Source organism: Streptococcus sp. (assembly GCF_041802885.1).
Classification (GTDB): Bacteria; Bacillota; Bacilli; order Lactobacillales; family Streptococcaceae; genus Streptococcus.
The window spans coordinates 1-53,429 of sequence record NZ_JBHCHN010000006.1 but is presented as its reverse complement, the minus strand read 5'-3'; the positions used below and the strand labels follow the sequence as shown (position 1 = coordinate 53,429).

At 46.4% G+C, this 53,429-nt stretch carries 51 protein-coding genes and 3 pseudogenes; 14 read left to right on the top strand and 40 right to left on the bottom strand.

What is annotated here, in order from left to right; genetic code table 11:
• Positions 1-15: 15 nt before the first annotated feature.
• The 5 genes and pseudogenes from ACEYCN_RS00890 to ccpA all read right to left on the bottom strand — a co-directional run bounded on the left by ACEYCN_RS00890 (position 16) and on the right by ccpA (position 4,486).
• A pseudogene (locus tag ACEYCN_RS00890) lies at positions 16-400 on the bottom strand (MazG-like protein).
• A 2-nt stretch (positions 401-402) separates the two neighbouring features.
• On the bottom strand, positions 403-795 hold the full coding sequence (locus ACEYCN_RS00885; RefSeq protein ID WP_373712418.1) for a hypothetical protein: 393 nt from the start codon (positions 793-795) through the stop codon (positions 403-405).
• A gap of 277 nt (positions 796-1,072) precedes the next feature.
• Complete coding sequence (locus tag ACEYCN_RS00880; RefSeq protein ID WP_373712417.1) at positions 1,073-2,407, bottom strand: glycosyltransferase family 4 protein; 1,335 nt, start codon at positions 2,405-2,407, stop codon at positions 1,073-1,075.
• Between the two features lies 1 nt (position 2,408).
• A complete protein-coding gene (locus ACEYCN_RS00875) occupies positions 2,409-3,407 on the bottom strand; it encodes a glycosyltransferase family 4 protein (protein ID WP_373712416.1) in 999 nt (332 codons plus the stop codon).
• Between the two features lie 77 nt (positions 3,408-3,484).
• On the bottom strand, positions 3,485-4,486 hold the full coding sequence (gene ccpA / locus ACEYCN_RS00870; protein ID WP_373712422.1) for a catabolite control protein A: 1,002 nt from the start codon (positions 4,484-4,486) through the stop codon (positions 3,485-3,487).
• 168 nt (positions 4,487-4,654) lie between these two features.
• On the opposite strand from ccpA, the gene ACEYCN_RS00865 reads away from it, so the two are divergent.
• The gene (locus tag ACEYCN_RS00865) at positions 4,655-5,740 is read left to right on the top strand and encodes a M24 family metallopeptidase (protein WP_373712415.1); all 1,086 of its coding nucleotides are present in this window, start codon (positions 4,655-4,657) and stop codon (positions 5,738-5,740) included.
• 52 nt (positions 5,741-5,792) lie between these two features.
• Here ACEYCN_RS00865 and ACEYCN_RS00860 read toward each other — a convergent pair whose 3' ends face one another.
• The 7 genes from ACEYCN_RS00860 to tgt form a co-directional block, all read right to left on the bottom strand.
• Entirely contained in the window at positions 5,793-6,299 is a 507-nt protein-coding gene (locus ACEYCN_RS00860) for a phosphatidylglycerophosphatase A (protein ID WP_373712414.1), read from the bottom strand.
• 67 nt (positions 6,300-6,366) lie between these two features.
• Positions 6,367-6,903 (bottom strand): GNAT family N-acetyltransferase, encoded by a 537-nt coding sequence (locus ACEYCN_RS00855; RefSeq protein WP_373712413.1) that lies wholly within the window; start codon positions 6,901-6,903, stop codon positions 6,367-6,369.
• A 15-nt stretch (positions 6,904-6,918) separates the two neighbouring features.
• Positions 6,919-7,806: a diacylglycerol kinase family protein gene (locus ACEYCN_RS00850; protein WP_373712412.1), complete on the bottom strand. Its 888-nt coding sequence runs from the start codon at positions 7,804-7,806 to the stop codon at positions 6,919-6,921.
• Between the two features lie 69 nt (positions 7,807-7,875).
• Entirely contained in the window at positions 7,876-8,424 is a 549-nt protein-coding gene (locus tag ACEYCN_RS00845) for a GNAT family N-acetyltransferase (RefSeq protein WP_373712411.1), read from the bottom strand.
• A gap of 130 nt (positions 8,425-8,554) precedes the next feature.
• Positions 8,555-9,529 carry a helix-turn-helix domain-containing protein gene (locus ACEYCN_RS00840; RefSeq protein WP_373712410.1) on the bottom strand — a complete coding sequence of 325 codons (975 nt, stop codon included), beginning with the start codon at positions 9,527-9,529 and terminating at the stop codon, positions 8,555-8,557.
• A gap of 26 nt (positions 9,530-9,555) precedes the next feature.
• Positions 9,556-10,374: an oxidoreductase gene (locus tag ACEYCN_RS00835; RefSeq protein WP_373712409.1), complete on the bottom strand. Its 819-nt coding sequence runs from the start codon at positions 10,372-10,374 to the stop codon at positions 9,556-9,558.
• A gap of 237 nt (positions 10,375-10,611) precedes the next feature.
• Positions 10,612-11,754, bottom strand: a complete 1,143-nt coding sequence (gene tgt, locus ACEYCN_RS00830; RefSeq protein WP_373712408.1) for a tRNA guanosine(34) transglycosylase Tgt — start codon at positions 11,752-11,754, stop codon at positions 10,612-10,614.
• A gap of 142 nt (positions 11,755-11,896) precedes the next feature.
• Between tgt and ACEYCN_RS00825 the strand changes: the two genes are divergently transcribed.
• Positions 11,897-12,931 (top strand): DUF975 family protein, encoded by a 1,035-nt coding sequence (locus tag ACEYCN_RS00825; protein WP_373712407.1) that lies wholly within the window; start codon positions 11,897-11,899, stop codon positions 12,929-12,931.
• A 28-nt stretch (positions 12,932-12,959) separates the two neighbouring features.
• Here the strand turns inward: ACEYCN_RS00825 and ACEYCN_RS00820 are convergent, their stop codons facing one another.
• A complete protein-coding gene (locus tag ACEYCN_RS00820) occupies positions 12,960-13,394 on the bottom strand; it encodes a CoA-binding protein (RefSeq protein WP_373712406.1) in 435 nt (144 codons plus the stop codon).
• Between the two features lie 137 nt (positions 13,395-13,531).
• On the opposite strand from ACEYCN_RS00820, the gene ACEYCN_RS00815 reads away from it, so the two are divergent.
• From ACEYCN_RS00815 to ACEYCN_RS00800, 4 genes and pseudogenes are all read left to right on the top strand, one after another.
• The gene (locus ACEYCN_RS00815) at positions 13,532-14,254 is read left to right on the top strand and encodes an ABC transporter ATP-binding protein (RefSeq protein ID WP_373712405.1); all 723 of its coding nucleotides are present in this window, start codon (positions 13,532-13,534) and stop codon (positions 14,252-14,254) included.
• Positions 14,251-15,405: an ABC transporter permease gene (locus ACEYCN_RS00810; RefSeq protein WP_373712404.1), complete on the top strand. Its 1,155-nt coding sequence runs from the start codon at positions 14,251-14,253 to the stop codon at positions 15,403-15,405. Before ACEYCN_RS00815 ends, ACEYCN_RS00810 begins: the two co-directional genes overlap by 4 nt.
• Positions 15,406-15,427: 22 nt before the next feature.
• Positions 15,428-15,812, top strand: a pseudogene (locus tag ACEYCN_RS00805) (TetR/AcrR family transcriptional regulator); the annotation flags it as partial.
• 134 nt (positions 15,813-15,946) lie between these two features.
• Positions 15,947-16,060 (top strand): annotated as a pseudogene (locus ACEYCN_RS00800) (TetR/AcrR family transcriptional regulator); the annotation flags it as partial.
• Between the two features lie 30 nt (positions 16,061-16,090).
• On the opposite strand, the gene polA reads toward ACEYCN_RS00800, so the two are convergent.
• The 13 genes from polA to ACEYCN_RS00735 all read right to left on the bottom strand — a co-directional run bounded on the left by polA (position 16,091) and on the right by ACEYCN_RS00735 (position 32,259).
• Complete coding sequence (gene polA, locus ACEYCN_RS00795) at positions 16,091-18,724, bottom strand: DNA polymerase I (RefSeq protein WP_373712403.1); 2,634 nt, start codon at positions 18,722-18,724, stop codon at positions 16,091-16,093.
• Positions 18,725-19,229: 505 nt separating this feature from the next.
• Complete coding sequence (locus ACEYCN_RS00790) at positions 19,230-20,399, bottom strand: MFS transporter (protein ID WP_373712402.1); 1,170 nt, start codon at positions 20,397-20,399, stop codon at positions 19,230-19,232.
• Positions 20,400-20,547: 148 nt separating this feature from the next.
• On the bottom strand, positions 20,548-21,045 hold the full coding sequence (locus ACEYCN_RS00785; protein ID WP_373712401.1) for a phosphatase PAP2 family protein: 498 nt from the start codon (positions 21,043-21,045) through the stop codon (positions 20,548-20,550).
• Positions 21,042-21,398, bottom strand: coding sequence for a DUF2200 domain-containing protein (locus tag ACEYCN_RS00780; protein WP_373712400.1), 357 nt, complete (start codon positions 21,396-21,398; stop codon positions 21,042-21,044). The genes ACEYCN_RS00785 and ACEYCN_RS00780 overlap by 4 nt, the downstream gene beginning before the upstream one ends.
• A gap of 138 nt (positions 21,399-21,536) precedes the next feature.
• Positions 21,537-21,854, bottom strand: coding sequence for a PTS lactose/cellobiose transporter subunit IIA (locus tag ACEYCN_RS00775; protein WP_373712399.1), 318 nt, complete (start codon positions 21,852-21,854; stop codon positions 21,537-21,539).
• Positions 21,855-21,862: 8 nt separating this feature from the next.
• Positions 21,863-22,165, bottom strand: coding sequence for a PTS sugar transporter subunit IIB (locus ACEYCN_RS00770; protein ID WP_373712398.1), 303 nt, complete (start codon positions 22,163-22,165; stop codon positions 21,863-21,865).
• A gap of 16 nt (positions 22,166-22,181) precedes the next feature.
• Positions 22,182-23,486: a PTS sugar transporter subunit IIC gene (locus ACEYCN_RS00765; RefSeq protein ID WP_373712397.1), complete on the bottom strand. Its 1,305-nt coding sequence runs from the start codon at positions 23,484-23,486 to the stop codon at positions 22,182-22,184.
• A 46-nt stretch (positions 23,487-23,532) separates the two neighbouring features.
• Positions 23,533-25,047 (bottom strand): prolyl oligopeptidase family serine peptidase, encoded by a 1,515-nt coding sequence (locus ACEYCN_RS00760; protein ID WP_373712396.1) that lies wholly within the window; start codon positions 25,045-25,047, stop codon positions 23,533-23,535.
• A 151-nt stretch (positions 25,048-25,198) separates the two neighbouring features.
• Positions 25,199-26,095, bottom strand: coding sequence for an ROK family protein (locus tag ACEYCN_RS00755; protein ID WP_373712395.1), 897 nt, complete (start codon positions 26,093-26,095; stop codon positions 25,199-25,201).
• A 74-nt stretch (positions 26,096-26,169) separates the two neighbouring features.
• On the bottom strand, positions 26,170-27,030 hold the full coding sequence (locus ACEYCN_RS00750) for a helix-turn-helix domain-containing protein (protein ID WP_373712394.1): 861 nt from the start codon (positions 27,028-27,030) through the stop codon (positions 26,170-26,172).
• A 155-nt stretch (positions 27,031-27,185) separates the two neighbouring features.
• Positions 27,186-30,539, bottom strand: coding sequence for an FtsX-like permease family protein (locus ACEYCN_RS00745; protein WP_373712393.1), 3,354 nt, complete (start codon positions 30,537-30,539; stop codon positions 27,186-27,188).
• 9 nt (positions 30,540-30,548) lie between these two features.
• A complete protein-coding gene (locus ACEYCN_RS00740) occupies positions 30,549-31,250 on the bottom strand; it encodes an ABC transporter ATP-binding protein (protein WP_373712392.1) in 702 nt (233 codons plus the stop codon).
• A gap of 88 nt (positions 31,251-31,338) precedes the next feature.
• Positions 31,339-32,259, bottom strand: coding sequence for a LysR family transcriptional regulator (locus ACEYCN_RS00735; protein WP_373712391.1), 921 nt, complete (start codon positions 32,257-32,259; stop codon positions 31,339-31,341).
• Positions 32,260-32,488: 229 nt separating this feature from the next.
• Here ACEYCN_RS00735 and ACEYCN_RS00730 point away from each other — a divergent pair, with 229 nt between their 5' ends.
• Genes ACEYCN_RS00730 through ACEYCN_RS00710 form a run of 5 tightly spaced genes read left to right on the top strand, consistent with a single transcriptional unit; the run spans position 32,489 to position 36,546 of the window.
• Entirely contained in the window at positions 32,489-33,493 is a 1,005-nt protein-coding gene (locus ACEYCN_RS00730; protein WP_373712390.1) for a uroporphyrinogen decarboxylase family protein, read from the top strand.
• A gap of 12 nt (positions 33,494-33,505) precedes the next feature.
• Complete coding sequence (locus tag ACEYCN_RS00725; RefSeq protein WP_373712389.1) at positions 33,506-34,387, top strand: transporter substrate-binding domain-containing protein; 882 nt, start codon at positions 33,506-33,508, stop codon at positions 34,385-34,387.
• A 9-nt stretch (positions 34,388-34,396) separates the two neighbouring features.
• A complete protein-coding gene (locus ACEYCN_RS00720; protein ID WP_373712388.1) occupies positions 34,397-35,089 on the top strand; it encodes an amino acid ABC transporter permease in 693 nt (230 codons plus the stop codon).
• A gap of 8 nt (positions 35,090-35,097) precedes the next feature.
• Complete coding sequence (locus ACEYCN_RS00715; protein ID WP_373712387.1) at positions 35,098-35,778, top strand: amino acid ABC transporter permease; 681 nt, start codon at positions 35,098-35,100, stop codon at positions 35,776-35,778.
• A gap of 9 nt (positions 35,779-35,787) precedes the next feature.
• Entirely contained in the window at positions 35,788-36,546 is a 759-nt protein-coding gene (locus tag ACEYCN_RS00710) for an amino acid ABC transporter ATP-binding protein (RefSeq protein WP_373712386.1), read from the top strand.
• A 33-nt stretch (positions 36,547-36,579) separates the two neighbouring features.
• Here ACEYCN_RS00710 and ACEYCN_RS00705 read toward each other — a convergent pair whose 3' ends face one another.
• From ACEYCN_RS00705 to ACEYCN_RS00665, 9 genes are all read right to left on the bottom strand, one after another.
• Positions 36,580-38,184, bottom strand: a complete 1,605-nt coding sequence (locus ACEYCN_RS00705) for an ABC transporter permease (RefSeq protein WP_373712385.1) — start codon at positions 38,182-38,184, stop codon at positions 36,580-36,582.
• Positions 38,181-38,927, bottom strand: a complete 747-nt coding sequence (locus ACEYCN_RS00700; protein WP_373712384.1) for an ABC transporter ATP-binding protein — start codon at positions 38,925-38,927, stop codon at positions 38,181-38,183. Before ACEYCN_RS00700 ends, ACEYCN_RS00705 begins: the two co-directional genes overlap by 4 nt.
• Positions 38,928-39,331: 404 nt before the next feature.
• Entirely contained in the window at positions 39,332-39,832 is a 501-nt protein-coding gene (locus ACEYCN_RS00695; protein WP_373712383.1) for a hypothetical protein, read from the bottom strand.
• Between the two features lie 15 nt (positions 39,833-39,847).
• A complete protein-coding gene (locus tag ACEYCN_RS00690) occupies positions 39,848-41,755 on the bottom strand; it encodes a hypothetical protein (protein ID WP_373712382.1) in 1,908 nt (635 codons plus the stop codon).
• Positions 41,746-42,117, bottom strand: a complete 372-nt coding sequence (locus ACEYCN_RS00685) for a hypothetical protein (protein ID WP_373712381.1) — start codon at positions 42,115-42,117, stop codon at positions 41,746-41,748. Before ACEYCN_RS00685 ends, ACEYCN_RS00690 begins: the two co-directional genes overlap by 10 nt.
• An 8-nt stretch (positions 42,118-42,125) precedes the next feature.
• The gene (locus ACEYCN_RS00680) at positions 42,126-42,401 is read right to left on the bottom strand and encodes a hypothetical protein (protein WP_373712380.1); all 276 of its coding nucleotides are present in this window, start codon (positions 42,399-42,401) and stop codon (positions 42,126-42,128) included.
• A 277-nt stretch (positions 42,402-42,678) separates the two neighbouring features.
• Positions 42,679-43,905 carry a sensor histidine kinase gene (locus ACEYCN_RS00675; protein WP_373712421.1) on the bottom strand — a complete coding sequence of 409 codons (1,227 nt, stop codon included), beginning with the start codon at positions 43,903-43,905 and terminating at the stop codon, positions 42,679-42,681.
• Positions 43,895-44,593 carry a response regulator transcription factor gene (locus ACEYCN_RS00670; RefSeq protein ID WP_373712379.1) on the bottom strand — a complete coding sequence of 233 codons (699 nt, stop codon included), beginning with the start codon at positions 44,591-44,593 and terminating at the stop codon, positions 43,895-43,897. Before ACEYCN_RS00670 ends, ACEYCN_RS00675 begins: the two co-directional genes overlap by 11 nt.
• On the bottom strand, positions 44,594-45,217 hold the full coding sequence (locus ACEYCN_RS00665) for a GTP pyrophosphokinase family protein (RefSeq protein ID WP_373712378.1): 624 nt from the start codon (positions 45,215-45,217) through the stop codon (positions 44,594-44,596). It abuts the gene before it with no gap.
• 201 nt (positions 45,218-45,418) lie between these two features.
• On the opposite strand from ACEYCN_RS00665, the gene argF reads away from it, so the two are divergent.
• Complete coding sequence (gene argF / locus ACEYCN_RS00660) at positions 45,419-46,399, top strand: ornithine carbamoyltransferase (protein WP_373712377.1); 981 nt, start codon at positions 45,419-45,421, stop codon at positions 46,397-46,399.
• An 87-nt stretch (positions 46,400-46,486) separates the two neighbouring features.
• Positions 46,487-46,768, top strand: a complete 282-nt coding sequence (locus ACEYCN_RS00655) for a hypothetical protein (RefSeq protein ID WP_373712376.1) — start codon at positions 46,487-46,489, stop codon at positions 46,766-46,768.
• A 50-nt stretch (positions 46,769-46,818) separates the two neighbouring features.
• Here ACEYCN_RS00655 and tpx read toward each other — a convergent pair whose 3' ends face one another.
• The 4 genes from tpx to ACEYCN_RS00635 all read right to left on the bottom strand — a co-directional run bounded on the left by tpx (position 46,819) and on the right by ACEYCN_RS00635 (position 52,526).
• Positions 46,819-47,307 carry a thiol peroxidase gene (gene tpx / locus ACEYCN_RS00650; RefSeq protein WP_373712420.1) on the bottom strand — a complete coding sequence of 163 codons (489 nt, stop codon included), beginning with the start codon at positions 47,305-47,307 and terminating at the stop codon, positions 46,819-46,821.
• Between the two features lie 116 nt (positions 47,308-47,423).
• Positions 47,424-47,951: a GNAT family N-acetyltransferase gene (locus ACEYCN_RS00645; protein ID WP_373712375.1), complete on the bottom strand. Its 528-nt coding sequence runs from the start codon at positions 47,949-47,951 to the stop codon at positions 47,424-47,426.
• Between the two features lie 480 nt (positions 47,952-48,431).
• The gene (locus tag ACEYCN_RS00640) at positions 48,432-50,909 is read right to left on the bottom strand and encodes a heavy metal translocating P-type ATPase (protein WP_373712374.1); all 2,478 of its coding nucleotides are present in this window, start codon (positions 50,907-50,909) and stop codon (positions 48,432-48,434) included.
• Positions 50,910-51,020: 111 nt separating this feature from the next.
• Positions 51,021-52,526: a helicase HerA-like domain-containing protein gene (locus ACEYCN_RS00635; RefSeq protein ID WP_373712373.1), complete on the bottom strand. Its 1,506-nt coding sequence runs from the start codon at positions 52,524-52,526 to the stop codon at positions 51,021-51,023.
• 144 nt (positions 52,527-52,670) lie between these two features.
• Between ACEYCN_RS00635 and ACEYCN_RS00630 the strand changes: the two genes are divergently transcribed.
• Positions 52,671-53,303 (top strand): CoA pyrophosphatase, encoded by a 633-nt coding sequence (locus ACEYCN_RS00630; RefSeq protein WP_373712372.1) that lies wholly within the window; start codon positions 52,671-52,673, stop codon positions 53,301-53,303.
• An 11-nt stretch (positions 53,304-53,314) separates the two neighbouring features.
• Here ACEYCN_RS00630 and ACEYCN_RS00625 read toward each other — a convergent pair.
• Positions 53,315-53,429, bottom strand: a 115-nt coding sequence (locus ACEYCN_RS00625; RefSeq protein ID WP_373712419.1) for an IS3 family transposase, incomplete at its 5' end; no start/stop codon positions are given.

Below are 53,429 nucleotides of genomic sequence, written 5' to 3'. Positions count from 1 at the left end.
TTATCTCCTTATTTATTATTTTTTAATCCCTAATTGCTCTTCTTTTTGAGCTAAAAAGGTTTCCATTTCTTCTTGGATATCAACATCCAGGCGGTCAGCCAATTCGATTAGCCACCAGATATTTTCAGCCAGTTTCTGCTCCAGCTGATAGGGGGGTTCATCATAATAGCGCCCCTGCTTGGTCATAATCAGGCGGTTCATGTTGGGAGCGAGAAAGAACTCAACAAATTAGAAAAGAGTTCGTCAACAAGTCTTTATTTTTAGTTGTTGAGCTGAAACAGTCTATCCCCAGACTGTTTCACTCCTCAATGGACCACTCTTTCTCATGGTGTTTGATTTCCAGCTCTCTGTATGCCTTGCGAATGGCTCGGCAGCGTTTCAATAAATCATCTGGTAACATACTTACTCCTTACTAAATCGAAAATAGGGGTAATCAGTTGAACTCAATAAAGCCTGAAACTCCTCCGCATGCCATTTAGTACCCAGTATTCCTTTGTTTACATGCAATTTATGGATTCCTTCTGCCGTTTCAAAACAAAACTGATAACCGAAAAGTAGTTTTTTCTTCAATTCCGCTGATAAAATTTCCTCTGCAGGATAAATTCCACCAATTCCTGCAATTTTTCCCATAACTGTAATATCTAAAACGACAAGATTATCAAGTGTGAAGGCCAGTATAAAGTAGGCATTACTTGTTCCTCCAGTTCGTTTAGTTGCCCAAATGGCGTGCGTATGGTCATCATAAAGGCTATTCTCCTTAAGAAAGTCGTGTACCTCTTCCAACTTTAAAAACATAATTTTCTCCTCCAAAATAAAAAAGACGCCCTCGCAAAAGGACGTCGCAACGTGGTTCCACCTTCATTTATCAAGCACGAAAAAGCCGTCCTTGACCTCGAATTGGCGATAAGGGAACCACCCTTTTATGTTTGCATAAAATCATAGCGAGTAGTGTCAATCCTATCCTCTGTGTGCTTGCACCAACCGCCCACTCTCTCAAAGATTTCCTAGAATTGATAAGTCTCTAAGAGCTATTATAGCAAGTTTTTCAGGAATTTCAAGCCCTTATCCTCACTCAATCCAAATTATCTCGGATAGATTTGATTTTGGTCAGGGAAAGCTTGGCCATTTTACGGGTCTGCTGAGTGGTCGAAACCAGAATACGCTTGGGCAGATTGCTGGCTGTTCTGGTAATGACAAAAGGCAGTTGGCTGACTTTTGCAACAAAGGATTCTTCATGAAGGTATTCTTTGCTGAAGTCATTTGAAATTTTCAAATCCAGATAATACTCATAGACCTTTCTTCCAAAATTCTCTGCAGAAATCTCATACAATTTCTCCTTGAGAGCTTCCTTGTCCATATCTGGTGTTGCCAAAATCGCATCAATAATGGCATCAGCCAGTTCAGCTTCACGGTAAAAGAGAGTCCCGAACATCTTTTGATTGATGACATTGTCCAAATAGAGATTTCCATGTGCAATAATGGGGGTACCTGAAGCCAAACTTTCCAGATAGGTCAACCCTTGGGTCTCACTGGTTGAGGCAGAAATGAAGAAATCAGCTGCCTTGTAATAGAGGGCAGTTTCTGATGGAGCAATCATCCCCGTCATAATGACAGCCTCTTCCACGCCCAGCTCTGCAATCAATTTTTCCAGGTCGGCTACATAAGGGCCTCCCCCTGCAATAACCAGCTTGACAGCCGAATTTTCTGCCAGGACAGCTGGCAGATCCTTGATGACAGCCTGGATATTTTTTTCATAGGAAATCCGTGAGAGGCTAAGCAGCATGGTCTCATCTGACGCGATTCCCAGCTTCTCCCGCAATTCCACCGTATCTTCTGCCTGAATCTCTGGACGTTCAAACTTGACCAAGTCAATCCCTGTCGGAATCACACGTAACTCTTGCTGGACACCATAGGATTGCAAGAGATTTTCCACAATTTCACTGGGGCAGACGATACCATCTACTTCCTTAAAAAATCCCCGCATCAAATACTTCACCATTTTGGGACGAATGATGAGTCCTTTGGCGATATAGCGGACATAATCTTCATAGTGGGTATGATAGGTATGGACCACTGGAATATTGAGAGCGTGAGCGATTTCGACCCCTAAAATCCCTAGGGAAAACTCGGTATGGGTATGGATGATATCCAACTGGTAACGTCTAGCAATCTTCAGGGCATCCGAAAAACCTGCATAGGCTACCCGGCGGTCCTTAAAGGCAAAGAAGGGCACAGATGGGAGGCGAATAATATCCCAATCCTCATAGCGGTTGACATCCTTATCCGTTGTGGTAAAGATAAAAACGGTATGTCCCAATTTTTCCAGCTCAGTCTTTAGGGTCTTGATAGAGGTTGCTACCCCCGACACTTGTGGAAAATAAGTATCTGTAAAAAATCCAATTCTCATTTTACAACTCCATAACTTGGCGATAGGCATCTGCCAACTGATGGGAGACCTTGTCAATTGAACGACTTTTGGCCACCTGATAACCTGCCTCCCGCTTATCAACTTTTTTATCTAAAATTTTCTGGATGGATTCTACAAAATCATCAACCGTCTGACCTAGCTCAGCACAGGACTCATCCACCCAGCCTTCATAGACAGGAATATCCCGCAAGACCACATGCTGGTGGCTGGCAAAGGCTTCGAGGACCACGATACCTTCCGTTTCTTCATGGGAAGGGAAGAAAAAGGCATTGGCCCCAGACATAGCCCCCTGGAAAACAGCTCCCTTAAAGAAGCCTGGGAAGGAAACATTGTCAGGGTGATCCCCGTCAACTATTTTCCGAATATAGGATGGAATCATCCACTTAGCAATACTGCCCAGCCAGATAAAGCGGACATGAGGCATCTTTTCAGCCACCTTGACAAAATCTTCAATCCCTTTTCGGCGGAAATAAAGGCCAGCACAGATGACCACTGGCTGATCTTTTTCCAGACCAAAATGCTCCCGAAAAACAGCCTCCTTCTTTTCATCCTTACCGTACTTGGCCAGATCGATTCCATTGGAAACGGAAATGATGGGGGTTGTCACCCCATAAGACTCAATTAATTTTTTGGAATAAGCTGATGGGGTGATGATAAAATCAGCTTTCTTATACATGTGAGTCAGGTATTTGCCCACAAAAGGTGCCATGGTATTGGACCCGATAAAAGAATTTTGAAAATCCTCTTTTGTAGAGTGTCCGTGCATAATAACCTTTTTCCCCCGGCGTTTAGCCGCATGGAGCAGCATGAGGGAGCGAGGACCGTAGGTATTGATATGGACCACATCGTAATCGCTCAAAATATCGGTCGTATAGGGAATACCTGCCAAATCGAGGGCTTCCATCTGATGATGAAGGGCCCGGCCAATCCCTGATTTTTGCAAAACGGTTTTTCCTTCTAGGTAGAGTAAAACTTTCATGTCCCTATTATATCTTTTTTATCAAAAAAAAGACACTGTCAGTAGTGTCTTTCTCTTCTGGCTAGAAAACCAGGGGGTTATTTGGTTGATTGGCGTTCCTTGATACCATGGTTGAGAATGACCTCACGGTTTTCCAATTCTTCCTTGTGCATAATCTTGGTCAGCATCCGCATGGCAATGGCACCGATATCATAGAGGGGCTGGCTGATGGAGGTCAGATTTGGACGAGTAAACTTGGTCACCACAGAATCATCACTGGTGATGACTTCAAACTCTTCAGGAACCTTAACTCCCTTGTCCGCAATACCATTCAAGAGACCTGCTGCAATCTCATCTTCTGCTACATAAGCAGCTGTTGCACCAGCGTTCAAGAGGCGTTCTGCCAAGGCATAGCCTTCCTCATATTTGTACTTGGACTCAAAGACCAGGCCTTCCTGAAATTCCAGACCATTGGCCTTCAAACCTTCCTTGTAGCCAGATAGGCGAATCTTGCCATTGATATCATCGACCAGGGGACCTGAAACGAAGGCAATCTTCTGGTTGTTTTTTGCCAGAAGCTCCACAGCATCCGCAGTAGCCTGGGCATAATCAATGTTAACGCTTGGCAGCTGATGCTCCAAGTCTACGGTTCCGGCCAAGACAATCGGTGTACGAGAGCGTGAAAACTCAGCCCGAATCTTATCCGTCAAATGGTAGCCCATAAAGACAATACCATCAACCTGCTTAGAAAAGAGGGTGTTGACTACGTTAATCTCTTTCTCATCATTTTCATCACTGTTGGCCAGGACGATATTGTACTTATACATATCCGCAATATCATCGATACCCTTGGCTAGGGTTGCAAAATAGGCATTTGCAATGTTGGGGATGACGACACCAACTGTGGTCGTTTTCTTACTAGCCAGGCCTCGGGCAACTGCATTTGGACGATAATCCAAACGGTCAATTACTTCCAAAACCTTCTTACGAGTATTTTCCTTGACATTTTTGTTGCCGTTGACAACCCGGCTGACCGTGGCCATGGAAACGCCAGCTTCTCGAGCGACATCATAGATGGTGACTGTATCATCTGTATTCATCATGGTTAGTGGGTTCCTTTCATCATATTCTTTTGAAAATTACGCTTTCACTCTTCTATAGTTTATCATTTTTTGAAACCACTTTCAAGAGAAAAATTTTGATTTTTCTTTTCTTCTTGCAATTTTTTTCATTTTTTGAAAAAATAGGGGTATAGAAAGAGGTAAACTATGTCAAAAATCACGTCCGTACAGACCTATCTTGACCAAGAACATCTGGATTTGGCCATCTTTTCTAATCCAACTACTATCCACTATCTAACTGGTTTTGCCAGTGATCCCCATGAGCGCCACATGATGCTCTTTATCCTGCCGGATGCGGAATCCCTCTTGTTCCTGCCAGCCTTAGATGTGGAGCGGGCCAGGGCGACTGTCAATTTCCCTGTTGTGGGCTATCAGGATGCGGAAAACCCTTGGCAACGAATCAAAGATTCCCTTCCCGCAAAAACTTTCAAGAGAATCGGGGCGGAGTTTGACAACCTCAACCTCACTCGTTTTTATGGGCTCAAAACCATCTTTGACCAGGATTTCACCGACCTGACACCCCTCATCAACCGCATGAAACTGATCAAATCCCGGGATGAAATTGACAAGATGCTGATTGCTGGTGAATTTGCAGACAAGGCCATGCAGGTTGGCTTTGACAACATTTCCCTCCAAAAAACTGAGACGGACATCATCGCCCAGATTGAATTTGAAATGAAAAAACAGGGCATTTCCAAGATGAGTTTTGAAACCATGGTCTTGACCGGAAACAATGCTGCCAATCCTCATGGCATTCCCGGAACCAACTTGATCGAAAACAATGCCCTGCTGCTCTTTGACCTTGGCGTGGAAACCCTAGGCTACACTTCCGATATGACGCGGACAGTGGCAGTTGGTCAGCCAGACCAGTTTAAAAAGGACATCTATAAAATTGTCCTAGAAGCCCAGCTGACGGCCCAAGACTTTATCAAGCCTGGCGTGACAGCCTCTCAAGTGGACGCAGTGGCCCGCCAAGTGATTGAAAAGGCGGGTTATGGGGAATACTTCAACCACCGCTTGGGCCATGGCCTGGGCATGGACGTCCACGAATTTCCTTCCATCATGGCAGGCAACGACATGGTCATCGAGGAGGGCATGTGCTTCTCTGTGGAACCTGGCATCTACATCCCAGGCAAGGTCGGCGTCCGCATCGAGGACTGCGGCTATGTGACCAAATCAGGCTTTGAAGTCTTTACCCAGACACCAAAAGAATTGCTATATTTTGAAGGATAAGCGTCCTCAACTGACCATGAAAGAACCAGCAGAAATCTGCTGGTTCTTCATTTTATCGATTCTGTTCTGCTAATTTATCTGGATAACCATGGGCGATGCGGCTGGCAGCCGCTGCCGCAATGGCCCCTACGATGTCATCGAGGAAGGTATGACAACTCTTCCCATCTTTACTATCGAGGCTTTGGATAATACCAGGCTTGACCTTATCCAGGTAGCCATAGTTGGTAAAGCCGATAGAACCAAAGACATTGACGATGGAGAGGGCTAGGATTTCATCGATACCGTACAGTCCCTCATCTGCGGTCAAGATGTCATTGAGGGGTTGGGACAAGAGCCCTTTCTCCGCCAACATATCCAACTCGATACCAGTGATGATGGTGTTTTGAACCTCCCTCTTGGCCAGAACCATCTCGACACTTTCGATACATTCATCCAGGGTCAAATCAGGGAGGTACTTACTTTGAAGATGGAGGACTAGGTCTGCAATCGCCTCGATTTTGATGCCCCGCTCTTCCAAGAGGGCATGGGCCTTGAGATTTAATTCCTTATCAGATTTCATAAAAATCCTTTCTTTCTAAATATTTTTTAAGGAAAAAGGCGACTGAGGTCGCCCTAAGGTGTAAAGTTTATGTGAGATCCAGCCAATAGCGAGCCAAGTCTTGTCCTGCCATGTGGGCATCTGGAAAGTCATCTTCCAGTCGAATGATATTTTCCAGGCGGCCACCGGCTTTTTCAATAGTTTTGCGGCTGGGGAGGTTGTTCACATTTGCAGTGATCAGGACAGACAGGATACCTCGCTCCCGGTATCTTTCAAGAGCAAATTGGAGCAGGTCTGTCATGATTCCCTGCCGACGAAAGGCTGGGCTAGTCACATAGCCAATATGGCCGCCAGCACGGGCCAACTCCCCCTTTTCCAACTCCCAACGGCAGCTGATTTTCCCAGCAATTTCTCCATCTATGAAAGCATAATAACTGGTAACGGTGGACCAATTGGGATCGTCTGTCTCTCTTTCCAAGCGGCTGGATTTTTCGATAAAGGCTGGAAAATCTTCTACTTTTTTGGTCTCAATAAACGTATTGCCCGCCGCTTTTTCGGCCAAGAGCAGATTTTGAAAGCGCTCAAAGGCGGCCTGATCTGTCAACTCCAAGGTCCGAATGTCCATTCAGCAATCCTTTCTTTAGGCATAAACCTGCAGGTGAGATGGGAGAACCTTGATGTGAACTGGAAGCTTGTCGCCTTCATCACCATCCACATTGACCCGCAGAGTATCTCCAGAATCTACAACGGAAATCTTGATTTCTTTGATTTGATGGTAGCCGACACGGTCATTGGACTCATCCACACCTGTCAAGAGGCTTGGAAGAGTCTGCAAACTTTCCAAGAGATTGCTGTCCTTGAGGTAGATAAAATGCATCAAGCCATCACAGACTTCCGCTTCTGGCAAGAGTTGCTCAAAGCCGCCAATGGAATTGGTCGAGCCAATCACGAGCAGGGAGCTTTCAATGGTTTTTTCCACCCCATCCAGCTCTACCTTGAAGGTATAGGACTGATTTGCTGCTAAGTTTTTCAGAGCTGAGATAGCATAGGCCAACTTGCCCAGCTTGGTTTTGTCTTCGACAGTGGTATCATTGACAGCCTGGGGGATGGTCCCGATGGCCACAACGTTCATAAAATAATCATCATTGATTTTCCCAATATCCATGGGCTTGGTCCTAGTGAGGTCTAGCCTTTCAATCGCTTCTACTGGATCCAAGGGGATGTTAAGGGCTCTGGCCATATCATTGACCGTTCCCAGTGGGAAAAAGCCAAATTTAGGGCGGAAGTCCTCTTCCGCTAGGCCGCTGACGCCCTCATTGACTGTGCCATCTCCTCCCATCACAAAGACTGCCTCAAACTGATTTCTGGCAGCTTCCTTGGCAAAGGCGCTGGCGTCGCCAGCTTTTTCAGTATGCTTGACAACTACTTCCTCAAAGTGCTGGCCCAACTTCTCCTTGGCCATTTCTTGAAATTCCGGGGCTTTTTCCCCACCGGAACTGGGATTTACAACTAATAATACCTTAGCCATCTGACTGCCTCCTTTTTCATTCTAAATTTATTATATCATATTTGGAAGCGATTCCTTGTCTATCTTGTTTCACAAGTTTTCTCCTGTATCCAATCGGTAGCGGGCTGACTGCCTCTTTTGACCCTGATAATCAATTTCTTCAAGAGCCATCAACTGACCGCCCATTTTTTCAATCAGTCCCCGACTGGCCAAATTGTCCTGGTCGGTCGCTAATAAGATGGAGGGGATTCCTTTTTCACGGTAGCGGTCTTGGGCAAAGTTCACGAAAGCTGTTGCCAGGCCCTGACGACGAAAGGCTGGCGCCACCATGTAGCCCACATGGCCCAAGATCTGACAGTCTGGATGGTCCATCTCCCAAAAACAGATGACAAAACCAACTATTTTCTCATTTAGAAAGGCGTAATACTTGGTGAATGTTGACCAAGTTTGTCCCTCCTGCTGTATTTCGGACTGGGTATTTCTGGCAACTATCTCTTCAAAATCCTCCACATATTCCAACTCAACATGGGGATTGACCTTTTTATCTTCTAACATGGCCGCCTCGAATTCCCTGTATGCTTCCTCATCTGCCGAGGTAATCTTTCGAAAGTTCAGTATGATAACACCTCCATTTTTCATTCAGTATAGCAAAAAAACCGAGGAAAATCCTCGATCTCTTAAAAATTTCGTCCATTTTTTCAGCTTGTCGATAATGACAAAGGGGACTACACAAGAAGACAAGAAATCTTAACATCAGCTACAGTTTATTTCAAGGTTTTGACTGGGCTTCCTTATACTGCTTTATGGTTTTACCAGTCCACTTTTTAAAAGCACGTCGAAAACTAGATTTTTCTGAATAGCCTACCAAATAAGCAATGTCGTCAACTGACATGGATAAGTCAAGATAGGAAAAAACCATTAGCTTCTGTAAATGCAATACTTCCTCTTGAAAACTAGTGTTCTCCTTTGCTAATTTGCGTTGAAGAGTACGAGGATGAAGGCCAAGTCTATCAGCTACTGTTGCAAGTGAAAATTGACCTCTGGGAATGGCAAACAGCAACTCGGTTTGAACATCCTGAGTGAAACTACCATCAGTGTCAAGTTGCGACAACTGCTGATTTAGACTTGGCTTTAGATGATACCACATGATATTATTTTCTGTGATAAAAGGGCACTTAAGTTCTGCTTTAGATAAGACTAGTCGATTATAATCTGATTTTTGTGGCAGAAAGCCAATTTCTTTTTCTAGAATAGCCCCATACTCATAAGGTGAACTTATTTCGCGAGGAAGGACAAATTTTCCTGTACCTGTCCGGATAATGTTCAATAGGAGCAACTGCTCTTGCAATAATAACATTCGAGGTAATGGCAACTGTGACGAAATATAGGAATAGCAGATATTTACTTGCTCCTCTTCCACATCAACCTGAACGTTCACAGGACCGATCAAGCTTTTATATTTCGATAATCGCTGGATGGCTGTCAAACCATCTGGACTTGACAAGGCAACAAAAAAGGCTGGTACAAACATCTTTATATTATCAACCCTGCTCAATGCTAGTATGGCTTCATCAGTGATTAACTTATCCATCGTTGCAATAAAACGATGGTAATCTTGGGGGCTATAAACAATCTCTTCTTGCCACAATTGGTTGGAGAGATGTGCCTTTTGTAAAATAAAACTGATATCAATTCCAAGTTCTTCTAAGAAAGCTTGAAATTGTTTGGTGATTATTTGCTTCATACACTCATTGTCTATAAATACTAGCCTTATGTCAAACTTTTTATCATCAACCAGTCAAATATCTTTGTGGGCAGAATTGTATGTAGAAAAACCAAAATCTTAGTACCTCGACCAATAAGGTAACGAGGTTTAACCCGTCTAGTATTGATAATTTTGACTATCTTTTTTGCTACAAAGTCAGGTTCAGAAACAAATGGGCCTGCATACATACTTTGTATGGATTGAGCTACTTTTTCTGCCATTCCTTCATAAGCACTACCAACTGAAAACGCCAGTAAATGATTAGTTGCAATCTCACTCCAAGGGGTCTTGATGTTACCTGGTTCAATCAAGACTATTTCAATTCCAAATAACTTTGATTCCATACGAAGTCCATCAGACATAGCCTCTAGTGCATATTTTGATGCATGGTACCAAGTTCCCATTAAAGTCGTAATCCGACCACCAACTGAGGAAATGTTGATAATACGACCTGATTTCTGTGCTCTCATATAAGGAAGAACCTCTTGAGTTAGACGCGCTAATCCAAAAAGATTTACTTCAAATTGCTCTCTGACACTCTCAAGCGGAACGTCCTCAAAAGGACCGAAGGTTGCATAGCCTGCATTATTCAATAATAAATCTATTCTTCCTTCATTTTCGATAATTACTGAAACAGCTTGTTTAATGGTTTGCTCATTCGTGAGATCTAAATAAATCGGCCGGACTCCGAAACGTTTCAAAATTTCCATTTTCTCCAAGTGTCTGGCTGCACCATAAACCTTATGTCCTTCCTTAGCCAAATCTTTTGCTATTTGAAACCCAATTCCTGATGAAGCTCCTGTTAGTAATATGATTTTTGACATTTTTTACCTCTTTTTTGTTTCAATTGTAAATCAAGCGATATATTTTTGCATAGGACATTTTACGACACAGCGATGACAATTGAGACCAAAAATAAAAGTCTTGTATCACCAAGGATGTAGGATTTGAATAATTTTTACAGATTTCACTGATGAACTGAACAGATTGAACTAAAAAAAAAGAGAAATCACTTGTTTCTCTTTTACTTGTAACATTTCAAAAAACAAAACCGTGACGGCTTAAAAATTTCGTCCATTTTTTCCATAACCGTAGCGGTCCATAAAGTCCTGGCGGAATTCCAGGAGGTTGTCATCCAGAATGGCTTGACGGACCTGCTTCATGAGGTTGATGAGGAAATAAAGGTTGTGGTAACTGGTCAGGCGCAGGCCAAAGGTCTCATCTGCCTTGAGCAGATGGCGGAGGTAGGCCCTGGTGTAGTTCTTACAGGTATAGCAGTCACAGTTGTGGTCCAGCGGGGTGAAATCTTCTTCATACTTGGCATTCTTGACCACCAGCCGACCTTCAGAGGTCATGCAGGTACCGTTACGGGCAATCCTGGTCGGCAGAACACAGTCAAACATATCAATGCCTCGGATAACCCCATCAATGAGACTATCAGGCGCCCCTACTCCCATCAGGTAACGAGGTTTGTTTTCTGGCAAAAGTGGGGTTGTGAAGTCCAGGACCGCATTCATTTCATCATGGGTCTCACCAACAGCCAGACCGCCGATGGAATAACCTGGAAAATCCATGCCAACCAAGTCTGCAGCCGATTGGCGGCGCAGGTCTTCAAAACCAGCTCCCTGCACGATACCAAAAAGTCCTTGATCGTGAGGGCGACGGTGGGCCTTGAGACCCCTTTCCGCCCAGCGGCTGGTCCGCTCGATTGATTTTTTGACGTAATCATAGGGCTGATAAAACTGGGGACACTCGTCAAAGGACATCATGATGTCCGAGCCTAGGTTGTTCTGAATGGAGATGGCCTTTTCTGGCGAAAGGAACATTTTGGAGCCATTGAGATGATTTTTGAAGGTGACCCCTTCTTCTGTGATGTTGCGGCTATCCGCCAAAGAATAAACCTGGAAACCGCCTGAATCGGTCAAGATAGGCTGGTCCCAGTTCATGAACTTGTGAAGTCCCCCGGCCCTTGCAATCAGTTCATCCCCTGGCCGCAACCAGAGGTGGTAGGTGTTGGACAGGATGATGCCTGAGCCCATTTCTTTGAGCTCTTCTGGGGACATGGTTTTGACCGTTGCCTGGGTCCCTACTGGCATAAACATGGGGGTTGGAAAGGTGCCATGCGGGGTGATAATTTCACCCAGACGGGCACCGGTGTGCTTCTCTTTTTTGATTAAACGGTATTTGATTGGATAATCCGTCACAGTTTTTTTCTCCTTTACTTCAGGAAAGACAGTCCTGAGTATTTTTCAGCCTTACTAGTGTACCAAAAAAGCGAACAACTGTCATCCAAAGGTTTTCATTTCTAGCCTTTTATGATAAAATCTTTGGAAGGAGGTTATTATCATGTTTTCGATTAGTCAAATTCGTGCCCAGGCACGTCAAACCATCAACTCAACACCAGGTATCTTTCTTTTGCCTATCATCCCAGTGGCCATGACCTTTATTTGGACTGTGTTTCAATATTTTAGAAACGATACCTTGTCCTACTATGATCCAGCTGCTCCACTTGCTCCGCTATTTAGCTCCTTTGCTTTTCCTTTGCTTTATGGTCTCTTAATGTCCTTTATTTCTATTTCATTAGCTTGGACTCTCCTTTTGGTAGTCCGAGGTATCAAGAAAACAACTGAGCTCAAGGATGTATTTGCTATTTTTAATTCACCGCATCTTGGAAAAATTTTTGTCACTTTCCTGCTCAAACAGTTTTACCTCTTCCTTTGGGGTTTGATTTTTTACGTTGGATTAGGAATGTTCATTTTTGCAATGGTTCTATCATTTTTCTTCGCTCTATCGGCTGGTTCTGTTGATAGCATTCCTGACGAGTCTTTAGCTGTCATTGGTTTTTTGGTTATTTTTGGACTCTTTGCTCTCATCGGAGGATTGGTTTTGTTTGTTCCACAATACTTGGCCTATTCCCAAGTAGAGTATATCCTCTTTGACCAGTTGGAAAAAAATGAATATTTCGGTGCAAATGCTGTTATCAAGGCTAGCCGTCAAATGATGAAGGGCTACAAAGGAAAACGCTTTGTCCTTGATTTGAGCTTTCTCGGCTGGTTTATCCTGACAGGGATTACCTTTGGCCTAGCTGGTATCTATGTGTGGCCTTACTACTATGCTGCGCAAGCTCATTTCTATGAAACCCTTAAAGTAGATGCTCAGGCGCGTCAAGCAGCCTTCTTTGGTCAGTTCCAGCACGCCACACAGGCACAAACTCACTCAGAAGAATCTGTTGCCCGCCAAACTGTAGCTGAAGAGGTGGAGGTAAGCTCTGCTGCTCCTGTTGCTGGCCAGCCAGTGGAGAATCAACCAGATACAGCTGAGCAAGCAGTTGAAAACAAAATGGATTCGGCAATCGATAGCCCGATTGACCATCAAGAATAATGTAAAAAGGACCCACCGGTCCTTTTTCTTATGCTTCCATCATATTCAGGTATTCAATCTTAATGCACTTGTTCATGACAATCTGGTGACGGCCAGCCTGTCGGAGCACTTCTTCTGCTTCTTGGCTCTCGAGACCCAGCTGAGCCCAAAAAACATCTGCATCCGTCTCGATGAAATCTCTGGCCACATCCGCTAGAAATTCGCTACGCCTGAAGACATCCACGATGTCTACATGGACTGGAATTTCCTGAAGTGAGGCATAGGTCAACTCACCCAGGATGGTTTGACCAGCCAGTTTGGGATTGACAGGTATGATGGTATAGCCTGCTTCCTGCATGAGTTTGGAAACCCGATAGGCTGCCGTTTCTTCCCGATTGGACAGGCCGACTACCGCGATGGTCTTGGCTTTTTTCAGGTAGTCAAAGACCACGGCTTGACTAGGATTTTGAAAAGAATAGTTCATAGCTACCTCCTGATGTTGGTTTCTCTCAGTATACCATATTTTGTTTTTTCAGGGTAAACACTTGACAGGTGAGTGAACACTCACTATAATACTCTTCATAGGTGAGCAAACACTCACCTCTTTAGAAAGAGGTCACTATGGAAAAATTAGTAGATTTGCAGCTTATCAGTAAGTATTTCGGACAACAGCTTGTTCTCAATAAAATTGATTTTGGGTTAGAAGCTGGTCAGATTGTGGGACTCATTGGTCCATCTGGAGCAGGAAAATCAACGATGATCAAAACTATGCTGGGAATGGAAAAAGCAGATGAAGGCAAAGCTCTCATTCTTAACCACCACATGCCCAATCGTTTTGTCTTGGGTCAGATTGGTTATATGGCCCAGTCTGATGCTCTTTATGAAAGCCTCACTGGTTTTGAAAATTTAAACTTTTTTGCTCGGATGAAGGGACTGTCAAAAAAAGATATTCCCACAGCCATTGCCCATACCGCTCAGGTTGTCGAATTGACTGAGCATCTCCAAAAAACTGTCGCTGGTTATTCTGGAGGCATGAAACGCCGACTTTCCTTAGCTATCGCTCTGCTCGGTAATCCTCAGCTTCTCATATTGGATGAACCGACGGTCGGAATCGACCCAGCTCTGCGGCGTCAGGTTTGGAAAGAACTTCATCAACTCAAGAAGACTGGGGTTGGTATCTTGATTACAACCCATGTCATGGATGAGGCGGAATTGACAGATAAGGTTGGGCTCTTGTTGGATGGAAAAATCATGGCATTTGACAGTCCAGCTGCGCTAAAGACAAACTATGGTGTCAAAACCATCGAAGAGGTCTTCTTAAAAGCTGAGGGAGAATTAGAATGAGAATTTTAGCTATTGCACAAAAAGTATTTATCGAATTGCTGCGTGATAAACGGACACTGATGTTACTCTTTGCTGTACCCATATTTATCATGTGGCTGATGAATGCAGCTTTTTCAGCCAGTACGGAAACTCATGCAACCATCGCTGTCGTGGATGTTTCAGAAAGTATCACCAAGTCCCTAGATGATGTAAAACATATCACAGCAAAGGACTATCAAAGTTCAGGTTCCGCCCAGGATGCTTTGGAGGAAGAAAAGGTTGATGCCATCCTCAGCTTCAAAGATGAAAACCATTACCAGGTGACCTATGCCAATACGGATCCCAGTAAGACAAATATGACGCGTCAGGTCATCAACAGTACGCTCAAGCAGGTTCAGGTTCAAGAATTGATTGACAGCCTCAAAAAGGCACAGCAGGCCAATGTCCAAGCACAAGTTCAACCAAATGGAGGACAAATAGCCCAAGTAACTGAAGATACCAGAAGCCGAGAGGATAACAGTCAGTCAAAAATAAAACTCACTGAAAACTACATTTATGGCGATAAAAATACAACTTTCTTCACAAAAATGACACCCGTTTTGATGGGCTTCTTCGTCTTCTTTTTCGTTTTCTTGATTTCAGGGATGGCCCTGCTCAAGGAGCGAACAACAGGAACCCTTGACCGACTTCTGGCCACACCTGTCAAACGCTCTGATATTGTCTTTGGCTACATGATGGCCTATAGTCTGGTCGCTACACTGCAAACCATTGTCATCGTCTTGTCTACTATCTGGCTTTTAAATTTAGAGGTGCTCGGAAATATCGGTGATGTCATCATCGTGAACATCATCTTTGCACTCGTCGCCTTGTCTTTTGGTCTGCTGTTATCCACTCTTGCCAAGTCTGAGTTCCAGATGATGCAATTTATCCCCCTCGTGGTTACGCCGCAAATTTTCTTCTCAGGTATTATTCCTCTCGATGCCATGGCAGATTGGGTCCAATCGCTGGGAAAATTGCTTCCCCTCTATTATGCAGGTCATGCCCTGTCTAAGATTATCCTGAACGGTACCAGTATCCTGCAACTAGGCTTTGACATCTCTATCCTACTCATTTTCTTGCTAGTCCTAACCATTTTGAATCTCATTGGCCTAAAACGCTACCGTAAGGTATAATAATAGTGACAAGGAGAAAATGATGGAAAACAAGACGATTTTATACAGTTATCAGGACTGGTTACAGGTCCATGAGATGCCGGCCGGGAAAAAGAAGACCTTGCTCGCAGCAACCCAGCTCTTTTCAAAACAAGGCTATAGTGGCACCTCTACCGCTCAAATCGCAGAAAAGGCCGGGGTCAGCCAAGCCACTATTTTCAAGTATTTTAAAACCAAAAGTGACCTCCTATCAGAAATCATGAAACCCATGATTCCTGAGTTAAAGAAAGAATTTTTCCAAAAGTTAGAGACCTATACCAATTTGGAAGAGGCCGTTCATTTTACAGTGGAAAACCGATTCCATTTCTTTGCTCAAAATGTTGATTTTATCAAAATTTTGATACAGGAAGTATTGGTTAACTCAGAATTTCGACAAGAAATCTTGGCCACATTCGAGGAAGTAGCGATTGAGGATTATCTCGAGCAGATCAAGCAACTCTTCGACCGAGAACCTGACCTCCACTTTTCTGATAAAACCATAAAAGCACTGCGTTCAAGTGCTGGAATTTTCTTTGCTTATTTCGTACAGCGCTTCATTCTCCAGATTCCTAGTTCATCAGAGACAGAAGATTTGGCACGTATTGAACAAGAAATATTGACCTTACTAAAGGCATAAGAAGAGGAATTAGCAATTGCTAATTCCTTTTTACTTGGCTTCATACCAGGTCTGACCGGTATTTTCATCAGCGATGAGGGGCACGGAGAGCTGGATGGCGGATTCCATGGTTTCCTTGACCAGCTGCTGGACGGCCTCCAGTTCATACCTTGGGACTTCAAGGACGATTTCATCGTGGACCTGCAAGAGCATGCGGGCCTGATAGTTGCCAGCAGTCAAGGCCTTGTCCAGATTGATCATGGCTACCTTGAGAATATCGGCAGATGAACCTTGGATTGGTGAGTTGATAGCCGTGCGCTCTGCAAAATTGCGGACATTGAAATTGCGGGAATTGATATCTGGCAGACCTCTGCGGCGATGGTAGATGGTCTCTACATAGCCCTTGTCACGCGCCTCACGGACGATGGATTCCATGTAGGCCTTGATACCTGGGAAGCGCTCAAAGTAGGTATCAATATAAAACTTGGCGGCCTTGCGGGTAATGCCCAAATTATTGGCCAGGCCAAAGTCCGAAATTCCATAGACCACTCCAAAGTTGACGGCCTTGGCATTGCGACGGTCATTTGGGGTCACATCTTTGGCATCCTTGATGTCAAAGACCCGCATAGCCGTTGCTGTGTGGATGTCTTCACCGCGCTGAAAGGCTTCAATCAGATGCTGGTCTTGGGAAATGTGGGCCAGAACTCGCAGCTCAATCTGAGAATAATCCGAGGCCAAAAGGACACTGTCCTCCAAGGAAGGCACAAAGGCCTTGCGAATGAGGCGGCCCTGTTCTAAGCGGACAGGGATATTTTGCAGATTGGGGTCTGTCGAAGAAAGGCGGCCGGTCTGGGTCAAATCCTGCACATAGCGGGTATGAATCTTGCCATCCTCCATGATGGCCTCCTGCAGTCCGATAACGTAGGTGGACTGGAGCTTGGTGATTTGACGGTATTCCAGAATTTTAGAGACGACTGGGGCGATTGGGGCCAGGCGCTCTAGGACATCCACTGCTGTGGAGTAGCCGGTCTTGGTCTTCTTGGTCAGCTCCAAAGGCAGGCCCATCTTTTCAAAGAGGAGGACGCCCAGCTGCTTGGGTGAATTGATATTGAACTCTTCCCCAGCCAGTTCATAGATTTTCTGGGTCAGCTCTTCAATCAGGACTTCATTTTCAGCCTGCATGGCCTGAAGAGTTTCGGCCTCAACCTTGATGCCTGCGATTTCCATTTTTGCCAAAACATTGGCCAGGGGCAGCTCCATCTCAAAGAGGAGGTCCAACTGCTGGTTCTCCGCTAGGCGCTCCAGCATAGGCTCCTGGGTTTCCAAGATAACCTGAAGCTTGCGGGCAAGGTGGCTAAAGAGAACCTCTTCTTCTGGCAGAGCCCGCTTGGCTCCCTTGCCATAAACCACCTCGTCTGGTGAGAGACTGCTTTGACCATAGAGGTGGGCGATGGTGGTGAGGTCATTGTCTTCGACAGTAGACAGGAGGTATTTGGCCAAACGGCTATCAAAGCTAGCCTGTGGCAAGTCGATGCCCAGATGGGACAGGAGGACCTTGCCCCGTTTGAAATCATAGGTTCTGATGGGCTGATTTTCTAAAAATTCTCGCAAAACAGTCTGGTCTAAGACTGCTGGATTGGCCACATAAATCTGTCCAGGTCGGCCCCAGGCCAGACCAACGATGGCTTCCCTGTGGTAGTTTTCACCCAGTATTTCAAAATAGAAGGCGTCGTTTGGCTCCAACATATCAGCGGTCACTTGGCTGACTGGGCTAAAGATCACTTCCTGCTCCTCAGCATTTCCCTCTTGACCTAGTTGAGCCCTCAGTTGCTTGAAGCCCATGTCATCGTAGAAGCGGCCCAGAACCTCTGTATCTGGCCCCTGGTACTGGATGTCATCCAGACCGATGGCGATGGGCGCCTGAGTATCGATGGTAGCCAGGGTCCTGGACAGAAAGGCCTGGTCCTTGTCATTGAGGAGGTTTTCCTTCATCTTGGAGGCCTTCATATTGTCGATATTCTCATAGATGCCCTCCAGACTGCCGAATTCAGTCAAGAGCTTGAGCCCGGTCTTCTCCCCGATTTTGGTAACGCCAGGGATGTTATCAGACTTGTCTCCCATCAGGGCCTTGAGGTCGATGAACTGAGTGGGTGTAATGCCCATTTTTTCCATCAGAGAGGCTGGGGTAAATTCCTCAAACTCGGCCACTCCTTTTTTGGAAATTTCAATGACCGTATTGTCATCGGTCAGCTGAATCAAGTCCTTATCACCGCTGACGATGGTCACATCGAAAGGCACTTCCGTCCGCTCAGCCATCTTGTCCAGGGTGCCGATAATGTCATCCGCCTCGTACTGGTCCAGTTCATAGTGCTTGATTCCCATGGCATCGAGCATCTGGCGGATAAAGGGAAACTGCTCCCGAAACTCATCTGGCGTCTTGGCCCGGCCTGCCTTGTAGTCGGCAAACAGCTCCGTCCGAAAAGTGGTTTTGCCCGCATCAAAAGCAACCAAGACATGGGTCGGCTCAATCCGTTTCATCATGTGGTCCAGCATGAGGTGGAAACCATAGATGGCATTGGTATGAAGCCCCGTTGGACTCTTGAAGCGGTCAATTTGGTTATAAAGGGCAAAGAAGGCCCGAAAGGCTACTGAAGAGCCATCAATCAGTAATAATTTATTTTTCATGCCTCTATTATAGCATGATTGGGCTGATTTAAAGGTTTTGAAAGGTTGGAATTAGAAGGGCTATTTTCTCCTTTCTTGGATACAAAACCAAAGAAAAAACACGAATAGCCTGTCCTGTCAGAATGGGACGAAAAGCTAGTCGTGTTTAGGAGAGTAGGACAGAAATCGGTAATTTCGAAGAAATTCGATTTCGTCAACAAGTCTTTATTTCCAGTTGTTGAGCTAAAACGGTCTATCCCCAGACCTTGAATGATGTGAGCTGACTACCGTCAGCCTATATCTCCCACTTCAAAAGGTCTCCCAGACCTTTTGAACTCCCACCTCCGCATAGCTCCAAAGGTTTGGGAAACCTTTGGAGGTTGGAAATGGAGCGAACACCGTTCGCTTCAATCGTATAGGGCTGTAAAAGCTGATTTATCAGCGCATTAGAGTCCACTCAACCACTGCGCTATAAGTATCTAAAACGAAAAAATAGAGTTTGGAACTACTTTTGTTCCAAACTCTCTTATTTTGAAAGCTGAATCTGCTTTCGGTTGAGGATATAAAAGAGATGAATAATGAGGGAGCCTGCCAGTGGAATAAAGACAATCGTTGAAATCCCCAGACTTGGAATGACAAGGGCTGCCAAACTGGAACCCACAGCCTGGCCCAGCTGGTTGGCGGAGCCATTGAGGCTGAGCATGAGGCTGGATTTGTTGTCGGTTGCGACACTGATGCCAGTAATCATCTGAATCCCTGTAAACCAGGCAGCCGTTTGCCAGAGAACAATCAGCAAGACCAAGAGAATAGGCTCTTTGGGCAGGATAAAAATCAGAAAGGAAAGAGCCACTAAGAAGCTGCTGCCAAGCAGGAGAGATTTTTTATAGCCGATTCGATCCGCAAACACACCGCCGATATGGTTGCCTGTAAAACTGGCAATGCCAAAGATAACCAAAAGGATACTCATCAGTTGGACCAGACTGGGGGTCAGTTCGATGAGATAGGCCGTCTGGAAGGTATAGAAGCCGCCATATCCAAAGAAAAAGAGAAACATGGACAAGAGAACAAATTGAACATCTTTGACCTTTAAGAAACGCAACTCCGAGCGGAAATCCACCTCTTCTTCTGATGGCTGGGCCTTGGGCAAATAACGGATAAAATAGACCAAAGAAAGGACCATCAAGAAGATCAGAAAGGCAAAATCAATCCGCCAGCTAAAGATTTCAGATAGGAAGCGAGTCAATGGAATGCCGATCACCATGGCCAGGGCCGACCCCATAATCAACCGAGCCAAGGTGCTGCCCAGTTTTTCCTTGGGAGAAAAATCAGCTACCGTTGCCGTGGCCAAGACCCCATAGCTATTGGCCGCAATGCCTGAAAGAAAACGGGCCAGAAGCAACTGGATGAAATCAGGAGCCAGAATCATCCAAGTGGTGGCCAAAATCGTTGTGAAAAGCATGATTTCGAGGGCCTTAGTCCGCTCCATTTTACGAAAAAGAATTAGAATGATGGGCACACCAATGGCCGCCCCATAGGCGTAGGCCGAGCTGAGTAGGCCCGTTTCTGATATGGAAATCTGTAATTCTTTGGCCACCTTATCCAAAATACCATTAAAAAGCATGGCAGACATGGCCAAAACAAAGGCCATGAGGATGAAGATAGATAGGGTAAGATTGGTTAGCTGGCTCTTTTTCATCATATTTCCTTCTATTTTTTGTTAACGTTTACATATCTCGTATTTCAATATCTAGTATAAGGCTTTCTTCCACCAATAGCAAGTAGATTTGGAGATAAATATCCAAAAAAGGCAAAAGAAAAGAAGGAGCCCTGTGGCTACTTCTTGGTCAAAAGAGAAAGAGGAGACATCCTGCCAGAATGCCAAATGCCATCCCGACCAGGACATCCTTGGGATAATGCACCCCTCCCAAAACTCGGCAGACTGCGAGGATGGCGGACAGGATGAGTAAAACAGCTCCTAGGCAAATGTTGAAGGAGAGAAAGCACATGGAAATCATGGTGGCTGAAAAGACATGCCGGCTGGGCATAGACTGACCAAGGGTTTCCTTTTTCAACAGGGGCTCTAGCTCCCAAGTCTCATAGGGCCTTGCCTGATTGAGGGTCTTGCGGATGAGGGTGACCACTAGAAAGGCCAGGCCAGGAACGAGGATATAAGGGAGAATCCGCTCCTCTTGATACCAGAAAATGTAGGCCAGCAAGAGAGGATAGAGCAGGTACATGAGCCTGGTGATACTGCCATTAAAAAGCTGCAATAAGAAGAGGGCATTGGGAGACCGACGAAGGGAGGCGGTCAGCCTTTGGTAAAGAGCTGCGTAATCCCTCATACCTGGTATTTCCCGATAATATCTGCTACTGATTTGCCCTTGGCCAACCAATCAACCAAGCGGTCCAAACGGCGGATTTCCTGCATAAGCGGGTCTTCGATTGTCTCAATCTGAACCCCACAGATTTTTCCAGTAATGTTGGTGCGGTAGGGAGTGTAGTTAGGCGCCTGACGGAAAAAATCCCCATAGGTCAAATCGGACTGAAGTCGCTGCTCGATGGATTCCAAGTCATAACCTGTCAACCAGCTGGTCAAGTCCAGAACATCCTGCCTGGTCTTGCCCTTACGTTCCGCCTTGTCAATCAGGGCCTGAAAAACACCCGCAAAGCTCATATTGTAAATGCGATGGCTCATTGTATCCTCTTCTCCTTCTTCATTTCAAAATCTCATTTTCTATTGTACCAAAAAAAGGGGGAAGGCTCTAGCAGAATCATGTGATTTTAGTTTCTCTAAGCCAAAACCACCCCACAGTTCAACTGCGAGGTGGACTTTTTATTGTTCAGCTTCAAATCGGTGGTAGACGTCAATAAATTCTTGGGCGATATATTTGAAGCCTTCGGCACTCATAAGCTGGTCTTCTGCATGCATGAGAAGAAGTTTCAGATCAATGGTTTCTTGATTGGCTTCCTTGGTAATGAGGTCTGCATGGGCATGGTGGCCTGCTGCAAAATCCTGATCTCCTTGGGCCATCAGCTCTTCTGCTCCTGCAAAATTTCCTTTTTTTGCCTCCTGAATGGCCTCAATGTAGCAAGAACGGGCTGAGCCAACAGAAGCGATGATTTGAAATGCGACTAATTCTGTTCCTTCCATATGCCCTCCTAGTCTCCCAAGATTTCCTTGACGCGGTCAATAATTTTTTGACCGTTCATGGTGCCGTAGGCCTGAATATCCATCGCTTCAACGGGCTTATCGGGATACATGCCCTTCACTTTGGCTAGATTAAAGCGGATTTGTGGGCCAAGAAGAATCACATCGGCATCCTGCCCAGTATCAGCAACAGTGCCGACAGGCTGAGCATCAACGGTCACATCATAGTCAATACTAGCAGCATATTCACGCATCTTGTTCATGAGCAAGGAGGTGGACATACCAGCAGCGCAGATTAGAAGTACTTTTCTCATAGTTATTTCCTTTCTACTATTCAGACTGAGCAAGGTTTTCTTGTTCTTCTTTCAGGGCTTGGTTATCCGCAATCTTGAAGAATGGGTACCAAATGAAGATTTGAACAAAGATAACAACGATAATGGCTATTCCAAATTTCCATCCCCCTGTGATAAACGGTCCAATAAATGGAGGCATCACCCAAGGCAGGGAAATGGTTGGGTTAAAGGCTGAACCAACTCCCAGCACATCGAGGGCAAAGATTCCCATAACACCACCGACAAAACTAGCTAAAATCATTGGGATGAAGAAAATGGGGTTGAGCATGATGGGCATACCAAAGATCATGGGCTCATTGATGTTGAAAATATTGGGAATAACCGCTACATTTCTTAAGGCCTTGAAGCGTTCTGACTTGGCAGAGTACATTGACAGGGCCAGTGAAAGAGTCGAACCCGTACCTCCGATATAGCAAAAACTATAGAGTACAGAGAAGGTCAGGAATGGCAGTTGAGCAGATGGAGTTCCAGCCAGAAAGGCTTCTGTATTGGCTGTTCCAGCTGACATGAGGACTGGGATATAGACACTGAGAATAGGCGCTGGGTGGATACCGAAGAACCAGCAAAGATTCATAAAAGCGTGGAAGAAAATGAGAGACCATGGATTGGCTCCAAAGAGCATAACAGGTTTGGCCACCACATTGCTGACTAGGTCAAAGACATTGCCGTATGGGGTCAGACCAGCTGCATAACGGACCAGAAAGACGCCAAAGAAGAGAATCATGGCCACAAAGGTGGGGCTCAATGATTCGGAAACATTTGGCGGTACAGAAGCCGGAAGTTTGAGCTTGATATTCTTTTTCATAAGGGTGGAATAGCTGGCCGCAATGACGATGGCTGTAATCATTCCGACAAAGATACCATTACTTCCCATATTGGTCTGAGTCAGACCAGCTACACCCTGATCACCTACGGTGATGGTTTGGGGCTGCAAGACAATGAAGGCCGCCAGAGCTAAGATGGCCGCTGTCAGACCGTTTTCCTTTTCATTTTTAGCATAATGGTAGGCAATGGTCGGTACAATGTAGGCAGCCAGCAAACTGGTCGTCCCTGCTACAATATCCAACATATGCGGTCCCATACCAGTGCTAGTTAGAAAATCTTGCCAAAAGGGAATGGGTAAATTCCCCAGGATAGCAAAACCCGCTACGCCCAGAGTAATGGGCATGGAAGACATCATACCAGCTGTTAAAGCCCCGATGATTTTACTCTCACTGAGTTTTTGTGCAAAGGGTCCCATGAAACGTTCAAGACCTGACTGCATCGAATCCATAAACGACATATCGTAACCTCCTCTGATGGTTTATTATCTCTTTTTCAAGTGATTTTTAATCTTTCTTTTGGGCATTGAGCCATGCGTAGACGGTGTCAAATTCTTTGCCATCAACAGTCGCTTTTTGGCTGCCACCCAAGTTGGAATTGTTTGCTTTGTAGCCTGATAGGTCTGCTTGTCCAGTGATATCCGCTGGATTTTGCACTCCAGAAACCTGGTTGTTAAAGTAGTAAATCCAAGACCAGTGGCCCATGTATTGGCTGCCCTTGTCATCTACTCCTAGGACAGACTCATAGTAGGAGAACCAAGTATTGGTAGCACCCGCTTCCAGCAAGGCCTTGTAAACGGGAAGTGGATAGTTTTCTGGCAGGACAGTTGTATCATCTGCAGAATGGATGAACCACATTGGGATGTTCTTGATTTTGTTTACTTTTTCTTGGTCAAACCAAACAGTATCTAACTTAACAGCCTCAGGACGGCCGGTCTCCTTATTTTCTACTCGTTTGTAGGTACCATCCTCATTTTTTTCATAATTGTAGTAGGCATAGGCTGGAGCGTTTGGTACTAGGGCTGCAAAGTAGTCTGGGTAGTGGATGGCCATATTGAGGGTCATGTAGCCACCATTTGAGCAGCCTGAAAGATAGATACGATTTGGGTCGACATCAGGATTGGAGGCTACATAGTCCTTGATGGCATCCATGAGAATTTCGGTATAGCGGGAAACTCCTGCACCGACACCATTGGTCCCATCGCCCTCATCCATCCAGTAGGTCGGTGTTTGAACTGCCAAGACATAGGCCCCCACTTCTTCGCCAGCTGTGAATTGGCTTTGAATCTCGTCTCGGGTCAGGGCTGTCACTTCATTTCCAAGAAGGGTAATATTGATGTCCGTTCCCCCTTCACCCTGGCCATGGAGCCAAATGAGGAGAGGATTTTTCTTGCCATCTTGGAGGGTTTCTGGTTCAAAGGCGGCATAGTTGAGGGTTAGCTCTTCTTCTTGCTTTTTGAGGGTATTGAGATAGGTACCTGTAAATTCTTTGCGAACAGTGAACTGGTCAGCTTCTGGAATGATGCGGTTGGCAATGGCATCTTCTTCCTTGGACAATTTTTTGCCGCTGACCGTCAAATCAGAGATAGTCACAGGATATTCTTTGACCCACTGGTTCATAAAGACTTCCATGTTATAAGTGAAAGGACTGGCCAGACCTGAAAATGTTTCCTTATTGTAACTGGTTGCTAGTTCCAAGGTCACATACTTACTTTTTGCATCCGTTTCATTTCCTTTTTCATCTGAGAGGTAGGCATCGGTGACTTCCCTATCCTGGGAAAGGGTTTGGACCTTGACATCTGCGGTCTCTACGGTGGAAACTGGATTTTCAAGTTCGACTACCAGTTTATTGACAGCGGGTCCATACTCGTAACCTTGAATCCCCAAAGAGATTTTTTGAATAGCGTTTTGCTCCACTTCCGAACCTCCTTTCGTCGAGCAAGCCTGAAGCAAGAAAGCAGCCCCCACTGTTGCCAGAGCAAGAAAGGGCTTGTACTTTTTGAAAAAACCAATATATGCCATGCTGCATCTCCTTTTTTTGTTTTTTCTTCATTATACTGATTTTCAGGAAAAGAATTCTCCCATTTCTCTTCATAAAAAGGGCGGAAATTGATATTTTCTGCCGATTTTTGGATAAAAAAGGGAATCGGCTAGGGATTCCACTTCTTCTATTTTACCTTCCCTCCAAGAGCGTATAGAGTGCCCCATAAAGATTAGCATCATTTCCAAACCGGGCTGGAAGGATGGTGATGTCTGGGAAGTTCATCTTGATGGCCGGTTCTTCCTCCAAAAAGAGTTGAAACTGTCTTTTGATTTCCTCAATAAGGATGGGTTGAGCACTGATGCCGCCCCCAATGGTGTAGTGGGTCAAGTCATAAAAGGCCTGGAGGTTGACAATCAGATAAACCAACTTGCGGCAATAGGCTTGAAAAATGTCTAGGGCTCCTTGATGGCCTGCCCGGATGGCTTCAAAGGCTGCGCGCCCATCCTTTAGATCCTCATGTCCGACCGCCTTGTTGACCTGAGAAATCATATGGACAGCTGAGCCAATAAGACCTGTCATCTTATGAAAGCCTGGCAAGCTAGCATCTAAGATGGAAAGACTCAACTCCCCTGCCTGAAAATGTGGCCCCAGACGGAGTTTCCCGTCTAGGATAATACCACCACCGACACCTGTCCCCAAGACGATAACAGCCGCATCCTGGACACCCTGAAGACTCCCCAACCAAAGCTCTGCTAGGGCAGCAGCCTTGGCATCATTTTGCACACTAGCCCTCAAACCATATCTTTCCTTGATGACTTCTTTGAGGCAGACCTGGTCTAAATAGGTCAAGGCACCACCAAAATAAATGGTCCCTGTTTGGCTATCTACCTTACCAGGCACACTAAAGGCTACACCTTCAATCTTCTCCTGATACTGGTCAATAATGGAGAAAATACTTTCAAAAAACTGGTCCAAAGACTTGGGTGGGGTCGGCACATGGCCTGCCTGAGTCAGCCCTCCATTTTCCTGCATAAGGGCATACTTGATATGGGTTCCTCCGACATCAATGGTCAGGTAAGTGGGCATATCTTATCCTCCTTCTATGTTCTAGTTTCACTGTATCAGATTCCCTATCCGAATAGCTGCAAGAAGGAATCATCTTACAGGCGCTGATTGATATTCTTTTTCTTAATTTCTCTGGAAGTGAGACCGTAGTTTTTCAGCAGGGCCCTATCCATGGTCCTAAGGCCACTAAAGCCACAGTCCAAGGCGATTTGAGTGGCTGTTTTTTGCCCTTCCAAAAGTAGCGGATAGGCATGTTTGGCTCGGACATAGTTGAGATATTGGAAAACGGTGATGTTCATCTGTTCCTTGAAAAATCGAGCGAGATGCTCCTTGGATAAATAGCAAAATTTGGCAATATCTTCTAAATCCAATTCTGCTCGAAAGTTCTCTTCAATGTACAGTTTGATGTTTGTTATGCGCTCTTTTTGCTGGCTGTCCTGCTTGTCTGATAAGGTAATCTTGCGCTTCTCCAAAAAATATTCCAACAATAATTCTAAGATTTCAAGGAGCAGAATCGTCTTCCGCAGGTGGGCATCCGTATGGTAGAGTGCCGCTATACTTTCCAGTTTTTCCTGTAAGGCCTGATAGGCTGGATGACAGTCCCACTTTTCCTCGCTTAGGGTATTGATATTGAATTTATAAGCATGGATATCCGATTTGTAGCGCTTGATAATGCGATAAGGAAAAATAATGGTCAGGGCCCTTTCATCCTGCTCGGGGTCGTGAAAGGTTCGAATGCTGTGCAAATCAGTAGAATTGATCACCAAAATCTGCCCTGGTCTGGTTTTATAGGATTGACCAGCAATAAAGAAATTATTGATACTACCAGATAGGGTATAGCTAATTTCGACCGAAGTATGCCAGTGAGGCTCGATATAGCCGGACTGGTTCTGATCATGCAGGTAAATCCAGGCTGGCAGATGGTCATCCGGTACAACAATCTCATGTTTGGGCATTATCAGGCTCCTCTCTTCTAATCTCAGCTAGCTTATCGTAAAGATAAATTAACCCTATTATAGCACGTGAAAGCGATTTTTTGTTCTTTTTTACATAAATGAAAAGCATGATTTAACGTATCATACTTCTCATTTTTGACAATCATAGTCTTTTCTTACTCCCCCGACTTGAGGGCTTCCAGCATGTCCAGGTGGCGGAGTCTGTGGTTGACCAAGACGCCCAGGACAGCTAGAATGGCCAGAACACTGATGACTGGAATCAGATAGCCCTGAAGCGGAACGCTGGGATTGAACATGGTGGTGGAAGAACCCAGAAAACTGAGGATGTATCTGTGGAGGGCATAGCCTGCACCAAGGCCCAGCACAATCCCAATCATGGCCAGGATGATGGTTTCCCGGTAGATGTAGAGGGTCACTTCCTTGTTATGGAAGCCGAGAACGCGGATGGTAGACAATTCGCGGACCCGCTCTGCCACATTGATGGTGGTCAGATTAAAGAGGATGACCATGGCCAAAAGGACGGACAGGACAGTCAAAATAATCATGACAGACTGAAGGGAGTCGGCCACCTGCTCAATCATGGCAATCAAGGAGGTATTTTGAACCAGGCCTTCAACGCCCTTGAGGGCCAAGAGTTGAGCTGCCAATTCCTTGATTTTGACTGGAGTCTGCTCTTTAGAGGTGATGAAATAGGCATCTTTCTGAGTTGCTTGACCGGTCACCTCTTCATAGTAGGCTGGGGTCAGGTAGATAAAGTGGCCGGTGTACATTTCTGCTATGGCTGCGACTTGAACGGTGACCGTCTGGTCTTGGATGTGAAGGGTGACTGCATCCCCTGCCTTTACCCCATAGAGATTGGCCAGGTTTTCTGTCAAAACCGCTCCCTGATCGGTCAAATCGATTTTGTCCCCGCCTCTTTCTTGCAAGTGGACGAAGCCTGCCAACTCTTCTGGCTCAGAAACCATGAGGTTGATGCTGATGGTTTCATCCAGACCTGCTGGTTCTTCTGTCAATCTGCTTGACTGGAGCTGGACCGCTTTTTGGACCTTGTCTGACTCAAGGACCTCTGTCACTTCCGCCACTTGCTCCGAGCTGGCATCTTCTTTTTGCACCAGCAGGATATCATAAGAAAGCAAATCGCCAAACTGCCTTTCTGCGATACCTGAAACGGAGGACTGGATACCTAGGCCAGCAAAGAGCAGGGCTACCGAGCCTGCCACTCCAAAGATGGTCATAAACATGCGCAGTTTGTAGCGAAAGATATTGCGGGCTGTCACCTTTTGCGTAAAGGTCAGTCGTTTCCAGATAAGGGGCAGGTATTCAAGGAGAATCCTGGAACCAGCAACTGGTGGCTTGCCTTGCAGGAGCCGGGCTGGTTCATTGGTTAATTCTTTGCGAGCTACTAGGTAGGTTGGCAGGACGGCTGAAAGGAGGGCAAGCCCTAGGGCCAGGAGGGTCCAGGATGAATAAAAGTAGAGGTTGGATTGACCGATAACGGTTGATTTGGCGATGATATTGCCAATCATGGGGGATAGGAAGACATTGCCAAGAAGGATACCGACCAGGGTTCCTGCCAAACTAGCGACTAATCCATAGATGACAAACTTGGTCACAATCTGACTTTTGCTGTAACCAAGGGCTCCCAGAATCCCCAACTGGTGGCGCTCCTCATCCACAAAGCGGGTCATGGTGGTAAAGGTCACGAGTGCAGCCACTAGATAGAGGACTAGGGGGAAGATATTGCCGATAGAGGAGATACTGGAAGTGGATTCCCTGTAATTTTCATAGCCAACTGACCCTGGAAGTGTGGAGCGACTATAGACCCGATAGGCTGGTGCTTCCATGCCATCAAGTTCTGTCTGGGCCTGGGCCAGGTCCTCCTTGGCTGCCTGAATTTGACTCTGGGCAGTTCCAGCTTCTTGCTCATAGGTTTGTGTGGCTGCATCCAATTCTTCTTGGGCCTGGGCCAGTTTACTCTCCTCCTGGGAGAGACTGGAGGTGGAGTTATCCAGCTGAGATTGACCTGCCTGATACCGGGCTAGACCGGCTTGGTATGCAGCCAGACCGGACTGATACTGGGCGTAGCCTGCCTCATACTGGGCTAGGCCAGACTGGTATTGGGCTAGGCCGGCTTCATACTCTTGCAGGCTAGCCTGATAAAAGCTTTCTTGGGCCTGGTATTGGGCAAAGCCTGTCTGGTACTGGGCAAAACCAGCCTCATAGGCCTGGATAGCCTGAGCTAAACTGGCTTCCTGGGCCTGGATTTTGGCTTGGGCTTCCTGGATTTCTGGCAGGGAATAGGGGTCCTTGCCCTCAAAGAGGAGCTGGTTAATTTGCCCTTCCAGGGCCTCTTTGGCCAGTTGAAGTTGGTACTGGCCTTCTGAAATCTGGGCTGCTGCCTGGTTGAGTTCTTGGTTTTTAGCTTCTAGCTGGGCCTTGGCGGTGGCCAGTTCCTGGGCTGCTGCATCCAGCTGAGGCTTGCTGGCATCCAGCTGGGCCTTGCTGCTATCTAGTTGGGCCTTGGCACTGGTCAGGGACTGATAGGTGGCGTCCAGCTGGGCCTTGGCGGCAGATAACTCCTGCCAGGATTGGGCCAGGCTGGCCTGGCCACTGGCTATTTGAGATTTGGCAGCCTGGAGCTGATCTTGGCCTTGAGTCAGCTGGCTTTCCCCGTCCTTGATTTTCTGCTCTGCCTCTGTTAGGTCTTGCTCAGACTGGGCAATTTCTGCCTGACCGTCCTGAATAGCCTCCTGGGCACTGGCTTTGAGAACCTCCAATCGCTGCTGGCCATTATCAGCCAGCAGTGTTTCCAAATCCTGCTGGTGCTGACTGATTTTTTTCTCATAGGCAGCACTGTAATAGGGCTCCTCAGCCAAGTCGGTATAGCGGATCCGAGCCAGCATATAGACCTCCGAATCAAAGGCCTGGGGGCTGGTGACGGCATAGGCTGTCAGCTCTCCTGTTCCGACGGTGGTTTGGCCGATACTGGTCTGGTCCCAGATCTCAGAGGAGTGGACAAAACCTGTGATGGTAAAGGTCTCCGCCTTGAGCGGGCTGTCCTGACCCAGGGTGAAAGAAATGGTATCGCCGATCTTGTAGTCCTTTTGCAGGCTGGTCGCCAGAGCAATTTCTGATTCCTTTTGGGGGAGGTGACCTGAAACCAGCTCATACTGGGAAATCTTGTCCGTTTGGGAAAAAATCCTTACGGCCTGATAGGTGTCCTTGATGGTGACATCGGTCAGGTAAGCAAATTCCACCTGGGCTTGGGGCAGGTCTTTCAGCTCCTGTACATCCGCTTCATCCAGGCCATAATCTGCCATGACCGCCAAGTCCAGCATCTGGGTCTTATCAACAAAAAGCTGGGCGGTCCGCTCCATATTGGGTGTGGTGACCTTAAGGCCAACCAAGGCCATGGCCCCAATCATCATGAGGCTAAAAATGGAAAAGAAGCGGCCCTTTGACTGACGGATGGTCAGCCAAATATCCTTCCAATAGATTTTCTTTTTCATAGGTTTCCTCTAGTATTCTAGGGTCGCAATATCTTGCGGTGCTGGGTTGAGCTGGATGGACTGGACGGTGGCATCCCGCATGTGGATGACCCGATCCGCAATCGGAGCTAAGGCGCTGTTATGGGTCACGATGATGACCGTTGTATCCTGCTTGCGGGCCATATCCTGTAAGATTTGGAGGACCTGTTTTCCTGTCTGGTAATCAAGGGCACCAGTCGGCTCGTCGCAAAGGAGGATTTTAGGCTTCTTGGCCACCGCACGCGCAATGGCCACCCGCTGCTGCTCACCGCCCGACAGTTGGGCAGGAAAATTGTTGAGGCGATGGCCCAGTCCTACTTCTGTCAAAATGTCCACGGGGTCCATGGCATCCTTGACGATTTCGGAGGCCAGTTCTACATTTTCCTTGGCAGTCAGATTGGCCACCAGATTATAAAACTGGAAGACAAAGCCGACATCATCCCGGCGGTAATTGGTCCGCTGATGGGAGTTGAGTTGAGCGATGTCGACTCCATCAATGATGACTTGACCCTCATCGTTGGTATCCATACCGCCCAAGATGTTGAGCAGGGTGGATTTTCCCGCCCCTGAGGAACCCAAAATGATGACCAACTCCCCTTTTTCAATGTCGAAGGTCACATCTTGGTTGGCTATAATCTCTTGCTCCCCGCTTCCATAGCGCTTGGCTGAATGCCTGACTTCAATATAGGCCATGCTTGTCCTCTTTCTATTTGCGATTTCTACTACTATTGTAATCTAAAAAGCCTGATAATTCAAAGAAAGGCTGGACCATTGAGCAGATTTATGCCCTATCTAGGTCCAGTCCTTCCTGATGACTGCTCAGACTTTTTTTAATTTCTTGGATAAAAGCGGAGCAGATAGGTGACAGTTTTTTCTGCTTGCTGGTGACATAGCCCAGGGTATGGGGCGGGCTGTCCTTGAGGGGAATGATGACGATCTGCTCCTTGATAAAACCATCCACAATGCCCAGACCAGAAGCATAGGCATCGGTGGCGCAAAGGAGATTCATGACGGTTCCTCTGTCATTGCTATACAAAATACCTTGATTGTGCTGGACTTCTAAGGGGTCTTCATCAAAGTTGAGGCCTGATTTTTCCTGGCGAAAGCGGACCTGGTTGTAGCCTTCCAATTCAGACTCGGCAATTTCTGTCTTTGTGGCCAAGGGGTGGTCCCGACGCAGGAAAATCCTCGTTGGAAATTCGCCCAGGGAGGTGAATTCTAAGTCCTGGTGCTCAATGGCCCGCTCCAAAATGTGCTTGTTTTCCTCGTTTAAGTAAATGATACCCAAATCGGCCTCAAAGCTGGCCACATATTCCATAATCCGCTTGGTCGTGGTCTCCAGAAGCTGGAACTCCTGATAGTCTTCTTGAAAGTGCTGGGCGATGGTGGCCAAGGGAACGGACAAAAAATCATAGTGGTGGGAGGCCACCGTAAAACTTTTCTTGAAGGTAGACTGGTAACGCTGCTCCAGCAAATCCATTTCGCCAATGATTCTCTTGGCGTATTTCAGAAAATCATAACCGTCTTCAGTCAGTCTGACCCCCATATTGGACCGGATGAAGAGCTGGACACCCAGTTCATTTTCCAAATCCTTGATAGAACTGGAGAGGTTGGGCTGGGTCACAAAGAGTTCTTTGGCGGCCTGGTTAAAGGACCCGCAACGGGCAATGACCTCGACATACCGACACTGCTGCAAATTCATGACACAAGCCCTCCTCATCCCTTTTTGCCATTATAACAAATGGAGGCCTGAAAGATAAGAAACATCCCTATATAAAAAACCAAAGACCCCATAAGTTTTCTTTATAGCGGGCCATAAATCCTAAAAATAATAAGGGATTTTTATAACAGACTATTAAAAATATAGATTATGCAAGCTAGGACGGGAGTGATAAGATAGGGGCATGTTGAAAAAGAAAGGAAGTACAACAATGACAACTAAAAGAGAATTAGTCCTAAAGGCCTTTAAGGGAGAAAAGGTGGAGCGTGTGCCAGTTGGTTTTTGGTACCATTTTGCTGAAGAAGATGAGTTGCTTAATGGCTTTCAAAATCCAGACATTTTCGTCAAAAATGTGGCTGGTCACAAGCGCTTTGTCCAAGAGGTGCAGCCTGACTTTGTCAAGATTATGAGTGATGGCTTCTTCTCCTACCCCAATCCCCTGATTACAGATCAGGTACGCTCCATCAAGGATTTGGCAGCTATTGAGTCCATCGGTGACGAGCACCCTTGGTTTGACCAGCAAGTTGCATTGGTCAAGGAGGTGCGGGCTACTTTTACCGAAGACATTGTGGCTGTTTATAATATTTTTGCTCCCTTGACCCATCTCAAATGGCAGATTTCAAACAAGGTAGCCTTCGGTGATGAGCTGGTTGCAAACTTTCTAAAAGAAGACCCTCAAACCTTCCGGCATGTCCTAAAAGTCATTGCTCAGGACCTGGCTACCCTGGTGAAAAAAATCATCACAGAAGCTGGAGCGGATGGTATTTATTACAGCGCCCAGACCATTCAGGTGCCTGGTTTTAGCAGTCAAGACTACACAGAGTATATCTCGGAGAGTGACCTGATTGTGCTGGAGGCTGCCAATCGGGCTCATGGTCAAAACATCCTGCACATCTGCGGTTACAAGGGAGCCAGCAACGATGTGACCATCTTCAAAGATTATCCCGTTCAGGTTGTCAACTGGGCTGTCGGCCCAGAAGGGCTTTCCTTAAAAGAAGGGAAAAGATTATTTGGCGGTAAGACTGTCTTAGGTGGTTTTGAAAATACAGAGGAAGGCCTACTCTATACAGGAAGCAAGGAAGATATTCAAGCCAAAGCCAGAGAATTGGTCGCTGAAAATGGCCAGCAAGGCATCATCATCGGTGCGGATTGCACCATTCCAAGCGATATTGACAACCGCCGCATTGCCTGGGTCAGGGAAGCATTGGCAGAATAAAGGAGAGAAAATATGAGCAAGAAAACATGGTATATCGCAGGGGGAGCCGTGGCCCTCATCGCAGCGGCAACCCTCATCGGCCGTCAACTAACAGGAACTTCAACAGGAACTAGTTCCAGTTCAACGACTGCCTCATCTGATCAGGTCATCACGCTGCAGGTAGCCCACACCCAAAGCTATGCCCCTTATGATTTTATCAATGACAAGGGAGAAAGTGATGGTTTTGAAGTTGCCGTCCTAAAGGCCGTCGATGAAAAGTTGGCCAACTACCAATTCGAATACACAGGGACCAGTGACGAAGATTTGCTGATTGGTTTGGAATCTGGAAAATACGATATTGGAACCAAGGGAGCCTGGTACACTACTGAAAGGGCTGAGAAATTTATCATTCCTGAAGAAGCGATTGCAGCGAGTATCATCGGTTTTACCATTCGCAAGGAAGATGAGAGCCGATTCACAGACATCGATAGCTTTGCCGCTGCCAATGGCAAGCTGGTGCCCATTTCCCCTCAGAATGCTCAGTATAATGTCATCCAAGAATACAATGAAACAGCTAAAAATCCTATTGAACTGACAGAAGCTGAAATCTTCAAGAACTCTGATGCTTACGCCTGGGTCTTGGAAGGGCGGTATGATGCCTACTTTGACATCAAACTGTCCTTTGAAAATGCGGTCCTCAAAGAAGATGGTCCCTATCATCAGTATGCCGACCAGCTGACCTGGTTCCCTTACAAAGGTATCAAGACCTACCCACTCCTGCACAAATCAGACCAAAATGCAGCCTTTGCTGAGGAATACAATGCAGCCATTCAAGAACTGCAGGCTGACGGCACCATTGCCAAGTTATCGGAAGAATACTTTGGAGAAGATGTCTTTTCCTATGTCACAGACTAGGAGGAAGGAATGGTTTCCTATCAACCAAGTTATATTTTTGATGTTTTACCGCAGCTGATTCAGGCCCTGCCCCTAACGCTTTGGATTCTCCTGATGACCATCTTTTTGGGAAGCCTCTTGGGGCTCCTCTTGACCTGGGCCCAGCTTTCCAAAGAAAAGGGCCTGGCTGGACTGGCCAGGGGCTACATCTTTTTACTACGCTGTACACCACCCATCGTCCTGCTCTTTATGGTCTTCTATGGCCTGCCGGAATTTTTAAACTGGTGGCTAGGATTGGACGTCAATGGCTGGTCCAGGACGGTCTTTGTTCTCCTGGCCATGACCCTACTTTTTGCCGCTTCTATCTCTGAGGTCTTTAAGTCAGCCTATCTAGCCGTCCCCAAGGGGCAATTAGAGGCTGGACTCAGTATCGGCCTCACAACAAGTCAGACCCTGATTCGCATCATCTGCCCCCAGGCCTTGCGCTTTGCCCTGCCCAATATCTCCAATGCCATTTTGAATTTGCTCAAGGACACCGCCCTGGCCTATACGATTGGTTTGGCCGATGTGATGGGAACTGGGAATCTCATCATCGGTCAAAATATGGGAAACTATTCGCTGGAAACCTACACAGCAGTGGCTTTGATTTACTGGGGGCTGGCTCTGTTTTTGGCCCTAGTCAGTCAGGGAATCGAGGCCAAATACGATAACGTCCGTACTTAGGAGGAAATATGAATTTCACATATATTGTTGAGACCTTCTTCAAGGCCCTGGCTGGGGTTCCAGTCACTCTAGGAATCATGGTGGTTTCCATCCTTTTGAGTTTTCTGCCTGCCCTTTTTTTGGCCCTGGGAAGGATTTATCGCTGGCCGGGGGTCAGCCAGTTTTCCATTCTGTATTTGACGTTCATCCGGTCCACTCCTCCTATCTTATTGATTCTATTCTTTTATAGTCTCTTGCCCAGTATTCTAAACAGTCTGCTGCAAGCAACAAGCATCAATGTCTTTGATATTCCTCCCATTTTTTATGCCTTCATTATTTTCAGCCTGATGGCCACAGCCAGCCTGTCTGAAATTATTCGATCAGCCATTCTAACAGTAGATTCAGGTCAGCTAGAAGCCGCTCTGGCCATTGGTTTGTCCCATTTTCAAGCATACTGGCGTATCATTTTCCCCCAGGCTCTCAAGTCAGCCTTACCCAATCTCTGTAATTTGGTCATCAATCTGGTCAAGGGGACTTCGCTGGTCTTTGTCATGACAGTCAAAGATATCACAGCCATCGCCAAAATCGAGGCAGCCTATGGCTACCAATATTTTGAGTCCTACTTTGTTATCTTCATCATTTATATCATCATCTGTGGCATGATTCAGCTCCTCTTTTCTTGGCTGGAAAATCGTGCCGCCATCGCCTAGGAGGTCTTCATGCTAACTGCAAGCAATATTGAAAAAAGCTTTGGAAATAAGAAAGTGTTGGATGGTGTCCATTTGACTGTCCATCAGGGAGATGTGGTGGTTATTCTTGGACCTTCAGGATCTGGTAAAACCACTCTTTTAAGGACCTTAAATCACTTGGAAAAAGCTGATAAGGGCCAACTAACCTTGGACGGTAACACCTATGACCTGGCCAAAATTCAGCAAAAAGAGATTTTGGAACTCCGCAAAAAAACAGCCTTTGTTTTCCAGAATTACAACCTTTTTGCCAATAAAACGGCCATCGAAAATATCCTCGAAGGGCTGGTCATTGCCCGGAAAATTCCCAAAAAAGAGGCCATCAAGATCGCAGAGGAGGCCTTGGCCAAGGTTGGTCTACTGGACCGCAAAGATGCCTATCCCAGCCAGCTCTCTGGGGGGCAGCAGCAACGAATCGGCATCGCCCGGGCCATCGCTGTCAAACCTGATGTCATCCTCTTTGATGAACCGACTTCGGCCCTGGACCCAGAATTGATTGGAGACGTTCTGACTGTCATGAAGGAGTTGGCTGCCGAAGGGGTGACCATGATTGTCGTGACCCACGAAATGAGCTTTGCCCGTGATGTGGCCAACCATATTCTCTTTATGGAAAATGGCCGGATCATCGAAGAAGGCCATCCCCGGGACTTCTTGACCCGCCCCAAAGAAGAACGAACCAAGCAATTCTTGACCCGTATCATCCCTGAATTGCAGATTGACCCCGTTATTTAACAAGCAAAAAAAGCCTAAACTAGGCTTTTTTTATCATAATTTTTTCCAAAATCCTCGGTAGAACCAAACCTGTAAACCTGCAGCTAGGGCCAAAATCAAGACAATGATACCGAGATTGACCAACATGATATTGGTGTAGAGGGCCAGCATGACAGCAGCTAAGGTCAAGAGACTTCCCACAATCATGAGGCCAAAGGTGCCTAAGGCTACCAAGAGATTGCTTTTCCCACGGGAAAAGAGTTGGTTGACATTCTGCCAGTTAAGACTCAAGAGCCGATAATCCCGCCAGTAAACCGCCTGACTAGATACCATTGCGGCGACTAGAACCCCCAATAGGAAAAAGAGAGTCAACAGAAATGGTGGTTTTAAGAAAAAGAGGAGCATGAGGAGGTAAACCGCAAATGGTAAACCATGCTGGACCAAGCAAATCAGTAAGAACTTATCCACCAAAAAGCTCTTAAAGTTAATAGGCAGGGTCTTGAGGAAGGTGTAATTTTCCCGCTCTAGTGAAATAGCTACCCCTACAAAACTATTGGGGCTACCAAAGAAGACACCAAAGATAAACCCGACCAAGAAGGCGACACCAAAAAACTCTGAGGGAATATCGGAAAATGAAAACTCTCCATTCGTAATCGGCCCAATAAAGATAAAACTATATAGCAGGGGCATGATGTAACTTTGAACAATGAGGGTACCGTCTGTCAAGGTGGACAGATGGTGTTTCCTTAGAGTTTGCTGGAGGGTCAAGTCCTTGACAGCACTTGCTTTCTTGACCTTCTTCTTGGATTGGACATGCTCCATAGCCAAAATCTGCCGGAAATAGGAAGGCACCACCTGCCGCCAGACATAGACGAAGAGGGCCGCTACCAGCAAGAGGGTTAGCCCGAAATTCAGGATAGCTTCTGGACTAAGAGGATTGACCACTATATCATAAAAACCCCGTAGGAGAAAGATATTAGGCATGTCAGTCGGATGTTCACTCAGCATCTGGTTTTGACTGCTAAACTGAACAAAGAGGATAATCCCGACAGCTAGAATCGTTGAGACAGTCATCAGAGTAGCCGAAATAGTCTTTTTATAAGGGCTACGAACCAGCAACTCTCCTATAAAGTGAATCAGGGTCAGTCCCAGAAGATTGATAAAGATGAGAATCAGGGCTACCATAGGCAGAACCCAAAGAAGGCCAAGGGCTGAACCGGTCAGCTGCCAGTAAGAGATGCCCAACAGCGGAATAATGGGAGCTAAATAGGTTAGTACCGAACCCTGAGCTGAAAGGAGCTTGGCCAGATAGACCTCCCCAGCCTTCAGGGGCAGGGGTAGATAGAGCTTGGTATCATTACTATCATAGAAGATGGCAAAGAAACTGGTAAAACCATAGACCAGGGAAACAATCATGAACATGGTCAGCTGGACGGTAAACATGCCCGGCATAGAGCGGTAATCAATTCCGATGAAAAAATAGGAATAAACCACCAGCATAATCAGCATGCCGACCAACTGTTGACGAATCATGCTTTTGTAGGCAGAAAATCTGCCTTCAGGCTTTTTAGCCCTTTTCTTCTTGATGGCTTCCAGAATTTGCGGATTGGAATAAAGAATATTGATTTTGGTTAATTCCCAGATATTGGCCCACTTCATTCCTCCTCACCTGCCTTTGCTTCTGTTTGGCGACCAGCCAATTCCAGATAGATGGTTTCCAGGTCCTTATTTGGATAGTTGTTTTTCAGATCTTCCAAGGTTCCCACGAAAATCAGCTCCCCTTTTCTCAAAATACCAATCCGATCACAAAGCTGCTCGGCGACGGACAAAACGTGGGTGGAAAAGAGGACCGTATTGCCCTTTTGGGCATGTTCCTTCATCATTTCTTTAAGGTCAAAGGAGGCCTGCGGATCCAAGCCTGTCAAAGGCTCATCTAGGACCCAGATATCAGGATTTGGAATCAGGGCCCCAATAATAATGGTCTTCTGCCGCATCCCGTGTGAGAAACTGTCGATGGTCTCATCCTGGCGGTCTTGAATATCAAAGAGACGAGAGAGGGTGTCCATCCGAGCTTGAGCCAGCTCAGACTCCACTCCATAAACCTTAGCCAAAAAGTTCCAATACTCGCGAGCAGTCAGATTGAGAAAGATATCTGGCGAATCAGGCACATAGGCAATCCGCTTTTTAATGGCATCCCGATGCTGACTCAGTTCCAAGCCATCCACCAAGATTTGGCCAGAGGTTGGCTCGATGATGGAGGTCAAGAGACTGATGGAAGTCGTCTTCCCGGCCCCATTATGGCCAATCAAGCCAAAAATCTCCCCATTTTCCAGACTTAAACTTAAGTCCTTAAGGGCCGCAAACTCTCCATAGAGTTTAGAAACATGGTCAAACTGAATCATAGTATCTCCTCCTTCTATTCAACAGCTAGCAAACTTACATATTAATATGTTGTATATTATTATACTCCTTTTCTGGTTGATTATCTAGGAAAAACCAGAAATCTATATACTGCATATGTGGTTAAATATGTGCAAAGTCCTACCCAATTCATAGAAAGGGCTGAATCTACATCCGTCAAATCCTGATGAGATTCCCGTACTTCTCCTCTATCTCCACCAAGCTCATCTTCTGCAGTTTCGACTGAAAATCATCGTCGACACCCTGAACCTGCAGGTTCACTCCTCTTAAGAGATAGCCCCTAGTCTGTGACTAAGTCAAAGACCGTACTAGAAATTGCACGGTCTTTGAAAATTTTATTCAATCCAAATCATCAGTTTGTTAGCTATTTTTCAAATTAAAAATGCTAATTCACCCCATCATTATGGACAATTTCTGATAGATAAGTATCAATAGCCTCTCCTTGAAGGAGGATCTCTTTCTTTCCCTGTGAAGAGAAAATGCCTTGCGGGATTTCTATGACTTTTAAGGCTTCAATATCCTTACGGTAGATTCGTTTAGTGTAATAAAACTTATCTGTTCTCTCAAAATCTAGTTCTTCTGCTAGTTTTTTTTCTTCTGTATCAAGAAAACTTAGAATTATCTCATAATAATCTTCAAAAATTGTTCGAGAATTCAAGGCAGTAAAGAGATGAAACCACCGACCTTGATACTTTAGCTCGTAAGAAAGTTCATAAAGATAGTCTAGTTCACTCTCATCAAGTAACCTGACAAAGTGATCCTTGTGCAGATTACCAAGAACATCTACATACTCCTCAAATCCCTCTAATTTTTTATTACTTCCGATTCTAATTTTTCCTTGATAACGACTTGCTCGAAATAAGTTACCCTTAAATATAGCTTTCACTGTTATTATACTCCTTTATTTTTTCTGCATCCATGTATTAAACTCACCATCATAAATATACTGTTTCACAAGGTTGCCTGATTTACTATCATAGACACCGATGGTATCCCCATGCTGAAAGTGATAGTTTGCTCCTTTTCGCAGCTCGTATTCTGGTAAGACAATATTTTGTGAACCTGTAAAGCCTCGACCCGTAAAAGGATATTCTCCAACTTTAGGTTCTTGTAATGGAATATCCAGTCGCATCTTAGAATCTAAAGTGAAATTGATTTTGGAATAGGTTTCATCCGTCTGGAGATTATATGGTGTATTCTGATAATCCATACGGTTGCCTTCAAATACTTCCTCTAAGGTTTTCAAACTAGCCGAGTGTGAATCAACTGATACAAAACCTGAAACAGTATTGTGCCGACTATTTGGCTGCACAATTCCCTCAACATACTTGGTCGGAATTATCTTAGCCATCCTGGTATCTGAATCTGGCAAACCTATCTGCAAGCGAATATCTCGAACGATTGCTGTCTGCTTCGCCGAAAGAACCGAATCCGCATCGGTCAAATAAAGAAAATCATCGATACTATAACCTCGTCTATTTATGATGTCTGCGACTTCCGCATTTGTGTAAGCAGAAACGCTGGGAGTTCTAACATTTCCTGTAATTTCCGAAAAATCTATGAACGCACCAATGATTGAGGTTGCTGTTGTTGAACTTCCCTTCACCCAACCATAGTGCTTGGCCACCAGCTTCACATCATCGCTGGCCTCCAATCCTGTTCGTGGATCAAGGCCGGTCTTATTGACATAGGCATTGAGCTTCTCCATGTACTGTGGGTCGCGCCAGTCAATCAGTTCTTGAGCCATCAACTCTTCAAAGCGATGATAAAGGTAATCTTTTTTAGCTTTTCCGGATGGATCCGCTAGAGCGTAGGGGATGTCCATTCCCAAGCGGGGTAATAAGAGATAGCTATACTTGCTTGTCAGCTCCTCCAAGCTCATAGAATCAATAGCTTCCTTGTCCGTCGCTTTTAAATTGGCGTACATGGTCTGGAGATTTTTTATCTGTTGAAGTGTGAGGTCTCCCCTTGCTTTCAAATACTGATAACGGGCACGGATAGCATCTATTTCTTTGGGACTGAGTTTAGTTCCTGCATAGCGACTGTCAAAACCTGCCCCAATGTATACACTGTTGACATTCACCCTGATGATGTTCCCGTACTTCTCCTCTATCTCCGCCAAACTCATCTTCTGCAGTTTCGACTGAAAATCATCACCGACACCCTGAACCTGCAGGTCCAACAGGCTGACCCCTCCTCTTAAGAGATAGGCTCCGGTCTGCGGATCAACGGTCGCGTGTTTGAGGATATTGACTCCGCGTAGAGAGGCGAGGAGGTAGTTCTGACCAGCCGTAAACAAACCACTGGTACTCGAGCTAAACTCACCCAGCTTTCGAACTTTCTCCTGGAGTTGGCGAATCTCTTCCTCCAAGACTAGCATGTGTGATGTAAGATGATGGAGCAGGTTGGTCTGAGAAACCAGGTCATCTCCACCTTGTTGGTATTGCAGGAGACGGGACTGGTGATGCAGGCTGGAGACCATATTCTGCCGAATCCGAATCTGTTCATTCAGATTATCCTCATCTAGGATCTCATTGGGCATGGCACTATCCAAAGCCCGATAGCTGGACAAGCCCTGGCTCAACTCTTCTATCGCTGTGCTGGCATGCTGCATCGTAGGCAGGATAATGTCATCAAAAACAGCCAGACCTGACGAATAGGCCTGACCTTTCAGCTCAACCGTCAAGACACTGGTTAACTGTTTGCTCGCCTGTGTGAGAGACTGGAGGATACTCCCTGCTTTCGCAAGATTGCCTTCCATGACCCGAATCAGATTCTGCGATTCACTCTTACTATAGACTAATCCCATGGTAAGGCATTCCTTTCTTTGTGCAGTCTTTCAACCTCATCATCCAAACGACGGCTAAAGGTTTGATAGGCTTGTTGGACATCCTCGTAATCTTCCTGCATTTTTGTGTCAAAATGATGCCTTTGTTCTGCAAGATGATTTAAGTATGTCTGGGACTGCTCACTCCCCTTCATAAACAAGTCATGCTCTAATTGTTCCAATCGCCGATAGCTCGTTTGCGACTGTCCCTGTATATCTTCTATCAGTTCAAAAATCCGATTGCGTTGAAGGCGGAGTTCATCAATTTGGTCTTCCTTTTCAACAATCTTGCGATAATAGGCTTGACGTTCTTCGTGATTTTTGTCTGCTTTTTCAAAAACCATCTCATCTCCTATTTCATTGTAGCAGAAATAGCTGCGGCGCCTTGAGAATCCACCTCTTCAAAGGCTGCTGCAATTTTGGGGATCTTGTTGGCGACTGCCTTCACCTCTTCAGCGACTGTCCCTATTTCAGCTAAGATTGAATTAGCTAGGATACTGGCTTCTTGCATGGACGACAGGTTACTAACGGATAAATGAACCGTTTCCCCTGACTGGTGAAGAGTTGCATCCGAAAATCCAGACACGGCAGATTGAGCGGCCTGGCTACTCGACTTGATTTCTGTCATGGCTTTCCTCCATTATTTGTGTTCTATAATATCATATTTTACATAAAATAACATCTAAAAACTTTTTTAGAAAAAGTAACATACTTCAAGTCCAGCTCGTTTTCTCAAAAATCCTGATAACATATAAACTCAGTAATAGACTGTTAGAGTTCAAAAACTCTAAACTAGGACTTGTTGACGAAAGTCTCTCTTTACATGTCGAGTCCCATTTCCCCCCATAAAATCAAGACTACTATATCCTTTTTGATTTTGACGAAAAAAAGAGGGAAACCCTCTTTTACAATATCACGCGGAAAGTGATGGTATCTCCCTTGTAATGGACCGATATTTTGCCCTTAAAAATCTTGACAATCCCTTCTGCCATAGAGAGTCCAATACCAAAGCCTGAAACCTGGCTGTTATGGGATTCGTCTTCACGGTAAAAGCGATTGAAGAAGCGGCTGTAATCTACCTCGCTCCCTTCAGCATAGGTGTTGGACACTTCAAAGCGGGCCTGACGAAGGGGCGTCTGGTTGAGACGGACCTGAACCTTGCCACCTGGGTCACAGTACTTGCAGGCATTGTCCACCAAGATGGTCACCAGCTCAAAGAGGGATTTTTCCTCCGCCTTGACCTGAATACCTGGCTGAATGTCCATTTCAAAGTCCTTGCCATCCTTGATGAGGGCTGCCTTGAAGTCTTCCGCCGCATCCTCAGCAATCTGTGAAAAATCCACTGTTGACAGGACAATGTCAGGCTGTTCCTCCATCTTAGCCAGAGTCACCATGCGATTGATCAACTCGGTCATCCTGTGAACCTGGTCCTTGGTCGACTTACTCCACTCCGTTTCCCCCTCCAGCAATTCCTGCATTTCTGTATTGGCAGAGATAATAGCCAAAGGTGTTTTGAGTTCATGGCCTGCATTGGCAATGAAACGTTTTTGCTTCTCAGCATTTTCCACATAGGGCTTGATGGCTCGGCCAGAGAAGACGAAAACGATGAGAACAAAGAGAATCAGGCTGTATAGGGAAAGTTCGATGGAGGCACTAAAGAGGTCAGAGCGGTGATGGACAAAGGTACTGGTATCGAGGACTACCACGAAAGAGCTCTGTTCCGACTGGCTCTGGACTCGGTAAGCATAGGTATTGTCGTCCATGGTGATTAGACCATCATCCTGGCTGTAATCCACTAATTGGGAAAAATCTTCTAAATCACTAGTGGCAAAGTCTCGGACATGGGCCAAGTCACTGCTGGTGATGGCCTCCTCGCTGTCCACTGTATAGCTAAAATAATTGAGCTGTTGGACCTGATTGACAGATAGCCGCACATCTTGCAGTTCTTCTTTCAGGGTTTCTTCATCTGGTAACTTCCCTTCATTTTGGGTCAAGAGGTCCAGTACGATGGCAATTTCGCGGTTGTTTTGAAAGAGTTCAAAGGAATTGAAAATACCTACAAAGACAATCAAGATGGCCATGACCGCAGCCGATGCGATGAGGATAAATTGGAGACGAATCTTAGTCAGCATCTTCATGACATACCTCCACCAGTCGGTATTCCCCATCCTTATCGCCCAAAATCTCAATGTCCGCATGCAGGGCCTTTAATTTCTGCCTCAGATAAGAAATGTAGATGTAGACGTAGCCCTCATCGATCTCTGGATCGGCATCCTTGGCCCAGATATGGTTAAAGATTTCCTGGGTGGACAGGTCCTTGCCCTTGTTGAGCATGAGGTATTCCATCAGCTTGACTTCCTTGCCGGCCAAGCGAACTGCATTAGTAACTGCCAGTTCCTGCTGGGCCACATTGAGGGTGACGCTGCCGACAGTCAGGATATTTTCTGTAAAGACACCCAACCGGCGCTCCAAGGAAGCCAGTCTGGCCAAGAGTTCCTTGAGAGATATGGGTTTGGTCAAATAATCATCGGCTCCGCTATCCAGGCCTGTAATCTTGTCTTCCAGCTGACTCATGGCTGTTAGCATCAGGATATGGGAGGTATTGCCTGCTGAGCGTAGCTCGGCCAGGGCCTCCAGGCCCGTTTTGACCGGCATCATAATGTCCAAAATAAAGACATCAAAGGCCTCCTTGCGTCCCCTGTCTACCGCTTCCTGGCCATTGGCAACGGCCACGACTTCATAGCCCTGGTGCTCAAGGGCTGCTGTGTAAACCCTCGATAGGGAAATCTCGTCTTCCGCCAATAAAATCTTCAATGCCATCTATTCACCACTTTCTGTCATCAAATTGCGTATGGTCTGCATGGTCAAATCACAGGACGCCAGCTCATCTGCACAGCGCTTGAGTTCCTTGACAATTCGTTCTGGATTTTGAATGTCCTTCTTGTACTTGAGCTGGTGCTCCAGGCTAGCCCAAGAATCCATGGCAATGGTTCGCAGCTGCACCTCGACGAAGTAGCTGCCAGGATTTTGACCCAGGCAATCCTCAAAGGGTGTCTCCACTTCTAAAATCAGGTGATAGGACCGGTAGCCGTTGGGTTTTGCCTCAAATACAAAATCCTTTTCATTGTAAACCGAAACTCCGTCCAAGGACTTGATAAAGGCCACTGTCTGGTAGATATCATCCACAAATCCGCAGATAATCCGGATGCCAATACTGTCCCGAATCTGCTTGAGAGCCGACTCGGTTGTTGCAGGCAGCCCCTTTCTCTGACACTTATCCAGCATGGATTCGGAGGATTTGATCCGAGCGCTGATATGCTCATAGAGTTTAAAGCCTGTTTTCTTTTTTTGCTCCTGACTGGCTCGCTCAATCTGGCCCAGCAGCTGCTCTAAAATCTGCTTCAAGTGGGCTTCATAAGGCCCATAAATACTGGTCTGGTTCATAAAAAAACCCCAATCACTTTTTCTCCATTATACCACAGTTTCATAAAGCAAACTAAAAAACTCTGGGGAGGATTTTTGAATAAAAAATAGTTTTTTTGTTGACAAATGTATAATTATACAATATAATATCCATTATATTATTTTTATGCAAATTTCCCCTGAAAACAAGGGGTTCCTTTTGTCAAATAGAATGGAGAACTGATGAAACTGACATCCTTTTTAAAAGAAATTGATTATAGCAAGGAAGAATTGACCTATCTGATGGATGAAGCCATTCGCTTCAAGCAGCTCAAGAAGGACAAGATTCCTCACAATGAGCTGACCGGCCTCAATATTGCCCTGGTTTTTGAGAAGGCTTCGACCAGAACCCGGGCAGCTTTCACGGTGGCGGCCCAGGACTTGGGCATGAATGCCACTTACCTAGGAGCTTCCGAGATACAACTGGGCAAAAAAGAGTCTGTTGTGGACACCGCTAAGGTCCTCGGTTCCATGTTTGATGGTATTGAGTACCGCGGTTTTTCCCAAGAGGCTGTGGAAGATTTGGCCAAATATGCTGGGGTTCCCGTCTGGAATGGCTTGACTGACCAGTGGCACCCAACCCAGATGCTGGCTGACTTTATGACCCTGAAAGAGCATTTTGGTTCACTTGAGGGCCTTCATCTGGTCTATACAGGTGATGGCCGCAACAATGTGGCCAACTCCCTCCTAGTCACTGCTGCCATCTTGGGTGTCGACATCACCATCCTGGCCCCTGAAAGCCTGCAGCCTGAACAGGCCGTCATCGACTTGGCCCATGAGCACAACACAGGCGCCACCATCACCATCACTTCCGACCCTGCTGCCATCAAGGGGGCCCATACCATCTATACTGATGTTTGGGTTTCCATGGGAGAGGAAGTGGACTTTAAGGAGCGGATTGACTTACTGCTGCCTTATCAGGTCAACCAGGCCCTCTTGGACCAGACGGAAAATCCTGATGTAGTGGTTCTCCACTGCCTGCCCGCCTTCCACGATACCAAGACCAGCATTGGCCTTGAAATCTATGAACAGTATGGCTACGAATCACTGGAAGTAACAGACGAGGTCTTCCAAAAAAATGCCGACATCATCTTCCAAGAAGCTGAAAACCGCATGCACACCATCAAGGCGGTCCTCTACCATAGCTTAAAGGATGGGGAATAGACCAAAGTTTCATCCCCCTCATTTCCTTCATTTCTTCCTTGGGAAAACTATGCTATACTAGTCTTGTACTAGAAAGGAAGTGCTGCTATGTGTGTTAACTGTGGGATTTTATCAGAATTATTTCGGGCTCAGATGCAGTATCCGACAATCGGTTCAAAGCGGGTCTACCAACTCCTCAAAGATCTGCTCCTTCATGGGCGTTTAGAGCTCTACACAGAAGCCCCCTATCGATTTGAGCAGGGGCTGGCTGGGCGAGGCGACTTTTATTTTCAATGCCCTGCATGTGGGGCCTGCTACTTCTTTAGCAGGAATCCGGATGGCAAGTGTGTGTATGGTCCTCTTGCTGAAATCCCAAATCATCTCAAATAAACTTCTGCATGTAAAAAGCAGTTCCTGGAGTCTTCCAAGAACTGCTTTTTTTATAGGGCTTTTACAGCTGCAAGGGCTGCTTCGTAGTCTGGGTGTTCATTGACATTGTCCAGATACTCTGCGTAGGTGATGCGATTGTCCTCGTCCAGAACCAGGACTGCACGCGCCAAGAGGTTCCACTCTTCCATCAAGAGGCCGTAGGCTTTGCCAAAGGAATGGTCATAGTAATCCGAAAGGGTCACAGCCCCTTCCAGTCCTTCTGCGCCACACCAACGGGCCTGGGCAAAGGGCAGGTCACAAGAGACGGTGATGACCACTGTCTGGTCCATCTCCGCCAACTCCTGGTTGAAGCGGCGGGTCTGAGTGGAACAGATGCCTGTGTCAATGGATGGAATGACACTGATGACCTTGCGGCCAGTGAAGTCAGACAGGGATTTCTTGGTCAAATCCGTCGCTAGGATGGTAAAATCTGGGGCCACTTCTCCCACTTGGGGCTGCTTGCCTACCAGGGTCACTTCTTTTCCGATAAAGGTTGTCATCATTCTGCCTCCCAAAAGTCTTTTTCTTTATTGTAAGCATTTCCAGGAAAAAATACCAATCATTTGATTGGGAAATAGATGAAGAAGAGGCCCTACCTGTCCAATGTTTAGCTCTGTCAGTCTGGTAAATCTCCTTCTAACATGGCATAAACATAGCTGTCCGTCCACTCACCCTTAGACCAATAATCCTGGATAAAATGGGCTTCTCTGCGCATGCCAATCCGCTCACACAGTTTGGCTGAAGCCAGATTGCGGGCATCCATATTGGCCTGGATTCGGTGGATGGCATAATCCCTAAAGAGGCTCCGCACCACTGCTGAAAGAGCCTCGCTGGCATAAGCAAAGCCAGAATAGTTTTTGTTAAAGGCATAGCCAATTTCCACTGTTTCTTTCATATCCGTGTACCAGATGGCGATGTCTCCAATGACCTTGTCATCCGCAAGAACAGCCAGGCTCAGACTGCTCTTTTGACCCAAACTCCGCTGGTTTCGTTTTCGCTCAAAATGCTCATCCCTATCTTTATCCGTCCAAGGCTCATGGAGCAAAAAGCGACAGGTTTCCTCATCTTCATAAATTTCAAAGATGTCTTCTTTATCCTCGACTTCAAAAGGCCGAATATTCAATCTCTCTGTTTTAAGCTGCATTTTCTCTTTCTCCCTGATTTATATATGGTTTTATCAACTTTTTCAGATAGCTGGTTCATCCATGTTATTATAGCATGAAAAGAGTTTGGGACAAAAGTAGTTCCAAACTCTTTTTTTCGTTTTTGATACTTATAGCGCAGTGGTTGAGTGGGCTCTAACAATCTGGGGGATTGTTAGAGGTTGGAAATGAAACAAACGGAGTTTGTGTCAAAATGCGCTGATAAATCAGCTTTTACAGCCCTATACGATTGATGCGAACGGTGTTCGCTCTATTTCCAACCTCCAAAGGTTTCCCAAACCTTTTGATGCGAACCGAGTTCGCCTTATCTCCAGCCTCAAACTGTCTCCCAGACAGTTTGAGCTATTCGGAGGTGGGACTAAAACGGTCTGGGGATAGACTGTTTCAGCTCAACAACTGGAAATAAAGACTTGTTGACGAAATCGAATTTCTTCGAAATTACCGATGTCTGTCCCACTCTCTTATGATTTTCCTGGCTTAAAACCTTTCAGGCGCAGGGCGTTGAGGAGGACAGAGACGGAGCTGAGACTCATAGCTGCACCTGCCAGCATGGGATCGAGAAGTGGACCGCCAAAGACATGGAGAAGGCCCATGGCAACGGGGATACCGATCACATTGTAGGCAAAGGCCCAGAAGAGGTTCTGCTGGATATTGCGGATGGTGGCGCGGGAAAGCTGAATCGCAGTGGCCACATCTGTCAATCTGTTGCGCATGAGAACGATGTCAGCGGACTCGATGGCCACGTCCGTGCCATTTCCAATAGCCATCCCGATATGGGCCTGGGCCAGAGCTGGAGCATCGTTGATGCCATCTCCGACCATGGCCACATGCCGACCTGCTTCTTGGAGTTTTTTGACTTCTCTGGCCTTGTCCTCTGGCAAGACATCGCTGAGAACACGGTCGATGCCCACCTGCTTGGCAATGGCTTGGGCCGTCAGCTGATTATCACCCGTCAGCATGATGGTTTCAATCCCCATCCCATGGAGGAGGGCAATGGCCTCACGGCTGGTCTCCTTGATGGTATCTGCTACTGCAATCAGGCCAAGAAGCTGCTGATGTTGGCCGACATACATGGGCGTTTTCCCTTGGGCAGAAAGAGCTTGGGCTTGCTGCTCAAAATCCCCTAATTCAATGCCTTGCTGGACCATCCACTTACTATTACCCAAGTAAAGGGTCTGACCTTCTATGTTGGCGGAGATTCCAAAGCCCGATACCGCTGTGAAATCCGATAATTTGGGCAATTCCAGTTTTCTGGCCTTGGCTGACTCGACAATGGCTTCGCCCAGCGGATGCTCTGAGCCTTGCTCAGCTGCTGCTGCCAAGCGGAGTAGCTCTTCTTCTGATATGCCTTGCACCGCCATCAGGTCTGTCACAGTCGGCTTTCCTTCTGTGATGGTTCCTGTCTTATCAAAGACAATGGTTTGGATTTTCTTAGCCTCTTCCAAGGCGTCACCAGATTTGATGAGAACACCGTATTCGGCTCCCTTGCCGGTACCGACCATGATGGCCGTTGGTGTTGCCAAACCGAGAGCACAAGGACAGGCAATGACCAAAACCGAAATGAGGATGGAGAGGGAGAATATCCAGGACTCCTGTCCCAAAAAGAACCAGGCAAGACCTGACAGGAGGGACAGGCCCATAACGATTGGTACAAAGACAGCAGAAACCTGGTCAGCCAATTTAGCAATCGGTGCCTTGGACCCTTGGGCTTCTTGAACCAGCTGGATGATTTGTGAGAGGGTGGTATCCTTGCCCACCTTGGTTGCTCGGAAGGTAAAGGAGCCGTTCTTATTGATGGAGGCTCCAACCACGGAACTGCCCGCTTCCTTGGCAACAGGGAGACTTTCCCCGGTCAACATAGACTCATCCACAGTAGAGCGCCCTTCCACTACTTGGCCGTCAACTGGGATCTTTTCCCCGGGCCTAACGACCAGCAGCTCCCCTACCAAGACCTGTTCCAGTGGGATTTGTACTTCTGCACCGTTGCGGATAACTCTTGCTGTCTTAGGGGCCAAGCCCATTAGTTGCTTGATGGCCTGAGAAGTCCGACCTTTAGAGACCATCTCCATGTATTTGCCCAGAGTAATCAGGGTCAAAATCACGGCTGCTGACTCAAAATAGAGTTCGGGGTGGCCACCATGATGGACTGTGATTTTTCCCCGAGCCAAAAGGCCTGTCATGATGATCCCCTGCAGTAAGGCAGCACTGGTCCCAATGGCAATGAGGGAATCCATATTGGGATGGCCTGCCAGAAGATTTTTAAAGCCTCTGATGTAGAAACTACGGCCTAGATAAACCACGGGCAAGGTTAGGGCCAATTGAGTCAGGGCATAGCGGACCGATTGGTGGGCCGGATTCAGAAAAGCTGGCAGGGGCAGACCGCCCCAGGGGAGCATGGGACCCATGGCCAAATAGAGCAAGGGCAGGGTAAAGACTGCCGACCAGACAAAGCGAATCCAGAGTTCCTTGGTTTGCATTTCCTGACGATCTGGAGCAGGTTCGGTACTGGTTGCCTCCGTTTGGGGAAGGGCCTGATAGCCCGCCTTGGTCACTGCTTCCACAATCTGGGATGGGTAGAGATTCTGTCCATCATAAGTGACTGTCAGCTTTTCCGTTGCCAGATTGACACTTGCTTCCTCAACTCCTACTAATTTGCCAACAGCCTTTTCCACTGTCAGGGCGCAGGTGGCACAGGTCATGCCTTCGATGTCAAAGGTTTCCATTTTTAAATCCCGGACCAGTCGATAACCAGCCTTTTCAACAGCAGCTTCCAAATCCGCAAAAGACAGGGCCTGATTATCATAGACCAGGCTGACCGTCTCATTGGCTAAATTGACACTGGCCTGGTCTACGCCATCCAGTTTTCCCAAGGCTTTTTCTACTGTCAGCGCACAAGTGGCGCAGGTCATACCTTCAACTGCATAATTCTCTTTTGCCATCCTTCTCTCCTTCTGATTACATTTGTAATCTTATTATACAAGTTTTGATTACATTTGTAAACAAAGTGCTTCTAAAAAATCTGAGACCAACTGGTCCCAGACTCCTTCATTCTATTTTTTCCCCGTCAGCATGCCAGTAATGCCCCGCATGAGGATGCGGCCTGCTTCTCGGCCAACGGCAGACATGACATTCTTGGTAAAGCGGTCCATGGCTGAATCCGTTTTTCTTGAGCTGCTGGTTTTCTGAGCTGCTTTTTCCTCCGCTTTCTCGGATTTTTCAGCCTTTTTCTGAGCTTTTTCGGCTTCTTCTTTTTCCAGAGATTCCTTCAGAGCCGCTTCTTTTTCCTGGGCCCAGGCGGAGATTTGCTCATGGGCGGACTCCCGATCGATGGCTTCTCCGTACTTGTCCATAAGGCTGGAGCGGTTGATGAGTCCATTGATCAAACTTGGATCGGCCGTTCCCAAAAGACTCTTTGGTGGATAAATCATGACCCTGTCCGCATAGGTTGGGGTGCCATCCGCTGCCAGGACGGAAACAACTGCCTCTCCCACCTTGAGCTCCTGAATCACCTTGGCCAAGTCCTGGCCCGCTTCCTGACGGAAGGTATCTGCCACCACTGTCACTGTCTTCAATTCCTTGGGTGTAAAGGCGCGGAGGCCATGCTGGATGCGATTACCCAGCTGGCTGGCTACACTGTCTGGAATATCGGTCGGATTTTGTGTGACAAAGAAGACTCCGACACCCTTGGAACGGATGAGGCGCACGATGAGTTCAATTTTTTCCAAGAGGACCTTTGGTGCATCCTTGAAGAGGACATGGGCTTCATCAAAGAAGAAGACCATCTTGGGCTTGTCCAAATCGCCCACCTCTGGCAGTACTTCATAGAGTTCTGACAGGAGGGCCAGCAAGACCGTCGAATAAAGGGTTGGCTGGCTAAAGAGCTGTGTGGCATTGAGAATATGGATGACCCCGCGGCCATTCTCATCTGTCTGCATCAGGTCGGCAATGTCCAAACTTGGCTCACCAAAGAAAATCTTGGCACCCTGCTGCTCCAAGACTACCAGGCTCCGTAAGATGGCCCCGACAGATCTGGCTGGAATATTGCCATAATACTGGCTGAGTTCAGCCGCATTTTCTGCTACAAAGTTGAGCATGGCTCTCAGGTCCATCATATCAATGAGGAGGAGGCCCCGCTCATCTGCCACACTAAAAGCGATATTGAGAATACTTTCCTGGGTTTCATTGAGGCCCAAGAGTCTGGTCAAGAGGACTGGGCCCATTTCGGAAATGGTCATCCGAACAGGAATCCCCTTTTCGCCTGTCACATCCCAGAGCTCGACAGGGTAGCTGGCTGGCTCATAGTGTGCATAGTGGGTCGCTTCCAAACGTTCTGCAGAGACAGGTTCTGTATTTTCCTGGGCCAGACTGATGAGGTCGCCCTTGATATCAGAGAGAAAGACAGGAATTCCGGCCTCACTCATCTGCTCAGCCAAGACCTTAAGGGTGACTGTTTTTCCTGTGCCGGTTGCTCCGGCGATAATACCATGACGGTTGAGGCGCTTGAGCTGCAGCTCAGCCACTGACCGACCATAGCCAAATTGTAACACATCAGACATGCTTTTTTCTCCTTGAAGATTTTCTGACTCTATTTTACCATAATTCCTTAGAAAAATAGCGGTCCTAGACTAGCTTGTTGACCTAGAGCCAAAACTTTTGTAAGATAGGAAATAGAAATTGATTCCGAAGAAAGCAACTTTGCCATGAAAGAGATTTTTTCCCATTACCAACCCCAGCCTCTGGGCCAAAAGAAAGTTTACAGTGTCCTTCTCCCCCTCATCAAAATCAGAGGAGAATGGCATATCCTCTACCAGGTGCGCAGCGAATCCATCCCCCAGCCAGGAGATGTATCCTTTCCAGGCGGGGCTGTTGAAGCTGGTGAAAGTTTGCAGGAGGCAGCTGTCCGTGAAACCTGTGAGGAACTACAGCTCCAACCCCAGCAAATCGATGTCTTTGGCGAGATTGACTACTTTGTTCACCACCACAGGACCATCCACTGCTTTGTCGGACAAGTCCTGGTGGAGGATTGGCAGTCCATCCAGCCCAATCATGACGAGGTGGCCAGAATCTTCCCAGTCTCCCTTAAAAGTTTGATGCAGGAAGGACCCACCTATCATTCGCTGGCCTTGACAGTTGATTTGGAACAGGATTTTCCCTTTGACCGTATTCACAGGGGACAAGACTACCCCTTTACCGAAAGGGCCCGCTCCATCCCATTCTATGACCAAAAGGGTGAAACCATCTGGGGCATGACCGCCCTCTTCACCCACCGCTTCACAGAAATAGTAAAGACAAACAAAAAAATGCTTGACCTTGTACTGCCCCCAAAAAGTTAGACAAAAAATAATTAGTGAAAGGATTTGGTTCTGTACTGAACAGGACTAAGTCCTTTTAGTTTTGCTTTAATGCGCTTGTTATTGTAGTAAAAAATATAATCCGTGATGGCTTGTTCCAAGTGTTCC

What these genes read in the sequence shown, in the direction of transcription:
- ACEYCN_RS00885 (WP_373712418.1), bottom strand. Translation starts at nt 795, where the DNA reads ATGTTTTTAAAGTTGGAAGAGGTACACGACTTTCTTAAGGAGAATAGC.
- ACEYCN_RS00880 (WP_373712417.1), bottom strand. Translation starts at nt 2,407, where the DNA reads ATGAGAATTGGATTTTTTACAGATACTTATTTTCCACAAGTGTCGGGG.
- ACEYCN_RS00875 (WP_373712416.1), bottom strand. Translation starts at nt 3,407, where the DNA reads ATGAAAGTTTTACTCTACCTAGAAGGAAAAACCGTTTTGCAAAAATCA.
- ccpA (WP_373712422.1), bottom strand. Translation starts at nt 4,486, where the DNA reads ATGAATACAGATGATACAGTCACCATCTATGATGTCGCTCGAGAAGCT.
- ACEYCN_RS00865 (WP_373712415.1), top strand. Translation starts at nt 4,655, where the DNA reads ATGTCAAAAATCACGTCCGTACAGACCTATCTTGACCAAGAACATCTG.
- ACEYCN_RS00860 (WP_373712414.1), bottom strand. Translation starts at nt 6,299, where the DNA reads ATGAAATCTGATAAGGAATTAAATCTCAAGGCCCATGCCCTCTTGGAA.
- ACEYCN_RS00855 (WP_373712413.1), bottom strand. Translation starts at nt 6,903, where the DNA reads ATGGACATTCGGACCTTGGAGTTGACAGATCAGGCCGCCTTTGAGCGC.
- ACEYCN_RS00850 (WP_373712412.1), bottom strand. Translation starts at nt 7,806, where the DNA reads ATGGCTAAGGTATTATTAGTTGTAAATCCCAGTTCCGGTGGGGAAAAA.
- ACEYCN_RS00845 (WP_373712411.1), bottom strand. Translation starts at nt 8,424, where the DNA reads ATGAAAAATGGAGGTGTTATCATACTGAACTTTCGAAAGATTACCTCG.
- ACEYCN_RS00840 (WP_373712410.1), bottom strand. Translation starts at nt 9,529, where the DNA reads ATGAAGCAAATAATCACCAAACAATTTCAAGCTTTCTTAGAAGAACTT.
- ACEYCN_RS00835 (WP_373712409.1), bottom strand. Translation starts at nt 10,374, where the DNA reads ATGTCAAAAATCATATTACTAACAGGAGCTTCATCAGGAATTGGGTTT.
- ACEYCN_RS00825 (WP_373712407.1), top strand. Translation starts at nt 11,897, where the DNA reads ATGTTTTCGATTAGTCAAATTCGTGCCCAGGCACGTCAAACCATCAAC.
- ACEYCN_RS00820 (WP_373712406.1), bottom strand. Translation starts at nt 13,394, where the DNA reads ATGAACTATTCTTTTCAAAATCCTAGTCAAGCCGTGGTCTTTGACTAC.
- ACEYCN_RS00815 (WP_373712405.1), top strand. Translation starts at nt 13,532, where the DNA reads ATGGAAAAATTAGTAGATTTGCAGCTTATCAGTAAGTATTTCGGACAA.
- ACEYCN_RS00810 (WP_373712404.1), top strand. Translation starts at nt 14,251, where the DNA reads ATGAGAATTTTAGCTATTGCACAAAAAGTATTTATCGAATTGCTGCGT.
- polA (WP_373712403.1), bottom strand. Translation starts at nt 18,724, where the DNA reads ATGAAAAATAAATTATTACTGATTGATGGCTCTTCAGTAGCCTTTCGG.
- ACEYCN_RS00790 (WP_373712402.1), bottom strand. Translation starts at nt 20,399, where the DNA reads ATGAAAAAGAGCCAGCTAACCAATCTTACCCTATCTATCTTCATCCTC.
- ACEYCN_RS00785 (WP_373712401.1), bottom strand. Translation starts at nt 21,045, where the DNA reads ATGAGGGATTACGCAGCTCTTTACCAAAGGCTGACCGCCTCCCTTCGT.
- ACEYCN_RS00780 (WP_373712400.1), bottom strand. Translation starts at nt 21,398, where the DNA reads ATGAGCCATCGCATTTACAATATGAGCTTTGCGGGTGTTTTTCAGGCC.
- ACEYCN_RS00775 (WP_373712399.1), bottom strand. Translation starts at nt 21,854, where the DNA reads ATGGAAGGAACAGAATTAGTCGCATTTCAAATCATCGCTTCTGTTGGC.
- ACEYCN_RS00770 (WP_373712398.1), bottom strand. Translation starts at nt 22,165, where the DNA reads ATGAGAAAAGTACTTCTAATCTGCGCTGCTGGTATGTCCACCTCCTTG.
- ACEYCN_RS00765 (WP_373712397.1), bottom strand. Translation starts at nt 23,486, where the DNA reads ATGTCGTTTATGGATTCGATGCAGTCAGGTCTTGAACGTTTCATGGGA.
- ACEYCN_RS00760 (WP_373712396.1), bottom strand. Translation starts at nt 25,047, where the DNA reads ATGGCATATATTGGTTTTTTCAAAAAGTACAAGCCCTTTCTTGCTCTG.
- ACEYCN_RS00755 (WP_373712395.1), bottom strand. Translation starts at nt 26,095, where the DNA reads ATGCCCACTTACCTGACCATTGATGTCGGAGGAACCCATATCAAGTAT.
- ACEYCN_RS00750 (WP_373712394.1), bottom strand. Translation starts at nt 27,030, where the DNA reads ATGCCCAAACATGAGATTGTTGTACCGGATGACCATCTGCCAGCCTGG.
- ACEYCN_RS00745 (WP_373712393.1), bottom strand. Translation starts at nt 30,539, where the DNA reads ATGAAAAAGAAAATCTATTGGAAGGATATTTGGCTGACCATCCGTCAG.
- ACEYCN_RS00740 (WP_373712392.1), bottom strand. Translation starts at nt 31,250, where the DNA reads ATGGCCTATATTGAAGTCAGGCATTCAGCCAAGCGCTATGGAAGCGGG.
- ACEYCN_RS00735 (WP_373712391.1), bottom strand. Translation starts at nt 32,259, where the DNA reads ATGAATTTGCAGCAGTGTCGGTATGTCGAGGTCATTGCCCGTTGCGGG.
- ACEYCN_RS00730 (WP_373712390.1), top strand. Translation starts at nt 32,489, where the DNA reads ATGACAACTAAAAGAGAATTAGTCCTAAAGGCCTTTAAGGGAGAAAAG.
- ACEYCN_RS00725 (WP_373712389.1), top strand. Translation starts at nt 33,506, where the DNA reads ATGAGCAAGAAAACATGGTATATCGCAGGGGGAGCCGTGGCCCTCATC.
- ACEYCN_RS00720 (WP_373712388.1), top strand. Translation starts at nt 34,397, where the DNA reads ATGGTTTCCTATCAACCAAGTTATATTTTTGATGTTTTACCGCAGCTG.
- ACEYCN_RS00715 (WP_373712387.1), top strand. Translation starts at nt 35,098, where the DNA reads ATGAATTTCACATATATTGTTGAGACCTTCTTCAAGGCCCTGGCTGGG.
- ACEYCN_RS00710 (WP_373712386.1), top strand. Translation starts at nt 35,788, where the DNA reads ATGCTAACTGCAAGCAATATTGAAAAAAGCTTTGGAAATAAGAAAGTG.
- ACEYCN_RS00705 (WP_373712385.1), bottom strand. Translation starts at nt 38,184, where the DNA reads ATGAAGTGGGCCAATATCTGGGAATTAACCAAAATCAATATTCTTTAT.
- ACEYCN_RS00700 (WP_373712384.1), bottom strand. Translation starts at nt 38,927, where the DNA reads ATGATTCAGTTTGACCATGTTTCTAAACTCTATGGAGAGTTTGCGGCC.
- ACEYCN_RS00690 (WP_373712382.1), bottom strand. Translation starts at nt 41,755, where the DNA reads ATGGGATTAGTCTATAGTAAGAGTGAATCGCAGAATCTGATTCGGGTC.
- ACEYCN_RS00685 (WP_373712381.1), bottom strand. Translation starts at nt 42,117, where the DNA reads ATGGTTTTTGAAAAAGCAGACAAAAATCACGAAGAACGTCAAGCCTAT.
- ACEYCN_RS00680 (WP_373712380.1), bottom strand. Translation starts at nt 42,401, where the DNA reads ATGACAGAAATCAAGTCGAGTAGCCAGGCCGCTCAATCTGCCGTGTCT.
- ACEYCN_RS00675 (WP_373712421.1), bottom strand. Translation starts at nt 43,905, where the DNA reads ATGCTGACTAAGATTCGTCTCCAATTTATCCTCATCGCATCGGCTGCG.
- ACEYCN_RS00670 (WP_373712379.1), bottom strand. Translation starts at nt 44,593, where the DNA reads ATGGCATTGAAGATTTTATTGGCGGAAGACGAGATTTCCCTATCGAGG.
- ACEYCN_RS00665 (WP_373712378.1), bottom strand. Translation starts at nt 45,217, where the DNA reads ATGAACCAGACCAGTATTTATGGGCCTTATGAAGCCCACTTGAAGCAG.
- argF (WP_373712377.1), top strand. Translation starts at nt 45,419, where the DNA reads ATGAAACTGACATCCTTTTTAAAAGAAATTGATTATAGCAAGGAAGAA.
- ACEYCN_RS00655 (WP_373712376.1), top strand. Translation starts at nt 46,487, where the DNA reads ATGTGTGTTAACTGTGGGATTTTATCAGAATTATTTCGGGCTCAGATG.
- tpx (WP_373712420.1), bottom strand. Translation starts at nt 47,307, where the DNA reads ATGACAACCTTTATCGGAAAAGAAGTGACCCTGGTAGGCAAGCAGCCC.
- ACEYCN_RS00645 (WP_373712375.1), bottom strand. Translation starts at nt 47,951, where the DNA reads ATGCAGCTTAAAACAGAGAGATTGAATATTCGGCCTTTTGAAGTCGAG.
- ACEYCN_RS00640 (WP_373712374.1), bottom strand. Translation starts at nt 50,909, where the DNA reads ATGGCAAAAGAGAATTATGCAGTTGAAGGTATGACCTGCGCCACTTGT.
- ACEYCN_RS00635 (WP_373712373.1), bottom strand. Translation starts at nt 52,526, where the DNA reads ATGTCTGATGTGTTACAATTTGGCTATGGTCGGTCAGTGGCTGAGCTG.
- ACEYCN_RS00630 (WP_373712372.1), top strand. Translation starts at nt 52,671, where the DNA reads ATGAAAGAGATTTTTTCCCATTACCAACCCCAGCCTCTGGGCCAAAAG.